This is a genomic window from Pseudomonas sp. SG20056 (assembly GCF_031764535.1).
GTDB lineage: Bacteria > Pseudomonadota > Gammaproteobacteria > Pseudomonadales > Pseudomonadaceae > Aquipseudomonas.
Genome location: NZ_CP134499.1, coordinates 1352729 through 1408071 on the forward strand (window position 1 = coordinate 1352729; position 55343 = coordinate 1408071).

The 55343-nt window shown below is 58.9% G+C and carries 57 protein-coding genes and 6 tRNA genes (2 of these 63 running past the window's edge); 48 read left to right on the plus strand and 15 right to left on the minus strand.

The window, feature by feature from the left end; translation table 11 throughout:
• From RHP75_RS06505 to RHP75_RS06575, 15 genes are all read left to right on the plus strand, one after another.
• Positions 1-1200: the 3' portion of an aspartate aminotransferase family protein gene (locus RHP75_RS06505; protein ID WP_311091010.1), read on the plus strand. Its footprint begins 21 nt before the window's first position; 1200 of the gene's 1221 nt are visible here — the last part of the coding sequence; the start codon falls outside the window, past its left edge; its stop codon occupies positions 1198-1200.
• Between the two features lie 173 nt (positions 1201-1373).
• On the plus strand, positions 1374-2390 hold the full coding sequence (aruF, locus tag RHP75_RS06510) for an arginine/ornithine succinyltransferase subunit alpha (RefSeq protein WP_311091012.1): 1017 nt from the start codon (positions 1374-1376) through the stop codon (positions 2388-2390).
• Between the two features lie 11 nt (positions 2391-2401).
• Positions 2402-3418, plus strand: a complete 1017-nt coding sequence (astA, locus tag RHP75_RS06515; RefSeq protein ID WP_311091013.1) for an arginine N-succinyltransferase — start codon at positions 2402-2404, stop codon at positions 3416-3418.
• Between the two features lie 74 nt (positions 3419-3492).
• Positions 3493-4956: a succinylglutamate-semialdehyde dehydrogenase gene (gene astD / locus RHP75_RS06520; protein ID WP_311091015.1), complete on the plus strand. Its 1464-nt coding sequence runs from the start codon at positions 3493-3495 to the stop codon at positions 4954-4956.
• Complete coding sequence (astB, locus tag RHP75_RS06525; protein WP_311091016.1) at positions 4953-6302, plus strand: N-succinylarginine dihydrolase; 1350 nt, start codon at positions 4953-4955, stop codon at positions 6300-6302. Before astD ends, astB begins: the two co-directional genes overlap by 4 nt.
• A 16-nt stretch (positions 6303-6318) precedes the next feature.
• The gene (locus RHP75_RS06530) at positions 6319-6603 is read left to right on the plus strand and encodes a topoisomerase II (RefSeq protein WP_311091017.1); all 285 of its coding nucleotides are present in this window, start codon (positions 6319-6321) and stop codon (positions 6601-6603) included.
• Positions 6604-6632: 29 nt separating this feature from the next.
• Positions 6633-7643, plus strand: coding sequence for a succinylglutamate desuccinylase (gene astE, locus RHP75_RS06535; RefSeq protein ID WP_311091018.1), 1011 nt, complete (start codon positions 6633-6635; stop codon positions 7641-7643).
• Between the two features lie 114 nt (positions 7644-7757).
• On the plus strand, positions 7758-8762 hold the full coding sequence (ltaE, locus tag RHP75_RS06540) for a low-specificity L-threonine aldolase (protein ID WP_311091019.1): 1005 nt from the start codon (positions 7758-7760) through the stop codon (positions 8760-8762).
• A 121-nt stretch (positions 8763-8883) separates the two neighbouring features.
• A complete protein-coding gene (gene alaS, locus RHP75_RS06545) occupies positions 8884-11508 on the plus strand; it encodes an alanine--tRNA ligase (RefSeq protein ID WP_311091020.1) in 2625 nt (874 codons plus the stop codon).
• Positions 11509-11622: 114 nt separating this feature from the next.
• Positions 11623-12861 (plus strand): aspartate kinase, encoded by a 1239-nt coding sequence (locus RHP75_RS06550; protein WP_090251806.1) that lies wholly within the window; start codon positions 11623-11625, stop codon positions 12859-12861.
• 188 nt (positions 12862-13049) lie between these two features.
• Positions 13050-13235, plus strand: coding sequence for a carbon storage regulator CsrA (gene csrA, locus RHP75_RS06555; RefSeq protein ID WP_025165378.1), 186 nt, complete (start codon positions 13050-13052; stop codon positions 13233-13235).
• Between the two features lie 62 nt (positions 13236-13297).
• Positions 13298-13388, plus strand: a tRNA-Ser gene (locus RHP75_RS06560).
• Positions 13389-13440: 52 nt separating this feature from the next.
• Positions 13441-13517, plus strand: a tRNA-Arg gene (locus tag RHP75_RS06565).
• 72 nt (positions 13518-13589) lie between these two features.
• A tRNA-Arg gene (locus RHP75_RS06570) sits at positions 13590-13666 on the plus strand.
• 72 nt (positions 13667-13738) lie between these two features.
• Positions 13739-13815 (plus strand) — tRNA-Arg (locus RHP75_RS06575).
• A 101-nt stretch (positions 13816-13916) separates the two neighbouring features.
• Here the strand turns inward: RHP75_RS06575 and RHP75_RS06580 are convergent.
• The gene (locus RHP75_RS06580) at positions 13917-14432 is read right to left on the minus strand and encodes a DUF4124 domain-containing protein (protein WP_311091022.1); all 516 of its coding nucleotides are present in this window, start codon (positions 14430-14432) and stop codon (positions 13917-13919) included.
• A gap of 322 nt (positions 14433-14754) precedes the next feature.
• Between RHP75_RS06580 and mgtE the strand changes: the two genes are divergently transcribed.
• The 4 genes from mgtE (at position 14755) to RHP75_RS06600 (ending at position 19564) form a co-directional block, all read left to right on the plus strand.
• Positions 14755-16197, plus strand: a complete 1443-nt coding sequence (mgtE, locus tag RHP75_RS06585; protein WP_160088107.1) for a magnesium transporter — start codon at positions 14755-14757, stop codon at positions 16195-16197.
• A gap of 165 nt (positions 16198-16362) precedes the next feature.
• Positions 16363-16614: an OadG family transporter subunit gene (locus RHP75_RS06590; protein ID WP_311091024.1), complete on the plus strand. Its 252-nt coding sequence runs from the start codon at positions 16363-16365 to the stop codon at positions 16612-16614.
• A 25-nt stretch (positions 16615-16639) separates the two neighbouring features.
• Positions 16640-18415 (plus strand): sodium-extruding oxaloacetate decarboxylase subunit alpha, encoded by a 1776-nt coding sequence (oadA, locus tag RHP75_RS06595; protein WP_311091025.1) that lies wholly within the window; start codon positions 16640-16642, stop codon positions 18413-18415.
• Positions 18416-18427: 12 nt separating this feature from the next.
• Positions 18428-19564, plus strand: a complete 1137-nt coding sequence (locus RHP75_RS06600; RefSeq protein ID WP_311091026.1) for a sodium ion-translocating decarboxylase subunit beta — start codon at positions 18428-18430, stop codon at positions 19562-19564.
• Positions 19565-19732: 168 nt separating this feature from the next.
• On the opposite strand, the gene RHP75_RS06605 is transcribed toward RHP75_RS06600, so the two are convergent.
• Entirely contained in the window at positions 19733-20050 is a 318-nt protein-coding gene (locus tag RHP75_RS06605) for an Arc family DNA-binding protein (RefSeq protein ID WP_090382962.1), read from the minus strand.
• A 393-nt stretch (positions 20051-20443) separates the two neighbouring features.
• Here RHP75_RS06605 and phnC point away from each other — a divergent pair, with 393 nt between their 5' ends.
• The 14 genes from phnC (at position 20444) to RHP75_RS06675 (ending at position 32276) form a co-directional block, all read left to right on the plus strand.
• On the plus strand, positions 20444-21280 hold the full coding sequence (gene phnC, locus RHP75_RS06610; RefSeq protein WP_311091027.1) for a phosphonate ABC transporter ATP-binding protein: 837 nt from the start codon (positions 20444-20446) through the stop codon (positions 21278-21280).
• Between the two features lie 56 nt (positions 21281-21336).
• On the plus strand, positions 21337-22341 hold the full coding sequence (gene phnD, locus RHP75_RS06615) for a phosphonate ABC transporter substrate-binding protein (protein WP_090251828.1): 1005 nt from the start codon (positions 21337-21339) through the stop codon (positions 22339-22341).
• Positions 22342-22407: 66 nt separating this feature from the next.
• Positions 22408-23202, plus strand: coding sequence for a phosphonate ABC transporter, permease protein PhnE (gene phnE, locus RHP75_RS06620; protein WP_311091028.1), 795 nt, complete (start codon positions 22408-22410; stop codon positions 23200-23202).
• A gap of 36 nt (positions 23203-23238) precedes the next feature.
• Positions 23239-23943: a phosphonate metabolism transcriptional regulator PhnF gene (gene phnF / locus RHP75_RS06625; protein WP_311091029.1), complete on the plus strand. Its 705-nt coding sequence runs from the start codon at positions 23239-23241 to the stop codon at positions 23941-23943.
• A gap of 13 nt (positions 23944-23956) precedes the next feature.
• The gene (gene phnG, locus RHP75_RS06630; protein WP_311091030.1) at positions 23957-24433 is read left to right on the plus strand and encodes a phosphonate C-P lyase system protein PhnG; all 477 of its coding nucleotides are present in this window, start codon (positions 23957-23959) and stop codon (positions 24431-24433) included.
• The gene (phnH, locus tag RHP75_RS06635; RefSeq protein ID WP_311091032.1) at positions 24433-25044 is read left to right on the plus strand and encodes a phosphonate C-P lyase system protein PhnH; all 612 of its coding nucleotides are present in this window, start codon (positions 24433-24435) and stop codon (positions 25042-25044) included. Before phnG ends, phnH begins: the two co-directional genes overlap by 1 nt.
• Positions 25044-26135 (plus strand): carbon-phosphorus lyase complex subunit PhnI, encoded by a 1092-nt coding sequence (locus RHP75_RS06640; RefSeq protein ID WP_311091033.1) that lies wholly within the window; start codon positions 25044-25046, stop codon positions 26133-26135. The genes phnH and RHP75_RS06640 overlap by 1 nt, the downstream gene beginning before the upstream one ends.
• Entirely contained in the window at positions 26132-27010 is an 879-nt protein-coding gene (locus RHP75_RS06645; protein WP_282876451.1) for an alpha-D-ribose 1-methylphosphonate 5-phosphate C-P-lyase PhnJ, read from the plus strand. The genes RHP75_RS06640 and RHP75_RS06645 overlap by 4 nt, the downstream gene beginning before the upstream one ends.
• Positions 27007-27816: a phosphonate C-P lyase system protein PhnK gene (gene phnK / locus RHP75_RS06650; protein WP_090251849.1), complete on the plus strand. Its 810-nt coding sequence runs from the start codon at positions 27007-27009 to the stop codon at positions 27814-27816. The genes RHP75_RS06645 and phnK overlap by 4 nt, the downstream gene beginning before the upstream one ends.
• A 52-nt stretch (positions 27817-27868) precedes the next feature.
• The gene (gene phnL, locus RHP75_RS06655) at positions 27869-28582 is read left to right on the plus strand and encodes a phosphonate C-P lyase system protein PhnL (RefSeq protein ID WP_167145448.1); all 714 of its coding nucleotides are present in this window, start codon (positions 27869-27871) and stop codon (positions 28580-28582) included.
• Positions 28572-29717 carry an alpha-D-ribose 1-methylphosphonate 5-triphosphate diphosphatase gene (locus tag RHP75_RS06660; protein ID WP_311091034.1) on the plus strand — a complete coding sequence of 382 codons (1146 nt, stop codon included), beginning with the start codon at positions 28572-28574 and terminating at the stop codon, positions 29715-29717. Before phnL ends, RHP75_RS06660 begins: the two co-directional genes overlap by 11 nt.
• Complete coding sequence (gene phnN, locus RHP75_RS06665; RefSeq protein ID WP_311091035.1) at positions 29717-30301, plus strand: phosphonate metabolism protein/1,5-bisphosphokinase (PRPP-forming) PhnN; 585 nt, start codon at positions 29717-29719, stop codon at positions 30299-30301. Before RHP75_RS06660 ends, phnN begins: the two co-directional genes overlap by 1 nt.
• Positions 30292-31056, plus strand: coding sequence for a phosphonate metabolism protein PhnP (gene phnP, locus RHP75_RS06670; RefSeq protein ID WP_311091036.1), 765 nt, complete (start codon positions 30292-30294; stop codon positions 31054-31056). Before phnN ends, phnP begins: the two co-directional genes overlap by 10 nt.
• Positions 31053-32276, plus strand: a complete 1224-nt coding sequence (locus tag RHP75_RS06675; RefSeq protein ID WP_311091037.1) for an MFS transporter — start codon at positions 31053-31055, stop codon at positions 32274-32276. The genes phnP and RHP75_RS06675 overlap by 4 nt, the downstream gene beginning before the upstream one ends.
• A gap of 108 nt (positions 32277-32384) precedes the next feature.
• Here RHP75_RS06675 and RHP75_RS06680 read toward each other — a convergent pair whose 3' ends face one another.
• Entirely contained in the window at positions 32385-32852 is a 468-nt protein-coding gene (locus RHP75_RS06680; RefSeq protein ID WP_160088079.1) for an Lrp/AsnC family transcriptional regulator, read from the minus strand.
• Between the two features lie 201 nt (positions 32853-33053).
• On the opposite strand from RHP75_RS06680, the gene RHP75_RS06685 reads away from it, so the two are divergent.
• On the plus strand, positions 33054-36521 hold the full coding sequence (locus tag RHP75_RS06685; protein WP_311091038.1) for an indolepyruvate ferredoxin oxidoreductase family protein: 3468 nt from the start codon (positions 33054-33056) through the stop codon (positions 36519-36521).
• Between the two features lie 81 nt (positions 36522-36602).
• Complete coding sequence (locus tag RHP75_RS06690; protein ID WP_311091039.1) at positions 36603-37655, plus strand: Glu/Leu/Phe/Val dehydrogenase dimerization domain-containing protein; 1053 nt, start codon at positions 36603-36605, stop codon at positions 37653-37655.
• A gap of 130 nt (positions 37656-37785) precedes the next feature.
• On the opposite strand, the gene RHP75_RS06695 is transcribed toward RHP75_RS06690, so the two are convergent.
• The gene (locus RHP75_RS06695; RefSeq protein ID WP_257778734.1) at positions 37786-38265 is read right to left on the minus strand and encodes a GNAT family N-acetyltransferase; all 480 of its coding nucleotides are present in this window, start codon (positions 38263-38265) and stop codon (positions 37786-37788) included.
• A gap of 134 nt (positions 38266-38399) precedes the next feature.
• Here RHP75_RS06695 and RHP75_RS06700 point away from each other — a divergent pair.
• Positions 38400-38474 (plus strand) — tRNA-Arg (locus tag RHP75_RS06700).
• Positions 38475-38682: 208 nt separating this feature from the next.
• On the opposite strand, the gene RHP75_RS06705 is transcribed toward RHP75_RS06700, so the two are convergent.
• Both RHP75_RS06705 and RHP75_RS06715 read right to left on the minus strand, forming a co-directional pair.
• Entirely contained in the window at positions 38683-38886 is a 204-nt protein-coding gene (locus RHP75_RS06705) for a hypothetical protein (protein ID WP_311091040.1), read from the minus strand.
• 488 nt (positions 38887-39374) lie between these two features.
• Positions 39375-39968, minus strand: a complete 594-nt coding sequence (locus RHP75_RS06715; RefSeq protein WP_311091041.1) for a TetR/AcrR family transcriptional regulator — start codon at positions 39966-39968, stop codon at positions 39375-39377.
• Positions 39969-40057: 89 nt separating this feature from the next.
• On the opposite strand from RHP75_RS06715, the gene RHP75_RS06720 reads away from it, so the two are divergent.
• The 3 genes from RHP75_RS06720 (at position 40058) to RHP75_RS06730 (ending at position 42346) form a co-directional block, all read left to right on the plus strand.
• Complete coding sequence (locus RHP75_RS06720) at positions 40058-40429, plus strand: hypothetical protein (protein ID WP_311091042.1); 372 nt, start codon at positions 40058-40060, stop codon at positions 40427-40429.
• A gap of 543 nt (positions 40430-40972) precedes the next feature.
• Positions 40973-41593 (plus strand): hypothetical protein, encoded by a 621-nt coding sequence (locus RHP75_RS06725; RefSeq protein WP_311091043.1) that lies wholly within the window; start codon positions 40973-40975, stop codon positions 41591-41593.
• A 126-nt stretch (positions 41594-41719) separates the two neighbouring features.
• Positions 41720-42346, plus strand: coding sequence for a hypothetical protein (locus RHP75_RS06730; protein ID WP_311091044.1), 627 nt, complete (start codon positions 41720-41722; stop codon positions 42344-42346).
• Between the two features lie 66 nt (positions 42347-42412).
• On the opposite strand, the gene RHP75_RS06735 is transcribed toward RHP75_RS06730, so the two are convergent.
• The 3 genes from RHP75_RS06735 to RHP75_RS06745 form a co-directional block, all read right to left on the minus strand.
• Entirely contained in the window at positions 42413-42883 is a 471-nt protein-coding gene (locus tag RHP75_RS06735) for a hypothetical protein (protein ID WP_311091045.1), read from the minus strand.
• Positions 42884-43084: 201 nt separating this feature from the next.
• Entirely contained in the window at positions 43085-44611 is a 1527-nt protein-coding gene (locus tag RHP75_RS06740) for a P-loop ATPase, Sll1717 family (protein WP_311091046.1), read from the minus strand.
• Positions 44612-44729: 118 nt separating this feature from the next.
• Positions 44730-44969, minus strand: a complete 240-nt coding sequence (locus tag RHP75_RS06745) for a DNA-binding protein (protein ID WP_256665232.1) — start codon at positions 44967-44969, stop codon at positions 44730-44732.
• Positions 44970-45131: 162 nt separating this feature from the next.
• Between RHP75_RS06745 and RHP75_RS06750 the strand changes: the two genes are divergently transcribed.
• From RHP75_RS06750 to RHP75_RS06785, 8 genes are all read left to right on the plus strand, one after another.
• Positions 45132-45341, plus strand: a complete 210-nt coding sequence (locus tag RHP75_RS06750; protein WP_108489580.1) for a hypothetical protein — start codon at positions 45132-45134, stop codon at positions 45339-45341.
• A 5-nt stretch (positions 45342-45346) separates the two neighbouring features.
• On the plus strand, positions 45347-45517 hold the full coding sequence (locus RHP75_RS06755; protein WP_311091048.1) for an Arc family DNA-binding protein: 171 nt from the start codon (positions 45347-45349) through the stop codon (positions 45515-45517).
• Positions 45507-45719, plus strand: coding sequence for a hypothetical protein (locus tag RHP75_RS06760; protein ID WP_311091050.1), 213 nt, complete (start codon positions 45507-45509; stop codon positions 45717-45719). The genes RHP75_RS06755 and RHP75_RS06760 overlap by 11 nt, the downstream gene beginning before the upstream one ends.
• On the plus strand, positions 45712-45981 hold the full coding sequence (locus RHP75_RS06765; RefSeq protein ID WP_311091052.1) for a hypothetical protein: 270 nt from the start codon (positions 45712-45714) through the stop codon (positions 45979-45981). Before RHP75_RS06760 ends, RHP75_RS06765 begins: the two co-directional genes overlap by 8 nt.
• A complete protein-coding gene (locus RHP75_RS06770) occupies positions 45974-46363 on the plus strand; it encodes a hypothetical protein (protein WP_311091053.1) in 390 nt (129 codons plus the stop codon). Before RHP75_RS06765 ends, RHP75_RS06770 begins: the two co-directional genes overlap by 8 nt.
• Before the next feature lie 87 nt (positions 46364-46450).
• Complete coding sequence (locus tag RHP75_RS06775; RefSeq protein ID WP_311091054.1) at positions 46451-46825, plus strand: hypothetical protein; 375 nt, start codon at positions 46451-46453, stop codon at positions 46823-46825.
• Between the two features lie 53 nt (positions 46826-46878).
• Positions 46879-48162, plus strand: a complete 1284-nt coding sequence (locus RHP75_RS06780; RefSeq protein WP_311091055.1) for a hypothetical protein — start codon at positions 46879-46881, stop codon at positions 48160-48162.
• On the plus strand, positions 48162-49163 hold the full coding sequence (locus tag RHP75_RS06785; RefSeq protein ID WP_311091056.1) for a tyrosine-type recombinase/integrase: 1002 nt from the start codon (positions 48162-48164) through the stop codon (positions 49161-49163). Before RHP75_RS06780 ends, RHP75_RS06785 begins: the two co-directional genes overlap by 1 nt.
• 59 nt (positions 49164-49222) lie before the next feature.
• Here RHP75_RS06785 and RHP75_RS06790 read toward each other — a convergent pair.
• The 5 genes from RHP75_RS06790 to RHP75_RS06810 form a co-directional block, all read right to left on the minus strand.
• A tRNA-Gly gene (locus RHP75_RS06790) sits at positions 49223-49296 on the minus strand.
• A gap of 95 nt (positions 49297-49391) precedes the next feature.
• Positions 49392-50276 (minus strand): alpha/beta hydrolase, encoded by an 885-nt coding sequence (locus tag RHP75_RS06795; protein ID WP_311091057.1) that lies wholly within the window; start codon positions 50274-50276, stop codon positions 49392-49394.
• Positions 50277-50652: 376 nt separating this feature from the next.
• A complete protein-coding gene (locus RHP75_RS06800) occupies positions 50653-51345 on the minus strand; it encodes a 16S rRNA pseudouridine(516) synthase (protein ID WP_311091059.1) in 693 nt (230 codons plus the stop codon).
• A 2-nt stretch (positions 51346-51347) separates the two neighbouring features.
• Positions 51348-51563 (minus strand): cysteine-rich CWC family protein, encoded by a 216-nt coding sequence (locus RHP75_RS06805; protein WP_311091060.1) that lies wholly within the window; start codon positions 51561-51563, stop codon positions 51348-51350.
• Positions 51560-53032, minus strand: a complete 1473-nt coding sequence (locus tag RHP75_RS06810) for a sensor domain-containing diguanylate cyclase (protein ID WP_311091061.1) — start codon at positions 53030-53032, stop codon at positions 51560-51562. Before RHP75_RS06810 ends, RHP75_RS06805 begins: the two co-directional genes overlap by 4 nt.
• A gap of 231 nt (positions 53033-53263) precedes the next feature.
• Here RHP75_RS06810 and RHP75_RS06815 point away from each other — a divergent pair, with 231 nt between their 5' ends.
• The gene (locus RHP75_RS06815) at positions 53264-53926 is read left to right on the plus strand and encodes a methyltransferase domain-containing protein (protein ID WP_311091062.1); all 663 of its coding nucleotides are present in this window, start codon (positions 53264-53266) and stop codon (positions 53924-53926) included.
• Between the two features lie 5 nt (positions 53927-53931).
• On the opposite strand, the gene uca is transcribed toward RHP75_RS06815, so the two are convergent.
• Positions 53932-55343 carry the 3' end of an urea carboxylase gene (uca, locus tag RHP75_RS06820; protein ID WP_311091063.1) on the minus strand. The gene runs 2233 nt beyond the window's last position, so only the last 1412 of its 3645 coding nucleotides appear in the window; its start codon lies off the right edge, out of view; it ends in the stop codon at positions 53932-53934.

Genomic DNA, 55343 nt, shown 5'->3' on the forward strand with positions numbered 1-55343 from the left:
GTGCAACGCGCCGATTTCGACCAGGTGATGGTGCCCAACTATGCACCCGCTGCCTTTATTCCAGTACGTGGCGCCGGTTCGCGCGTATGGGATCAAAGCGGTCGCGAGCTGATCGACTTTGCCGGCGGCATTGCCGTCAACGTGCTGGGTCATGCTCATCCGGCGCTGGTCAAGGCGCTCACCGAGCAGGCCGGCAACCTCTGGCACGTATCCAACGTGTTCACCAACGAGCCGGCCCTGCGCCTGGCCAAGAAGCTGATCGACGCGACCTTCGCGGAGCGCGTGTTCTTCTGTAATTCCGGCGCCGAAGCCAACGAAGCCGCGTTCAAACTGGCCCGTCGCGTGGCGTTCGATAAGTTCGGCGAAGACAAGTGCGAAATCATCGCAGCGACAAACAGCTTCCACGGTCGCACTCTGTTTACCGTCAGCGTCGGCGGTCAGCCGAAGTATTCCGATGGCTTCGGCCCGAAGATTCAGGGCATCAGCCACATTCCTTACAACGATATCGAGGCGCTGAAAGCGGCGGTATCCGACAAGACTTGCGCCGTGGTGCTGGAGCCGATTCAGGGTGAGGGCGGCGTGCTGCCGGCTGACCTGGCTTACCTGCAAGCGGCCCGCGAGCTGTGCGACCAGCACAACGCGCTGCTGGTGTTTGACGAAGTGCAGAGCGGTATGGGCCGCAGTGGTTCGTTGTTCGCCTATCAGCATTACGGCGTGACTCCGGACATCCTTTCCAGTGCCAAGAGTCTGGGCGGTGGTTTCCCGATTGGCGCGATGCTCACCACCAGCGAATTGGCCAAGCACCTGGCTGTCGGCACCCACGGCACCACCTACGGCGGCAATCCGCTGGCCTGTGCGGTCGGTGAGGCGGTGATCGACACCATCAACACGCCTGAGGTACTCGACGGGGTGAAGGCCAAGCACCTGCGCTTCAAAACCAAGCTGGAGCAGATCGGCCAGCAATACGGCGTGTTCAGCGAAGTCCGCGGCCTCGGTCTGCTGATCGGTGCGGTGCTGTCCGATGCCTGGAAGGGCAAGGCCAAGGCGATTCTCGACGCCGCTGCGGTGGAAGGCGTGATGGTGCTGCAGGCCAGCCCGGACGTGGTGCGTTTCGCCCCGAGCCTGGTGGTGGAAGACGCTGATATCGATGAAGGTCTGGCGCGTTTCGAGCGTGCTGTGGCCAAGCTGACCCAAGCCTGATTGCCGGCCTGGCCTGCCGTTATACGGCGGATCAGGCTGCGCCTGCTCGACCCATGGATGGGTTGAGCTAACAGCAAGGAAGCCTGTCTCTGTGTGTGCCGCAGCTGTGCTGCGGTTTTCTCTGAGCCGTCCGCGTTGGGCAGCTTGGAGCTTTTATCAAAAGGAGTGGCACCATGCTGGTGATGCGCCCCGCGCAAATGGCCGACCTCACTGAAGTGCAGCGTCTCGCCGCGGACAGCCCGGTTGGTGTGACTTCACTGCCGGATGACGCTGATCGTCTGCGCGAAAAGATTGCCGCCTCGGAAGCCTCGTTCTCCGCCGAAGTCAGCTTCAACGGTGAAGAAAGCTACTTCTTTGTGCTGGAAGACAGCGAGAGCGGTCGCCTGGTCGGCTGCTCCGGCATCGTCGCTTCGGCCGGCTACTCCGAACCGTTTTACAGCTTCCGTAACGAAACCTTTGTGCACAACTCCCGCGAGCTGAAGATCCATAACAAGATCCATGTGCTCTCGCTGTGCCACGACCTCACCGGCAACAGCCTGCTGACCAGCTTCTACGTCGAGCGGCCGTTGGTGAACACCGCTTGGTCGGAGCTCAATTCCCGTGGTCGCTTGCTGTTTCTCGCCAACCACCCGGAGCGCTTTGCCGATGCGGTGGTGGTGGAGATTGTCGGCTACAGCGATGAAGGCGGTGATTCGCCGTTCTGGGATGCCGTGGGGCGCAACTTCTTCGACATGAACTACACCGAGGCTGAGCGCCTGTGTGGGTTGAAGAGCCGCACCTTCCTCGCCGAGTTGATGCCACATTACCCGATCTACGTGCCGCTGCTGCCGGATGAGGCGCAGGAAGCCATGGGCCAGGTGCATCCACGGGCGCAGATCAGCTTCGACATTCTGATGCGCGAAGGCTTTGAAACTGACCACTACATCGATATTTTCGACGGCGGCCCGACCCTGCACGCTCGCACCTCGGGCATTCGCTCGATTGCCCAGAGCCGTGTGGTGCCGGTGCGTATCGGTGAGCCTGGCAAAGGCGGGCGGCCGTATCTGGTCAGCAACGGTCAGCTGCAGGATTTCCGCGCGATTGTCGCGGAGCTGGATTGGGTGCCGGGTAAGCCGGTCACCCTGAGTGTTGCGGCCGCCGAGGCCCTGGGCGTCGGCGAAGGCGTCAGCGTACGCCTGGTTGCGGTTTAAGGAGTTAGCGCATGATCGTTCGTCCCGTCCGCAGCACCGATCTGCCGGCCCTGTTCCAGCTGGCGCGCAGCACCGGCGCAGGCCTGACTACCTTGCCGGCCAACGAGGAGCGCCTGGCGCACCGCGTGGGCTGGGCCGAGAAAACCTTCCGTGGTGAAGCCGCGCGTGCCGATGCCGACTACCTGTTCGTGCTTGAAGACGACAGCGGTGAGGTGGTCGGTATTTCGGCGGTTGCCGGTGCCGTTGGCCTGCGCGAGCCCTGGTACAACTACCGGGTCGGCTTGACCGTCAGCGCCTCACAGGAGCTGAACATCCACCGGCAGATCCCCACGCTGTTCCTGGCCAACGACCTGACCGGCAACTCCGAGTTGTGCTCGCTGTTTCTGCGCAGCGACCAGCGCAGCGGCCTGAATGGCCGGTTGTTGTCGAAGGCGCGCTTTCTGTTTATTGCCGAGTTCCGCGAGCTGTTCGGCGACAAGGTGATTGCCGAGATGCGCGGCATGTCCGACGAGAGCGGCCGTTCACCGTTCTGGGAAAGCCTGGGGCGGCACTTCTTCAAGATGGAGTTCTGCCAGGCTGACTACCTCACCGGCGTGGGCAACAAGGCCTTTATCGCCGAGTTGATGCCCAAGTTTCCGCTCTATACCTGCTTCCTCTCTGAGGACGCGCGCAACATCATCGGCCGCGTGCACCCGGACACCGAGCCGGCGCTGGCCATGCTCAAGGGCGAGGGATTCAGCTATCAGGGCTATGTCGACATCTTCGACGCCGGCCCGGCCATCGAGGCCGAAACCGCGAAAATTCGCGCCGTGCAGGACAGTCAGGTATTGGTGCTGGCCATCGGCACTCCGGGTGATGACGCGCCGCAGTTTCTGATCCACAACCGCAAGCGCGAAGACTGTCGGATTACCGCCGCGCCGGCACGTCTGGCCGCCGGCACCCTGGTGGTCGATGCGCAAACCGCCAAGCGTCTGCGGCTGTCGGCGGGTGATCAGGTGCGCGCGGTCGCGGTTTCCGCCCGCGGCTAAGCCGAGCGCCGTTGTTCCTATTTGCTGATCCGGCGCAAGCCGGGTCGATACCTTGCTGGGAGTGATAAAACAAAATGAGCACTCATTACATTGCCGGTGCCTGGCACGCAGGCCAGGGTGAAGCCCTGGAATCGCTCAATCCGGTCAGCCAGGAAGCCATCTGGCAAGGTCAAGCGGCCAGTGCGGTCCAGGTTGACGCCGCTGTGCAGGCCGCGCGTGCTGCATTCCCAGCCTGGGCCTCGCGCTCGCTGGATGAACGGATCGCCGTGCTCGAGCAGTTTGCCGCCACCCTGAAAGGCCATGCCGACGCCTTGGGCCACTGCATCGGTGAAGAAACTGGCAAGCCGCTGTGGGAAACCGCCACCGAAGTCACCAGCATGGTCAACAAGGTTGCCATCTCGATCCAGAGCTACCGCGAGCGTACCGGTGAGAAGAGCGGCCCGCTGGCCGACGCCACCGCCGTGCTGCGGCACAAGCCGCATGGCGTGGTCGCGGTGTTTGGCCCGTACAACTTCCCCGGTCACCTGCCTAACGGCCATATCGTGCCGGCGCTGCTGGCGGGTAACTGTGTGGTGTTCAAGCCCAGCGAGCTGACTCCGAAAGTCGCCGAGCTGACGGTCAAGTGCTGGATCGAAGCTGGCCTGCCGGCGGGCGTGCTCAATCTGGTGCAAGGTGCGCGCGATACCGGTGTGGCGTTGGCTGCGCATGATGGCATCGACGGCTTGTTCTTCACCGGCTCCAGCCGCACCGGAAACCTGTTGCATAACCAGTTTGCCGGTCGTCCGGACAAGATCCTCGCCCTGGAAATGGGCGGCAATAACCCGCTGGTGGTCGATCAGGTCGCTGATCTCAACGCAGCCGTGTACACCATCATTCAGTCAGCCTTTATCTCCGCTGGTCAGCGCTGCACCTGTGCGCGCCGCTTGCTGGTGCCGCAAGGCGCTTGGGGCGATAGCCTGCTGGAGCGTTTGGTTGAAGTTGCTGCAAGTATCAAGGTCGGCAGTTTCGACGCCCAGCCAGCGCCCTTTATGGGCTCGGTGATTTCCCTGGCCGCCGCGCAGCACCTGATCAAGGCGCAGCAGCACCTGCTGAACCAGGGCGCCAAGCCGCTGCTGGAAATGACCCAGCCGCTGGCCGGTGCCGCCTTGCTCACGCCGGGCATCATCGATGTGACTGAGGTCGCCAATCGTCCGGATGAAGAGTTTTTCGGCCCGCTGCTACAGGTGATTCGCTACGTCGATTTCGAGTCCGCCATCGCCGAGGCCAACAACACCCAGTACGGCCTTGCTGCTGGCCTGCTGTCCGATTCCAAGGCGCGCTACGAGCAGTTCTGGCTGCAAAGCCGCGCCGGTATCGTCAACTGGAACAAACAGCTGACCGGTGCCGCCAGCACCGCGCCATTCGGCGGTGTGGGCGCCTCTGGCAACCACCGCGCCAGCGCTTATTACGCGGCCGATTATTGCGCCTATCCGGTGGCCTCGCTGGAATCCGACAGCCTGAGCCTGCCTGCCACCCTGACACCCGGAGTAAGCCTGTGAGCAATGCATTCGAAGTAAATTTTGATGGCTTGGTCGGGCCGACTCACAACTATGGCGGCCTGTCCTACGGCAACGTTGCCTCGCAGAGCAACAGTCAGGCCGCGTCCAACCCGAAAGAAGCCGCCAAGCAAGGCCTGGCCAAGATGAAGGCCCTGATGGAAATGGGCTTCAAGCAGGGCGTACTGGCCCCGCAGGAGCGCCCGAATGTCGCCGTGCTGCGCAGCCTGGGTTTTACCGGGACTGACGCGCAGGTGATCCAGAAGGCCGCGAAAGACGCCATGCCGCTGCTGGTTGCCAGCTGTTCGGCCTCGAGCATGTGGACAGCCAACGCCTGTACCGTCAGCCCGAGTGCGGATACGGCGGACGGTCGCGTGCATTTCACCGCCGCCAACCTCAACTGCAAATTCCACCGCTCGATCGAACACCCGACCACCAGCCGCGTGCTTGGCGCCATGTTCGCCAATGAGCAGCACTTCGCTCACCACGCCGCGTTGCCGGCGGTCGGTCAGTTCGGTGATGAAGGCGCGGCCAACCACACGCGCTTCTGCAAAGGCTACGGCGATGCCGGCGTGGAGTTCTTCGTATTCGGCCGCAGCGCCTTCGACAGCCGCTTCCCCGCGCCGCAGCGCTACCCGGCGCGGCAGACCCTGGAAGCTTCGCAGGCGGTTGCCCGCCTGCATGGCCTGAGCGATGAGGGCGTGGTTTACGCCCAGCAGACGCCAGCGGTGATCGATCAGGGTGTGTTCCACAACGACGTGATCGCCGTGGGCAATGGCGAGGTGCTGTTCTATCACCAGGACGCCTTCCTCGACACCGACAAGGTGCTGGCCGAGCTGAGTGACAAGCTCGCCCGTCGTGGTGGCAACTTCCAGGCCGTGTGCGTACCGCGTGATGCGGTGACGGTGGAGGATGCGGTCAAGTCCTACCTGTTCAACAGCCAGCTGTTAACTCGCGCGGATGGCGGCATGCTGCTGATCGTGCCGGAAGAGTGCCGCAACAACGGCAATGTCTGGCGTTACCTGGAGCAGCTGACCGGCGGTAACGGGCCGATTCGCGAGGTCAAGGTCTTCGACCTCAAGCAAAGCATGCAGAACGGCGGTGGCCCGGCGTGCCTGCGCTTGCGCGTGGCGCTCAAGGAGCACGAGCTGGCAGCGGTCAATCAGGGCGTGATCATGACCCCGGCCCTGCACGACAGCCTCAACGTTTGGGTCGACAAGCACTACCGTGATCGCCTGAGCGAAAACGATCTGGCTGACCCACAATTGCTGAACGAATGCCGTGCGGCCTTGGACGAACTGACGCAGATCCTTAAACTGGGCGCGGTTTATCCATTCCAATTAGCTTGATTGAGTACCTATTACCATGTCCGACGCCCTGCAACTGATCCTCGAAGACACTGACGGCACCCAGCTGGAAACCTCCTGCACACGTTTTGCCGTGATCTGGCAGGGCCAGGAAATCTGGTTCCAGCAGGTGGGTAACAACCAGCTGATGATCGGTGTAGACGTGGAGGAGGGCGCTGCCGAGTACGCCAACCTGCTGCTGCGCCCGCTGGCTACCAATCTGGTCAGCTTGGAGCTGGAAATGGAAGCCGCTGGCCTGGACGAAGACGATGGTCACGTACACGGCCCTGACTGCAACCACTAAGAGCTCTTTGACGCTCTGAGGAAACGCCTATGCTCGCCCTCGGCAAACTGCTTGAACTGACCCTGGCCGGCCACGAACCGGCAGCGAAGATTCAGCTGACTCCCGAGGGCACGCGTTTGCGTTGGCTGGCCGAAGGCGCGTTGGAAATAACGCCGCCGGTGGCCAGTGACAATGGCCTGGACCTGCTGTTGTCTGCCGGCATTCATGGCAACGAAACCGCGCCTATCGAATTGCTCGACCGCCTGTTGCAGGGCATTGCCCGCAATCAGTTGAAGCCCCGCGCCCGCATTCTCTTTCTGTTCGGTAACCCCGCCGCCATGCGCAGCGGCGAGCGTTATATCGAGCAGGACATCAACCGCCTGTTCAATGGCCGCCACGATCAGCACACCGGTGCCGAAGCGTTGCGTGCCTGCGATCTGGAACATCTGGCTGCCACCTTTTTCAGCAAGCCGGATCGCACCCGCCTGCATTACGACCTGCATACCGCGATTCGCGCGTCGAAGATCGAGCAATTTGCTCTTTATCCGTTTCAGGAAGGCCGCCCGCGCAGCCAGCGTGAACTGGCGCGCTTGAGCGCAGCCGGGATCGAAGCGGTGCTGCTGCACAACAAAAGCTCGATCACCTTCAGCGCCTACACATACACCCAGCTTGGGGCGGAAGCCTTCACCCTGGAATTGGGTAAGGCGCGACCGTTCGGGCAGAACGAGTTGGTTAACCTCGACCTGCTTGAACAGCATCTGCAGGCCCTGATCGAAGGCCGCGAGCCCGAAGGCGCCACTGATGATCTGGGCGAGCTCAAGCTATTTGCCGTAGCGCGTGAAGTAATCAAACACAGCGACGCCTTCAAGCTGCACTTGCCGGCCGATATCGAGAACTTTAGCGAACTGCCGATTGGCTACCTGCTGGCCGAGGATCTTGCGGATACTCGCTGGGTGGTGGATGAACCGGGCGCGCGGATTATCTTCCCTAATCCCAAGGTCAAGAACGGCCTGCGCGCCGGTATCCTCATAGTCCCCGCCGAAGACGTGCAGCTGGCCTGAATTAACTTGGCTGGCTCGTAATCTGTCCTGGGTTTTCTCGCCCGATCTGTACCTTGTTTGCCCGGTGGGCGCGCTTTAGCATCGGGCTTTAGCCCCATCTAAGGACTGCCCGCCATGCCCGTTATTGACCTGCGCAGCGACACCGTTACCCAGCCGACTCTAGGTATGCGCGAGGCCATGCAAACCGCCGAGTTGGGCGATGACGTGTATGGCGAAGACCCTACGGTTAATCGTCTGGAGCAGTTTCTGGCTGCCGAGTTAGGTTTCGAGGCTGCGTTGTTCGTGCCCACCGGCACTATGAGCAATCTGCTCGGGCTGATGGCCCATTGCGCGCGCGGCGACGAATATATCGTCGGCCAGCAGGCGCACACCTATAAATACGAAGGTGGCGGCGCGGCCGTGCTTGGCTCGATCCAGCCGCAGCCGATTGAGGGCGAAGCCGATGGCTCGCTGGACTTGGCCAAGGTCGAGGCGGCCATCAAGCAGGATGACTTTCACTTCGCCCGCACCCGCCTGCTGGCGCTGGAAAACACCATGCAGGGCAAGGTACTGCCGCAGGCGTATCTGCAAGCGGCACGCGAGCTGGCCACGCGGCGTGGCCTGGCCCTGCATCTGGACGGCGCGCGGTTGTATAACGCGGCGGTCAAACTGGGCGTGCCGGCGCGGGAGATTACTCAGTACTTCGATTCGGTCTCGGTGTGCCTGTCCAAGGGCCTCGGCGCACCTATTGGTTCGGTGTTATGCGGCTCAGCCGAGCTGATCGGCAGGGCGCGGCGTTTGCGCAAGATGGTCGGTGGCGGTATGCGTCAGGCGGGCATGCTCGCCGCGGCCGGTTTGTATGCCTTGCAGCATCAGGTGGAACGTCTGGCCGAGGATCATGCCAATGCCGAGCGCCTGGCCGCGAGCTTGCGTGAGTTGGGTTATACGGTGGAGCCGGTGCAGACCAATATGGTCTACGCCCAGGTTGGCGAGCAGGCCGGCGCGCTGAAGACCTTCTGCGCCGAGCGCGGGATCAAGCTCACCGCTGCGCCACGGATGCGCATGGTCACTCATCTGGATATTGCCGCTGCGGATGTCGATCAGGTGGTGGCGACCTTCGCTGAATTCCGCCGGAATTGATTGTATTGAGGCGATGAATAGTCGCCCTCTATCAATAAAGGCACTAGCCCCCTAGCGCAGGCCCGATATAATGCGGCCCTTTGCCGGCTTTGTCGTGGCCGCTGGTTTTTGGAAGATTCCTATGAAAAGCGCAGAAATCCGTGAAGCCTTCCTCAGCTTCTTCGAACAGAAGGGACACACCCGTGTCGCCTCCAGCTCCCTGATTCCGGGTAATGACCCGACCCTGCTGTTCACCAACGCGGGGATGAACCAGTTCAAGGATTGTTTCCTCGGTCTGGAAAAGCGCGCCTACACCCGCGCCGCCACCAGCCAGAAGTGCGTGCGTGCCGGCGGCAAGCACAACGACCTGGAAAACGTCGGTTACACCGCACGTCACCACACCTTCTTCGAAATGCTCGGCAACTTCAGCTTTGGCGACTATTTCAAGCGCGACGCCATTCACTTCGCCTGGGAATTCCTCACCGGTGAAAACTGGCTGAACCTGCCCAAGGAAAAGCTCTGGGTCACCGTCTACGCCACGGACGATGAAGCCTTTGATATCTGGAACAAGGAAATCGGCGTGCCGGCCGAGCGGATGATCCGTATCGGCGACAACAAAGGTGCGCCGTACGCGTCCGACAACTTCTGGACCATGGGCGACACCGGCCCGTGTGGCCCGTGCACCGAGATTTTCTTCGATCATGGCGAGCACATCTGGGGTGGCCCACCCGGCTCGCCAGAGGAAGACGGTGATCGTTACATCGAAATCTGGAACAACGTATTCATGCAGTTCAACCGCACCGCTGACGGCGTATTGCACCCGCTGCCGGCACCGAGCGTGGACACCGGCATGGGCCTGGAGCGCATCAGTGCGGTGCTGCAGCACGTCAACTCGAACTATGAAATTGACCTGTTCCAGAGCCTGCTCAATGCAGCGGCCAAGGCCATCGGTTGCGTCAACGAGGGCCAGGCTTCGCTGAAGGTGGTGGCTGACCACATCCGTTCCTGCGGCTTCCTGATCGCTGATGGCGTGACGCCGTCCAACGAAGGCCGTGGCTACGTGCTACGACGCATCATCCGCCGCGCCTGCCGTCACGGTAACAAGCTGGGCGCCAAGGGCAGCTTCTTCTATCAGATCGTTGCCGCATTGGTCGCCGAGATGGGCGATGCCTTCCCTGAACTGAAGCAGCAGCAGGCGCATATCGAGCGCGTGCTGAAAACCGAAGAAGAGCAGTTCGCCAAGACCCTGGAGCAGGGCCTGAAAATTCTCGAACAGGATCTGGCCGAGTTGAAAGGCACGGTGATTCCGGGCGATGTGATCTTCAAGCTGTACGACACCTTCGGCTTCCCGATGGACCTCACTGGCGACATCGCCCGTGAGCGCGAGCTGACCCTGGATGAAGAAGGCTTCGAGCGCGAAATGCAGGCGCAGCGCGAGCGCGCCCGTTCTGCCAGCGCCTTCGGTATGGACTACAACAGCCTGGTCAAGGTCGACAGTGACACCGCGTTCCTTGGCTATCAAGGCACCAGCGGCAGCGGCAAGATCATTGCGCTGTTCAAGGCCGGTCAGGCAGTCGACAGCCTAGGTGAAGGCGAGGAGGGCGTAGTCGTCCTCGATCAGACGCCGTTCTACGCCGAGTCCGGTGGTCAGGTGGGTGACTGCGGCTTCCTTGAAGGCGCTGGCGTGCGTTTCGACGTGCGTGATACCACCAAGGCTGGCGGTGCATTTCTGCACCACGGCGTTGCGGTCAAGGGCGGTTTGAGTGTCGGCACCTCGGTCAAGGCCGAAGTGGACGCCAGTGTGCGTCAGGCCACTGCGCTCAATCACTCGGCCACTCACTTGCTGCATGCTGCGCTGCGTCAGGTTCTGGGCGAGCACGTGACTCAGAAGGGCTCGCTGGTCGACAGTCAGCGTCTGCGTTTTGACTTCAGCCACTTTGAGGCGATCACTCCAGCGCAGCTGAAAGAGCTGGAGAGCATCGTCAATCGTGAAGTGCGCGGCAACAGCGAAGTGGAGACCCTGGAAACCGATATCGAAACCGCCAAGGCCAAAGGCGCCATGGCGCTGTTCGGTGAAAAGTACGGCGATCAGGTTCGCGTGTTGAGCATGGGCGGCGATTTCTCCGTTGAGCTGTGCGGCGGTACTCACGTCAAGCGCACCGGTGATATCGGTCTGTTCAAAATTATCAGCGAAAGCGGTGTGGCGGCGGGCGTGCGTCGAATCGAAGCAGTCACTGGTGCAGCGGCCTTTGCCTACCTGAATGGCGCGGAAGAACAGCTGAAAGAAGCTGCGGCGCTGGTCAAAGGCAGCCGCGACAACCTGCTGGACAAGCTGGCTGGTGTAATGGAGCGCAATCGCCAGCTGGAAAAAGAGCTTGAGCAGCTCAAGGCCAAGGCCGCCAGCGCGGCGGGCAATGACCTGGCTGGTTCGGCTGTCGACGTCAAAGGCATCAAGGTGCTGAGTGCGCGTCTCGACGGTTTGGACGGCAAGGCGCTGTTGGCCATGGTCGACCAATTGAAGAACAAGCTCGGCAGTGCAGTCATCCTGCTCGGCGGTGTGCAGGACGACAAGGTCGTGCTGGTGGCTGGTGTGACTCAGGATCTGACCGCCAAGCTGAAAGCCGGCGAGCTGATGAAGCAGGCGGCTGCGGCCGTCGGCGGCAAAGGCGGCGGTCGCCCGGACATGGCGCAAGGCGGCGGTGTTGATGCGGCGGCCCTCGATGGTGCGCTGGCGTTGGCGGTGACCTTCGCTGAGCAGGGTCTGTAAACGCCTGATTCCCCAGATCTATAGCCCAAGGCCCGGTATACGCCCGGCGGGCCTTGGCAGGGTATTGAGTTGTATGTTTAATGGGCGCCCTTCACGGGCTGAGGCGGCTTTGAAATGGCTTTGATCGTACAGAAATTTGGCGGCACCTCCGTCGGCACTGTTGAGCGTATTCAGCAGGTGGCCGCGAAGGTGAAGAAATTCCGCGAAAACGGCGATGACATTGTGGTTGTGGTTTCCGCCATGAGCGGTGAAACCAATCGCCTGATCGATCTGGCCAAACAGGTCAGTGATGGTCAGCCGGTACCGCGTGAACTCGACGTGATGGTCTCTACCGGCGAGCAGGTGACGATTGCCCTGCTGGCCATGGCGCTGATCAAGATTGGCGTGCCGGCGGTGTCCTATACCGGCAACCAGGTGCGCATCCTGACGGACAGCGCGCACAACAAAGCGCGCATCCTGCAGATTGATGACCAGAAACTGCGTGCCGACCTCAAGGCCGGTCGTGTGGTGGTGGTCGCAGGTTTCCAGGGTGTCGACGAGCACGGCAACATCACCACGCTAGGTCGTGGCGGTTCCGATACCACGGGCGTGGCGCTGGCCGCTGCGCTGAAGGCCGATGAGTGCCAGATTTACACCGACGTTGATGGTGTCTACACCACTGACCCGCGTGTGGTGCCGCAGGCTCAGCGGTTGGAAAAAATCACCTTCGAAGAGATGCTGGAAATGGCCAGTCTCGGCTCCAAGGTGCTGCAGATTCGCTCGGTGGAATTCGCCGGCAAGTACAACGTCCCGCTGCGCGTGCTGCACAGCTTCCAAGAGGGGCCGGGCACCCTCATTACCCTTGATGAAGAGGAATCCATGGAACAGCCGATCATCTCCGGCATCGCTTTCAACCGCGACGAAGCCAAGCTGACCATCCGTGGCGTACCGGACATCCCGGGCGTGGCGTTCAAAATTCTCGGCCCGATCAGTGCCGCGAACATTGAAGTGGACATGATCGTGCAGAACGTTTCGCACGATAACACCACTGACTTCACCTTCACCGTACACCGCAATGACTACACCGCGGCGTTCGAGGTGCTGGAAAACACGGCTCGCGAACTGGGTGCGCGTGAAGTCATCGGCGACACCAAGATTGCCAAGGTGTCCATCGTTGGTGTCGGCATGCGTTCCCATGCCGGTGTTGCCAGCCGCATGTTTGAAGCGCTGGCTAAGGAAAACATCAATATCCAGATGATCTCGACCTCGGAGATCAAAGTCTCTGTGGTGATTGAAGAGAAATATCTGGAGTTGGCGGTGCGCGCCCTGCACACTGCTTTTGAACTGGATGCTCCGGCCCGTCAGGGCGACTGAGGCATTATCCGAAAGGCGCGGTTTATCCCGCGCCTTTTGTCTTTTTGGTTGGCATGAGCAGGAACTTTCTTTCTGCTCACACTGGTCAATACTTGGGTGAAGGCTCTGCTTGAGATGTTCGGGGCTGCCACCATTTTCTTTTTTGCAGACTGCTGTTGTCCTGAACTGATATCCGTAAGGAGAAAGGAATGCTGATTCTGACTCGCCGGGTCGGAGAGACCCTGATGGTGGGTGACGAAGTCACTGTCACCGTGTTGGGCGTTAAAGGTAATCAGGTGCGCATTGGCGTTAACGCGCCGAAAGAGGTTGCCGTGCACCGCGAAGAAATTTACCAGCGCATCCAGAAAGAGAAAGGCGAAGAACCAAGCCACTAATTTTTATCGAAATTTTGGCTTTGCAAACGGGGAAAACATGGTTATCATGCGCCCCGTGTTGCGGAGAGGTGGCCGAGTGGCCGAAGGCGCTCCCCTGCTAAGGGAGTACATCTCAAAAGGGTGTCGGGGGTTCGAATCCCCCCTTCTCCGCCATTATTTAGTGCTGTAGGCGTTGATTTAGAAGTCTGCAGTGCAAGCGTTACATGCACTCATAGCTCAGCTGGATAGAGTACTCGGCTACGAACCGAGCGGTCGGAGGTTCGAATCCTCCTGAGTGCACCAACTAGGAATGGCTTGCAGCGATGCAGGCCATTTTGTTTCAGCCAGCGGTGATCTGGTCAAAAAGCGCCATTTGCACTCATAGCTCAGCTGGATAGAGTACTCGGCTACGAACCGAGCGGTCGGAGGTTCGAATCCTCCTGAGTGCACCAAATCGAAATGGCTTGCAGTGATGCAAGCCATTTTGTTTCAGCCAGCGGTGATCTGGTTAAAAAGCGCCATATGCACTCATAGCTCAGCTGGATAGAGTACTCGGCTACGAACCGAGCGGTCGGAGGTTCGAATCCTCCTGAGTGCACCAAACAAGAAGGGCCTGCAGCGATGCAGGCCCTTTTTTATTGCGCGTCGTTTATGGCTGCCGCCGGCGGGTTGTCGTTGTGTGGCGTGAAAAGTGACTGTTGGTCACTTTTTACTCGCCGATTTTCGTTTGGCCTTGCCTTTGACGCAGCCGGCTTCATCGAAGCTGACGTTGCGCTTGTTGCCTTTCTTGCCCTGGTAGACGTAGCGCGTCTGGCCGTTTTGTTCGGTGACCTTGTCTGGCTTGCCGAGGCTACTCTCGACGTCGTTGCGGCTCATGCCCAGGCGTATCTGCTGCTTGATGATGGCGGCGCGCCGCTCGCTGCTGCTCAGGTGGTTGCCGCAACCGTCCTGCTTGGCGCCGATCACAGTCAATTTATGTTCATCTTTCTTCTTGCTCTCGCGGCCGGCCTTGCGCGGTTTGGCCAATGGCACCGGTTTACCACTGCCCGGAGTGGGGTTGTAGGCCTGCTGCAGGCTTTGGCTGTGTTCGTTGGGGCAGCCCTGGCGGGTGAAAGTGACGTGGCCTTTGGCGTCTTCACAGCGAAATACGGTTGAGCTGAGTGTGGGTAGGGGGCAAAGCAGAATGGCGCAGAAAGCTGCGCAGCGCAGTCCATGCATGGTGCGTCCTCCGTGACGGTCCATGTGCAAGGGTAGTCGATGTCTTTGTCTGTGCCAGGCGTGCCTTTGCCAGTGCCTGGCACGTCGCAGTTACAGATGTGCAAGCGTGCTTAAGTTTGTCGTGCAAGCGCTTGTTCTAGGATTGTTTTTGTCACATGCAAAGCGCCTGGGCGGTGGTATCATTCGCCGCGTCAGCCCCGCCGGGGCTTGTGGAAAACCACCATGGACTTACCCAGTAGTTACTCTGAATCTCGATTGTGCAATCACGTGTTGACTGATTGATCCTCTGTGGCGTGCGCTGCCACTGGGGGTGGAGCGCGCCATGACTGAAGTAGAAGCAAAAAAGCCGCAAGAAAGCCTGCAAAATCGCCTGGCCCAGGTGGTCGAGCTGTTGCATCGGCACAAGCTGGTCGAAGACCTGACCCATCGTCAGGAAGGCCAGCACCATGACCGGGTGGAAAACCTGGTGCACCGGCAGAACCTCGCCGAATTGCAACGCAAGCTCGATGAGCTGCACTCCGCCGACGTTGCCCACATCCTTGAAGCCTTGCCGCTTGATGACCGCCTGACTGTCTGGCAGCTGGTCAAGGTCGAGCGCGATGGCGACATCCTCCTTGAAGTGTCCGACGCGGTGCGTGAAACCCTGCTCGCGGACATGGACGACCACGAAATTCTCGCGGCCGCCAGGGACATGGATGCCGACGAACTGGCCGACCTGGCCTCCGAACTGCCGCGCGATGTCGTGCATGAGTTGATGGAGACGCTCGATGCGCAGCAGCGCGAGCGCGTACGTTCGGCGTTGTCCTACGAGGAAGACCAAGTCGGCGCGCTGATGGACTTCGAGATGGTCACCATCCGCGAAGATGTCAGCCTGGAGGTGGTGTTGCGCTACCTGCGCCGCCTCAAGGAGCTGCCAGGGCACACCGACAAACTGTTTGTGGTCGATTACGACGGTGTGCTCAAGGGTGTGCTGCCGGTCAAGCGCCTGTTGGTCAATGACCCGGAGAAGCTGGTCAGTGAAGTGATGGCCACCGATCCGGTGAGTTTCCACCCGGACGAGGATGGTTACGATGCCGCGCAGGCGTTCGAACGTTACGACCTGATTTCTACGCCGGTGGTGGACAAGAACGGCAAGCTGATCGGTCGTTTGACCATCGATGAGATGGTCGACCTGATCCGTGAGGAAAGCGAAAGCGAAGTCCTCAATATGGCCGGTCTGCGCGAGGAAGAAGACATCTTTGCCTCGGTGTGGAAATCCCTGCGCAACCGCTGGGCCTGGTTGGCCATCAACCTGGTCACCGCCTTTATGGCGTCACGCGTCATCGGCCTGTTCGAAGACTCCATCGAGAAATTGGTCGCCCTGGCGGCGCTGATGCCGATTGTTGCGGGCATCGGTGGCAACTCGGGTAACCAAACCATCACCATGATCGTGCGCGCCATGGCGCTGGATCAGGTCAGTACCGGCAATACCTCGCGCCTGATTCGCAAGGAGCTGGGTGTAGGTCTGGTCAACGGTATCGTCTGGGGTGGGGTGATTGGTGTGGTGGCCTACCTGCTCTACGACAGCTGGTCGCTGGGCGTTGTGATGACTGCTGCCATGGTGCTGAACCTGCTGTTGGCCGCGCTGATGGGGGTGTTGATCCCCATGACGCTGGTGCGTATGGGGCGTGATCCGGCCTTGGGCGCCAGCGTGATGATCACTGCGGTAACCGATAGCGGTGGCTTCTTTATCTTCCTCGGTTTGGCCAGTCTGTTCCTGCTCTAAGTCGATGACGCGTTCTCTACAGAAAATGTCTCATTAGGCTGCTTTGGGTTTGCTTCAAACGCTCGTTTCACGCTAAGGTTCGCCAGCTTTGCCCGGGATCAGCTCCCGGGCGCTCCTATCTCTAATAATTAACGCAGCTCATACGTAGCTGGTAATGGAGCCAAGATGACCCCTAGTGAACTCCTCCTCGAGGGTGTCGAGCTCATGCTGTTCGGCCTGGGCACCGTATTTCTATTCTTGATGCTATTGGTGCTGATGATCCGCGTGATGTCGTGGGTTATCGAGCGCTTTGCCGCGAAAACACCCATTCCCGTATCTGTGCCATCAGCAGTCAAGCCGGCCTCCGACGAGCCGAGTGCTGATGTGCTAGCCGCTATCCAATCCGCTATTCACCAGCACCGCGCCCGCCGCGGGTGAGCCAGGTTCGACAGGGAGCATCTGTATGACTGCCGTAAAGAAAGCACTCGGAATTACTGATGTGGTGCTGCGTGACGCCCACCAGTCGATCCTGGCCACCCGCGTGCGCCTGGAAGACATGCTGCCGATCGCGCCCAAGCTTGATCAGGTCGGTTTCTGGTCCGTTGAGTCCTGGGGTGGCGCTACCTTCGATGCGTGCATCCGTTACCTGGGTGAAGACCCGTGGCACCGCATTCGCGAGCTGAAAAAGGCCATGCCCAACACCCGTCAGCAAATGCTGCTGCGTGGGCAGAACCTGCTGGGCTACCGCCATTACGCCGATGACGTGGTGGAAAAGTTCGTCGAGCGCGCCGCCTTCAATGGCGTCGATGTGTTCCGCGTATTCGATGCGATGAACGACCCGCGCAACCTGCAAACTGCCCTCAAAGCAGTCAAGCAGCTGGGCAAGCATGCCCAAGGCACCATCTCCTACACCACCAGTCCGGTGCATACCCTGGAAATGTGGGTCGATCTGGCCAAGCAGATCGAAGACATGGGTGCCGACTCGGTCGCGATCAAGGACATGGCCGGTATTTTGACGCCCTATACCGCATTTGAGCTGGTGACGCGTCTTAAGGCGACCCTGTCTATCCCCGTACATATGCAGTGCCATGCCACGGCAGGGCTGTCATCTGTAGCCATTCTCAAGGCCGTGGAAGCAGGCATCGACAATGTCGACACCGCTATTTCCTCGTTGTCGATGACCTATGGCCATTCGCCGACTGAGTCTGTAGTCGCGATGTTCCAGGGTACTGAGCGCGATACCGGGCTTAATCTGGAGCTGCTCGAAGAAATCGCCGCCTACTTCCGTGAAGTACGGAAGAAGTACGCCAAGTTCGAGGGCAACCTCAAAGGCGTCGACTCGCGCATTCTGGTCGCTCAGGTGCCGGGCGGTATGCTCACCAATATGGAAGGCCAGCTGAAAGAGCAGGGCGCCCAGGACAAGTTCGACGAAGTGCTCGCTGAGATCCCGCGTGTACGTGAAGACCTCGGCTTTATCCCGTTGGTAACGCCCACTTCGCAGATCGTCGGCACCCAGGCGGTGATCAACGTACTGACCGGTGAGCGCTACAAGTCGATCACCAAGGAAACCGCTGGCATCTTGAAGGGTGAGTACGGTGCAGCGCCGGCGCCTTTCAATAAAGATCTGCAGGCGCGCGTACTCGATGGCGCTGAAGCCGTTACCTGCCGTCCGGCTGATTTGCTTGAAGCCGAGATGGACAAGCTGACTGCTGAGCTCAAAGGCATTGCCAAAGAGAAGGGCATCAAGCTCGCGGCTGACGAAATCGACGACGTGCTGACCTATGCCCTTTTCCCGCAGATCGGCCTGAAGTTTCTGGAAAACCGTGGTAACCCGGCGGCGTTCGAGCCTGCACCGACCGGCAAGGAGGCGCCTGCTCGTGAAGCTGGCAAGCCTGAGGTCTACACCGTTGAAGTGGGCGGCAAGTCCTATGTGGTGCAAGTCAACGAAGGCGGCGATATCGAAGGGCTCAAGGCTGTCGGTGGTGGCGCTAATTCCTCGGCGGCAGTAGCTGCGCCAGTGGGGGCCGGAGAGCCGCAGAATGCCCCGTTGGCCGGCAATATCTTCAAGGTGCTGGTGCAGCCAGGCCAGGCGGTGGAAGAAGGGCAACTGGTGATCATTCTCGAAGCCATGAAAATGGAAACCGAGATCCGTGCGTTCAAGGCCGGCACCATTGCTGCGGTCAACGTCAAAGTCGGTGATGCGGTGGCGGTGGGCGACAGCCTGCTGACCATCGGTTAAGGGAGCGCAGTAATGGATAAGCTCCTCAAACTTTGGCAGAGCACCGGCCTGTACCACGTCGAGGTTGGTCAGCTGTTTATGATCGCGGTGTGCATCCTGCTGATCTACCTGGCGATCAAGAAAGGCTTCGAGCCTCTACTGTTGTTGCCGATTGGTTTTGGCGGTCTGCTGGCCAACATTCCAGTGGCCAATATGGCCGAGGGTGCGGGCTTCCTGCATATGATCTACGAGGTGGGTCTGCCCACCAGTATCTTCCCGTTGCTGATCTTCCTTGGCGTCGGCGCCATGACCGACTTCGGGCCGATGCTGGCCAACCCCAAGACCTTGCTCTTGGGTGCGGCGGCGCAGTTTGGCATCTTCGGCACTCTGATGGGCGCGTTGGCGATCACTGCCCTGGGGATTCCAGGGCTTGAATTCACCCTCAAGGAAGCTGCATCCATCGCCATCATTGGTGGTGCCGATGGTCCGACCTCGATTTTCGTGACCTCCAAGCTGGCCCCGCACCTGCTCGGTCCGATTGCGGTGGCGGCCTATGCCTATATGGCGTTGGTGCCGTTGATTCAGCCGCCGATCATGCGTGCACTGACCACCAAGGAAGAGCGCGCCATTGTTATGCAGCAGCTGCGTCCGGTGGGGCAGGCCGAGAAGATCATCTTCCCGATCGTGCTGTGCCTGCTGATCGGCATGTTGCTACCGGATGCTGCGCCGCTGATCGGCATGTTCGCCCTCGGTAACCTGTTGCGTGAGGCTGGTGTAGTAGAGCGTCTGGCCGATACGTCGCGTAATGCGCTGATCAATATCGTCACTATCTTCCTCGGCCTGACCGTGGGTTCGAAGTTGTCGGCGGATTCCTTCCTGCAGCTCAAGACCCTGGGTATCCTCAGCCTGGGTATGCTGGCGTTCTGCGCCGGTACGGCGGCAGGTGTGCTGATGGCCAAGCTGATGAATATGTTCAGCAGTAACAAGATCAATCCATTGATTGGTTCGGCCGGTGTATCTGCGGTGCCGATGGCGGCGCGGGTGTCGAACAAGGTTGGACTGGAAGCCAATCCGCAAAACTTCCTGTTGATGCATGCCATGGGCCCGAATGTGGCCGGGGTGATCGGCTCGGCAGTGGCTGCGGGTGTATTGCTCAGTTTTGTTGGCTGATTAATACGAGCAATAAAAAAACCGCCCTTGAGGCGGTTTTTTTATTGCCTGCCACCCCTGGCGGCCATCTTACAGGCCTTTACAGTGCAACGTTAAAGGTGGACTCAAATCATTTTTATTAGCAGCAAAAAAACCGGCCTAGGCCGGTTTTTTCATTGTGCAGCGCAATCAGGCTTCTTCGGCAGCCATCTCGGCATCGTGAGCAATCAATGCCACCAGGGCATTCTGCTGACGGCGTGAAAGCTGGCGGAAGCGTTGCAGCAGCTCGCGCTCGTGCAAGGACAGATCTGGGCTGTCCAAGCGCATGTTGAGGTCATCACCCAGAGCGCTTTCCTGGAGCATGCTTTGCTCAAGGCGAGCAATGATCTCCGAGTTCATGCTGCGGTGATGGTTACGTGCGACATCCGCAATACGTTCGCGCATGCCATCAGGCAGACGAACTACGAATTTGTCAGCGGTGCGGCTGGAATAGAGTGCTGGTTTCATAGGGCGCGTACATTAAACCGGTTAGTTCAGGAAAGCGATACTGGCAATGGGCTATAGGATTGTCACCGGTTTGACCACCTTTAGCACTAACCGTTCAGCCAGAAAGCCGCTTAGATCGTGTGTGACTCTACAGTCGCGAGGTCGATAAATTGACGTCAATCGCGTGTCGCATTGTGCGTCGGATAAAGGCGTTATGCCAGCACCAGTCATCAGAAATGCGCCGTGCTGTGCAAAAAGCAAGGAAATTCACCCTCGCGTAGAAAAAATTCCAAGCAATGGTCACGTAAGTGTCACGGCCCATTAATCGGTCTGACACAGGATTTGCCTACCTTGGTCTACACCAGAAGGCGGCTGCTAGCCGCGGTGTAACCGCTAATAAAAAGGAGGCATTCCATGAGCGCAGTGATCCGGGTTGAGAGCCTGAACAAAACGTTCGGCCGCAAGCAGGCGCTGTTTGATCTGGCGCTGTCTGTTGAACCCGGTGAAATGGTGGCACTGATCGGAGCCTCGGGTTCCGGCAAGTCGACCTTGCTGCGTCATGTTGCCGGCCTGGCCTGTTGCGACCGCACGGGTGGCGGCAGCATCCAGGTATTGGGGCGTGAGGTGCAGGCCGAGGGCCGCCTGAATGGCGAAGTCCGTCGTCTGCGCGCCGATATCGGCTACATCTTTCAGCAGTTCAACCTTGTTGGCCGTCTTAGCGTGCTGCAGAACGTGTTGCTCGGTTGCCTGGGGCGCATGCCGCGCTGGCGCGGCACCCTCGGCTTGTTCAATGCCGAAGAAAAACAGCGTGCGCTGCAGGCGCTGGCTCGCGTGGGGCTGGCGGATCTGGCGCAGCAACGCGCTTCGACTCTGTCCGGCGGCCAGCAGCAGCGTGTGGCAATTGCCCGTGCCCTGTGCCAGCGCGCCAAGGTGATTCTGGCCGATGAGCCGATTGCTTCGCTCGATCCCGAATCCGCACGCAAGGTCATGCAGATTCTTGCCGACATCAACCGTGAAGACGGCACCACTGTCGTGGTCACCCTGCATCAAGTCGATTACGCCATGCGCTATTGCCAGCGCGCCGTGGCGTTGAAAGCGGGGCGTATTCATTACGACGGCGCCGCGGCCGAGTTGCACCCCAACTTCCTTAACGATCTTTACGGGGCCGAGCTGCTAGACGAGCCGCAAACCGCCGAGAAACCGCGCCGTGCGCGCAAACCGAAAGTCCCGCTGGCTCTGGCCAAGGCCTGAGTCACTTGCCTGTTATGCCAACCCCTGTATGTCCATCTGCACTAGGAGTGCTTTGCATGTTCAAACGTATCAGTCGCGTTCTCGCCGCGTCCACGCTGCTGGCCGGTTCGGTTCTGGGTGCTGCCCAGGCCGCTGAGCAGGAAATCAATTTCGGCATCATCTCCACCGAGTCCTCGCAGAACCTGAAAAGCATGTGGGACCCCTTCCTGGCAGACATGAGCCAGCAGACCGGCCTGAAGATCAAAGCCTTCTTCGCCCCTGACTACGCCGGGATCATCCAGGGCATGCGTTTCGACAAAGTCGACATGGCCTGGTACGGCAACAAGGCCGCGATGGAAGCGGTGGATCGCGCCAATGGACAGATCTTCGCCCAAACCGTCGCGGCCAACGGCACTCAGGGCTATTACAGCCTGATGGTGGCGCACAAGGACAGCCCGATCAATTCGATCGAAGACATGCTGAAAAACGCCAAGACCCTGACCTTCGCCAACGGCGACCCGAACTCCACCTCGGGCTATCTGGTACCGGGCTACTACGTGTTCGCGCAGAACAATGCCGACGCCAACAAGATCTTCAAGCGCGCGCTCAACGGCAGCCATGAAGTCAACGCCCTGTCGGTGGCCAACAAGCAGGTCGATGTCGGCACCTTCAACAGCGAAGGCATGGAGCGTCTGCAAGTGACTGCGCCGGACAAGGCCGCTCAGCTGAAAGTGATCTGGACTTCGCCGCTGATTCCGTCTGACCCGATGGTATGGCGCAAGAACCTGGACGACGCCACCAAGAACAAGCTGCGTGACTTCTTTATGACCTACGGCGACGAGCCGGCCGAACAGAAAGTCCTGGCTGGTCTGCAGTGGGCCAAGTTCAAGGCGTCCGATGACGATCAGCTGCTGCCGATCCGCCAGCTGGAACTGTTCAAAAAACGCACCGAAGTGGCCAACAGCGACAAGCTCAACGCTGATGACAAGCAGGCGCAGCTCAAGGAGCTGGATGCCGAGCTGGCCAAGCTGGAAAAGCGCATGGCTGAAATCGCCAAGCAAAGCCCTGCCAGCGCTGGTTAATCGCAGTGCTCGACCCGCCGCCCACGGCGGGTCGTTTTCTTCTGCCGCTTGATTCGAGATGTTGTTATGACCACTTTGACCACCGCACCCACGCCCGACCTGATTGCCAAGCGTTCCTGGCTGCAGCTGATCGGCTGGGGGCTGTTCTTCGTTGTGTTGGCCTGGTCCTGGCAGGGCGCGGAGATGAATCCGCTGGCACTGATCCGCGACTCCAGCAACATGGCGACCTTTGCTGCGGACTTCTTTCCGCCCGATTTCAGCGATTGGGAGCTGTACCTCAAAGAGATGATCGTCACCGTGCAGATCGCCCTGTGGGGAACGGTGCTGGCGATTGTTGTGGCTATTCCGTTGGGCATTCTCTGCTCGGAAAACATCGTGCCGTGGTGGGTCTACCAGCCGATCCGTCGGGTGATGGACGCCTGCCGTTCGATCAATGAAATGGTCTTCGCCATGCTCTTCGTAGTGGCGGTTGGCCTGGGTCCATTCGCTGGTGTACTGGCGCTGTTTATCGGCACCACCGGGGTGCTGGCCAAGCTCTTCGCCGAGGCGGTCGAGGCCATCGATCCGGGCCCGGTTGAAGGCGTACGCGCCACTGGTGCCAGCGCGCTGCAGGAAGTCATCTACGGGGTGATTCCGCAGGTTCTGCCACTGTGGATTTCCTACTCGCTGTACCGCTTCGAATCCAACGTGCGCTCGGCAACTGTGGTCGGCATGGTCGGCGCCGGTGGCATTGGGGTGATTCTCTGGGAAGCGATTCGCGGCTTCCAGTTCGCCCAGACCTGCGCCCTGCTGATCGTGATCATCCTGGTGGTCAGCCTGCTGGACATCATTTCGCAGCGCCTGCGTAAACAATTTATCTGACGGAGAACGGGCATCTGCGGATGCCCTTTATTAGCCATGCACTTGTCTAGACAACCTGAGCCGTTGTACCGCGAACTGGCTGCCGTGCTGCGCGATGAGCTGCAGCGCATGAGCCCTGGCGATTACCTGCCGGCCGAGGTGCAGTTGGCCGCGCGTTTTGCCGTCAACCGCCACACCCTGCGCCGCGCGGTGGATGAGCTGGTACTCGAAGGCCGCCTGCTGCGCCAGCAGGGCAAGGGCACGCGGGTGTTGGCCAAGCCGCTGATTTATCCGATGCAGGCCGGCAGTGCCTACAGCGCTTCGCTTTCGGCGCTTGGCCACAAGGTTGAAGCGCAGCTGCTGGAAAGCCGTCTGCGTCCTGCCGGTTGCGAGGAGCGTGAGTACCTACAACTGCCCAGTGGTGCGCAACTGCTGGAGCTGAGCACCCTGCGTCTGATTGAAGGCCAGCCGGTCAGCCTGATTCGGCATGCCTTCAGCACCGAATACGCCGAGCTGCTGGCCGACTACCAGGGCGGCTCGCTGCGCCAGTACCTCAGCCTGCGCGGACTGCCGCTGACGCGCACCTTCAGCCTGATCGGCGCACGCCTGCCCAGCCGTGACGAGGCTGCGCGCCTGCTGATGCCCCGCCACGCACCGCTGCTGAGCGTACAAACCCTTTCCCGCGATCTGGCCGGCCGGCCGGTGGAGCTGTCGTTATCGACCAGCCGCGCCGACCGCTTCCAGTACCAGCTCGCCCTTTGATGGAGGCTTGTTGATGAACCGCGCACGACCGCAAAGCAACCTGCTGCACAGCGATCCGCAGATCGCCATTCGCCAGCGCTGGATGGGCGTACTCGCCCGCGCCGGCAGCCAACTGGCGACCTATGAGTCGGCGTTGAAGGAAGCCGACTACCGCCTGATCCGCGCCCCGGAAATTGGCATGACCCTGGTACGCGGGCGCATGGGCGGCACCGGCAGCCCGTTCAACCTTGGCGAGATGAGCGTGACCCGCTGCGTGGTGCGCCTGGCCGATGGCCGCACCGGTTACAGCTACGTGGCCGGGCGCGACAAGCAGCATGCCGAATTGGCGGCCCTGGCCGACGCGCATTTGCAGGGCAGTGAACAGCCGCATTGGCTGAGCCGCCTGATCGAACCCCTGGCAGCTGCACAGCATTCCCAACAGGCGGCCAAGGCCGCTGAAACCGCCACCACTCAGGTGGAATTTTTTACTCTGGTCAGAGGAGAAGACTGATGAACGCGGCGAATAGCTCGCAATGGCTGCAACCGGCCTTCAATGACCCGGTGCTGGATGCCCAGACCAGCTTTCGCAGCGCCCTCAAGGCGCTGGCCGAGCCAGGCCTGATACAGCCGCTGAACCGCGCCCTGGCCCTGGAAAACCTGCAACCGGCTACTTATGCCCTGTGCCTGGCGTTTCTCGATGGCGATACGCCGCTGTGGCTGGCGCCGTGTTTCGACACCCCGGCGATCCGCGCCAACCTGGCCTTTCACTGCGGCTGCCCGATTGTCGCCGAACGCGAACTGGCGCTGTTTGCCCTGCTCGATGAAAGCGAGCTGACGGACCTGTCGGATTTCGACAATGGCAGCGAGCGCTACCCGGACCAGTCCTGCACCTTACTGATCCAGCTCGACGCCCTCAGCCATGGCGACGCGCTGCGTTGGCGTGGGCCTGGCATCAAGGACGTACGCAGCGTCGAGTTGCCGCTGCCGGCGGTGTTCTGGCAGCAGCGCCAGGCACGTAGTGCGTTTCCCCGTGGCCTGGATGCCTTCTTCGCCGCTGGTGAGCAGGTGATCGGCCTGCCGCGCAGCACCCGTGTGCTGCTCAACGCCGAGGAGGCTGCCTGATGTACGTCGCCGTCAAAGGTGGCGAACGCGCCATCGACAATGCCCACTTGCTGCTGGCGAAAAAACGCCGCGGTGATACTTCCATACCTGAACTCAGCGTCGAACAGGTGCGCGAGCAGATGCCCCTGGCCGTGGCGCGAGTGATGAGCGAAGGCTCGCTGTACGACCCGCAGCTGGCCGCGCTGGCGATCAAACAGGCGGCCGGTGACCTGATGGAGGCGATCTTCCTGCTGCGCGCCTACCGCACCACGCTGCCGCGCTTCGGTGCCAGCGCCGCGCTGGACACCACGCAGATGCAGCTGAGCCGGCGCATCTCGGCCACCTTCAAGGACCTGCCCGGCGGCCAGTTGCTCGGCCCGACCTTCGACTACAGCCACCGCCTGCTGGATTTCGCCCTGCTGGCCGAGGGCGAACAACCAGGGCCAGAGATCGATCCGCAGGCTGAACTGTCGCCGTGCCCACGGGTGCTGGATTTTCTCGCCGACGAGGGCCTGATGGCCCGCGAGTCGGATGACGGCGCCACAGTGCCGGATATCACCCGCGAGCCGCTGGATTTCCCTGCCAGTCGTGCTCAGCGCTTGCAAGCCTTGGCCCGAGGCGATGAAGGCTTCCTGCTGGCGCTGGGTTATTCCACCCAGCGCGGTTACGGCCGCAATCACCCCTTTGCCGGCGAGATTCGCATCGGCGAGGTCGAGGTCTGGCTGGAGCCGGAAGAGCTCGGCTTTGCCGTGCCGCTGGGCGATATCGAAGTGACCGAGTGCGAGATGGTCAATCAGTTCGTTGGTGAGAGTGCCGAGCAGGCGCAGTTCACCCGTGGCTACGGTCTGGCCTTCGGTTATGCCGAGCGCAAGGCCATGGGCATGGCCCTGGTTGACCGTTCGCTGCGTGCGGGCGAGTACAACGAAGAGGTCGAAGGCCCGGCGCAGCAGGAAGAGTTCGTGCTGATGCACTGCGACAACGTCGAGGCCGCCGGCTTCGTCTCGCACCTGAAATTGCCGCACTACGTCGACTTCCAATCCGAGCTGGAGCTGATCCGCAAACTGCGCAAGCAGGCCAGCGAGCAGCCCGCTGCCGAGGAGCAACGCGCATGAATGCCCAGGCCCAAACACAGTACGCAACTGAGGTCGGCTACAACTTCGCCTACCTCGATGAGCAAACCAAACGCATGATCCGCCGTGGCCTGCTCAAGGCTGTCGCGGTTCCCGGTTATCAGGTGCCCTTCGGTGGCCGCGAGATGCCGCTGCCCTATGGCTGGGGCACCGGCGGTATGCAACTGACCGCGGCGATCCTTGGCGCTGATGACGTGCTCAAGGTGATCGACCAGGGCGCGGATGACACCACCAACGCGGTGTCGATCCGCCGCTTCTTCGCCCGCACTGCCGGTGTCAAAACCACCACGCGCACGCCGGAGGCGACGGTGATCCAGACCCGTCACCGCATCCCGGAAACCGCGTTGAGCGGCGATCAGATCATGGTCTACCAGGTGCCGATCCCTGAGCCGCTGCGCTTTATCGAACCCTCGGAAACCGAGACCCGCACCATGCACGCGCTGGAAGACTACGGCGTGATGCACGTGAAGCTGTACGAGGACATTGCCACCTTCGGCCATATCGCCACCAGCTACGCCTACCCGGTGACGGTGGATGAGCGCTACGTGATGGACCCCTCGCCGATCCCCAAATTCGACAACCCCAAGCTGCATATGAGCCCGGCGCTGATGCTGTTCGGCGCTGGCCGCGAGAAGCGCCTGTATGCCGTGCCGCCGTTTACTCGGGTGGTGAGTCTGGACTTCGAAGATCACCCCTTCGAGATCCAGCGTTGGGACGAATGCTGCGCCTTCTGTGGCAGCCAGGACTCCTACCTTGACGAGCTGATTGTCGACGACGCCGGGACCAAGCGCTTCGTCTGCTCTGACACCGATTACTGCATGCAACGCCGTGACCTTGAAGAGGAGGGCGAGCAATGAGTGCTGCCGAGAAAATGCACCTGCACACCGACACGGCGCAGCCGCTGTTCAGCGTGCGAGACCTGACTCGCCTGTACGGCCTGGAGAAGGGCTGCCAGGGCGTGTCGTTTGATCTGTATCCGGGCGAGGTGCTGGGCATCGTCGGCGAGTCTGGCTCGGGCAAGTCGACCCTGCTCAGTCTGCTCTCCGGGCGCTGTCCACCGGATCGCGGCTCTGTCAGTTATCGCGATACGGCCGGCAACTGGGTCGATCTATACAGCGCCAGCGAGGCGCAGCGCCGCACGCTGCTGCGTACCGAGTGGGGCTTTGTCGAGCAGAACCCGCGTGACGGGCTGCGCATGGGCGTGTCTGCCGGGGCCAATATCGGCGAGCGGCTGATGGCCCAGGGCGTGCGCCATTACGGCGAATTGCGCGCGGCCGGCATCGACTGGCTGAAACAGGTTGAAATCGACCCACTGCGCATCGACGACCTGCCGCGCACCTTCTCCGGCGGCATGCAGCAGCGCTTGCAGATCGCCCGCAATCTGGTCTCCAGCCCCCGACTGATCTTTATGGACGAACCCACCGGCGGCCTCGATGTGTCGGTGCAGGCGCGCCTGCTCGACCTGCTGCGCGGCCTGGTGCGCGAGCTGGACCTGGCGGTGGTGATCGTCACCCACGACCTGGCGGTGGCGCGCTTGCTGGCCGACCGGCTGATGGTGATGCGCCGCTCCCATGTGGTCGAGGCCGGTCTCACCGACCAGATTCTCGATGACCCGCAGCATCCCTATTCGCAGTTGCTGGTGTCGTCTGTCCTGCAGCCCTGACGTGTGTGCAGCCCGGATTGCATGCGGGCTGCCGGTCAATATGAGGTCAATCATGAATACGCTTATCGAGGTCTCCGGCCTCAGCAAGACCTTCACCCTGCATCAGCAGCACGGCGTGGTGCTGAATGTGTTGAGCGGGCTGCATTTCAGCGTGCGCGCCGGCGAGTGCCTGGTGCTGCACGGGCAATCCGGCGCCGGCAAGTCAACCTTGCTGCGCACCCTGTACGGCAACTACCTGGCCGCAGGCGGCAGCATTCGCGTGCTGCACAACGGCGCCTGGGTTGAGCTGGTCGGCGCTGAACCGCGCCAGGTGCTGGCGGTGCGCCGGCAGACCCTGGGCTATGTCAGCCAGTTTCTGCGGGTGATTCCCCGTGTGTCGACCCTGGATGTGGTGATGGAACCGGCCCTGGCCCGTGGCTGGAGCAAGGCCGATGCCGAAGCGCGGGCGAAAAGCCTGCTCAGCCGCCTGAATATCCCCCAGGCCCTGTGGCAGCTGGCCCCCGGCACCTTCTCGGGCGGCGAGCAGCAGCGGGTGAATATTGCCCGCGGCTTTATGGTCGCCTGGCCCCTGATGCTGCTGGATGAACCCACGGCCTCTCTGGACGACGCCAACCGTCAGGTGGTGTTGGAACTGATCGATGAAGCCAAGGCCGCCGGTAGCGCGCTGATCGGCATCTTCCACGACCGCGCCGCCCGTGAGGCGGTGGCCGATCGCTATTTGGACATGAGCGCTGCGGCGCAGCAGGAGTACGTATATGCCGGTTGAACAGATTCTTACCAACGCGCGGATCATCACCGCCGAGCAGGAGTTTGTCGGCACCCTGGTGCTGCGTGACGGCCTGATCGCCCAAGTAGAAGAGGGCGTTAGCGGCTTGCCCCAGGCGCAGAACTTGAATGGTGATTACCTGCTGCCCGGCCTGGTCGAGCTGCACACCGACAACCTGGAAAAATACATGAGCCCACGGCCGGGAGTGGATTGGCCATCAGCCTCGGCGGTGCTGACCCACGATGCGCAGATCGCTTCGGCGGGCATCACCACGGTGTTCGATGCCCTGGCAATTGGCGACGTCAACCCGCGCGGCAAACGCATGCAGCAACTGCCGGCGATGCTCGAAGCGATTGCTGGTGCGGCAGCGGCCGGGCATATGCGCGCCGATCACCGCCTGCACCTGCGCTGTGAGGTCTGCCATCCGGAGACCCTCGCGGTGTTTCGTGATCTGGTCGAGCACCCGCTGGTGCAGCTGGTGTCGGTGATGGACCACGCGCCAGGCCAGCGCCAGTTCGCCAAGGAAGACAAATACCGCGAGTACTACATTGGCAAGTACCACCTCAGCGAAGCGGAGATGGATGCCTTTATCGTCGAGCAGGTGGGTAACTCGCGGCAGTACAGTGACCGTCAGCGCCGCAGCATTGTGGCCGATTGCCAGGCCCGTGGTATTTCCGTGGCCAGCCACGATGACGCCACTCTGGCCCATGTGCAGGAGTCGGCGAGCTTTGGCATGTCCATCGCCGAGTTTCCCACCACCCTGGCGGCGGCCAAGGCCAGCCACGAGCTGGGCCTGAAGGTGCTGATGGGCGCGCCGAATATCGTGCGTGGTGGTTCGCACTCGGGCAATATCGCCGCCGCCGATCTGGCCCAGCATGGCGTGCTGGATATCCTCTCCAGCGATTATTACCCGGCCAGCCTGTTACAGGCTGCTTTGCTGCTGGCCGGGCAGGACAACGGCTATGATCTGCCGCGTGCGATTGCCACCGTCAGCCGCGTGCCGGCACAGGCGGCGGGGCTGGATGATCGCGGTGAAATCCGCGTTGGCCTGCGTGCTGACCTGGTGCAGGCGCATGTGCACGGGGGCCAGGCGGTGATCCAGCAAGTCTGGCGACAAGCGAAAAGGGTGTTCTGATGAGTGGCCGGTTGATCTATCTGATGGGGCCTTCGGGCTCGGGCAAGGACAGCCTGCTGAATGCCGCGCGTGAGCGCCTGGCCGAACGGGGTTGTGTAATCGCCCGGCGGGTCATCACCCGTTCGGCGGAAGCGGTGGGCGAGGACGCCATCGGCGTGTCGCCGGCCAAGTTCGACCAGCAGGAAGCCGCCGGCGCCTTTGCTCTGAGTTGGCGCGCCAACGGCCTGGCCTATGGCATCCCACGGCAGATCGATGACTGGCTGGCGGCGGGGCAGGATGTGCTGGTCAATGGTTCGCGCGGCTATCTGCCTAAGGCGCGCGAGCGCTATCCCGAACTGCTGGCGATTCTGCTGCAGGTGGATGAAGCAGTCCTACGCCAGCGCCTGCAAGCGCGCGGCCGGGAAAGCGCCGAGCAGATCGAGGCCCGCCTGGCGCGTAGCCGCGAACTGCAACTTCCTTCTGCCAAGGTGGTGGGGGATCGCGACGAAGGCGAATCGCAATTGTTGTTGAATAACTCCGGCCCACTTGAGCAAACCGTCACCCAGTTGCTGCAACTGCTTAGCGATGCCCGCGCATGCGCCTGACCCTGCTCGGCACCGGCGATGCCCGTCAGGTGCCGGTGTACAACTGCAGCTGCGCGGCCTGCGACAGCGCGCGGGTGTACCCCGCACGGCGCCGTGGCCCCTGTTGCGCGCTGATCGAATGTGGCGCGCAGCGCTGGCTGATCGACTCGGGCCTGACCGATTTGTGCGAGCGCTTCCCGCCCCATAGCCTGAGCGGCATTCTGCAAACCCATTACCATGCCGATCACGCACAGGGCTTGCTGCACCTGCGCTGGGGCCAGGGGCTGATTATTCCGGTGCATGGCCCGGATGATCCAGAAGGCTTGGCCGACTTGTACAAGCACCCCGGCATTCTCGATTTCAGCCAGCCGTTTGCCGCCTTCGAGCGGCGGCAACTGGGTGAGCTCAGCGTCACGGCGCTGTCGCTTAATCACTCCAAATTGACCTTTGGTTATCTACTGGAAGGCTTAACGGCGAGTGGCGAACAGCGGCGTATCGCCTATCTGACCGACACCCTCGGCGTGCCGGAAGCCAGCGCCGAGGTGCTGCGCCAGCAGCCGCTGGATCTACTGGTGCTGGATTGCTCCACCGCACCGCAACCCATCGCCCCGCGCAACCACAACGACCTGACCCGCGCGCTGGAGGTGGTCGAGCAGCTGCAACCCAGGCAAACCGTGCTGACCCATATCGGCCATAGCTTCGACGCCTGGTTGCTGGATAACCCCAGCGCCTTGCCGGCTGGCGTAAGCCTGGCCTTTGATGGGCGAGTGTTATGAATAACGCCCGCCGCATCACCCTGCTGCTGTGCGGCGCGGAAACCCTGGGCATGGCGGGTTTTGCTCTGTTTGCCGCCTTGTTACCGGATTTTCAGGCGCTGTGGGCGCTCTCCAATACTCAAGCTGGTTGGATCGGTGGCGGATTCTTTCTCGGCTATATGGTTGCGGTGCCGGTTCTCACCGGGCTGACCGACAAATACGATGCGCGGCTGATTTATCTGGCGGCGATGCTGCTGACCGCCGTGGCCAATGCCGGCTTTGTCTTTGCCGATGGCTTTTGGTCGGCTCTGGCCTGGCGCGTGCTGGCGGGCGTCGGTTTGGCTGGCACCTATATGCCGGGGCTCAAGGCGCTGTCCGAACGGATCGAAGGGCCGGCGCAGTCGCGCGCGGTTGCGTTCTATACCGCGAGCTTCGGCTTGGGCACGGCGCTGTCGTTTATCCTCGCCGGCGAGCTGGCCAAGTTCGGTGGCTGGCAGTTGCCGACGCTGCTTAGTGGCGTTTGCGCCTTGCTGGCCTGGGCCATGGTCTATTGGGGCTTGCAGCCAAAAGCGCTGGTGCAGCATGCGCCGCGCAAGCTGCTGGATCTGGCCCCGCTGAAAAACCGTGCGGTGGCGGCTTACTGCCTGGCGTATGCGGTGCATAACCTTGAGCTGTTTGCCCTGCGTGCCTGGGTGGTGGCCTTTGTGGTGTTTTCCGGGCAGCTGCAGGGCAGCGATCCCTGGCTGTCCGGCACCTGGGTGGCGATGCTGGTAACTCTGATCGGCATGCCCGCGAGCATCTTCGGCAACGAGTTGGCGCTGCGTTTCGGTCGGCAGCGCTGGTTGATCGCGGTGATGCTCTGCTCGGCGGTGCTGGCGCTGTTGATTGGCCTGAGTGCGGCACTGCCATTCTGGCTGATGCTGGTGTTGGTGCTGCTCTACAGCATCGCCGTCACCGCCGATTCGTCATCGCTGACAGCAGGGTTGATCGAAGTCGCACCCGCCAGCCACCGGGGCACGGCCATGGCGCTGTATTCGTGCACCGGCTTTAGCGGCGCCTTTCTCGGCCCGCTGCTGTTTGGCATCAGCCTGGATCTGTTGGGTGACAAGAGCCTGTTCGGCTGGTGGGCCGCGTTTGCCCTGATGGGCCTGCTATTGCTGCTCGGCCCGCTGGCATTGTGGTGGGCGGGCAAAGCGCAGTCGGAAAGCGCCCTGCGCCAGCCGCGTGCGGAGGCTGTGTAGGTTGGGTGTATGGGAGGGGCTTTAGCTGCGACAAGCTGTAGCTTTTAAAAGCTGTCGCGGCTAAAGCCCCTCCCACGGTTTTAACCAGCCATTCCGCTGCGGTTTATTTCAATCCAGCGGCAACTCGGTGGTGCGCTTAACCTCGCTCATGGCGATATGCGAGTGCGCTTCGTGCACATGCGGGCGTTGCAGCAGGTGGTCGCGCAGGAAGCGTTCGTAGCTGGCGATGTCCTTGGCCACCACCTTGAGCAGGTAATCCGAGCCGCCAGCCATGGTGAAACACTCCAGCACCTCGGGGTAACCGACCACGGCGCGCTCGAATTCTTCCAGGTTGCTGCGCCCGTGAGCCGACAACTTGATATCGACAAATACGGTGATGCTAAAGCCCAGTTGCTTGTGGCTGAGCAGGGCCACCTTGCGCTCGATAATGCCGTCTTCCTGCATGCGATGAATCCGCCGCCAGCAGGGCGATTGTGACAACTCCACCTTCTCGGCGATCTCGGCGGCGGAGAGGTCGGCATTGTGCTGCAGCAGGCGGAGAATTTTCCGATCAATGGGGCTGAGCAAGTCCTGCATGATTGTTCCTGGATTCTTGTATTTATTGGAAAGGTCATGCGCAGTATTGGCTTTTCATCCCAAAAATAGAAAGAAAATCTCCGTACTGCTCAGTCATATTCTTGGCCATACGCCTTGTGGGGTGATCCCGCACTAGGCTTAACAAGGGTGGCATTCACCGTTGCCAACCCAGCTCTCGATAAAAATAACAGGAGCACCACCATGTCTCTGGCCGAGATCCGCCTGGATGACAAGTACCGCCTTGCTACCGGTCACCTCTACCTGACCGGCACCCAGGCGCTGACCCGCCTGCCCATGCTGCAGAAGCAACGCGACGCAGCTCATGGCCTGAATACCGCGTGCTTTATTTCCGGCTACCGTGGCTCGCCCCTAGGCAACCTCGACAAGAGCCTGTGGGACGCCAAGCAGTACCTCAAGGACAATCACATCCACTTCCAGCCGGGGGTCAACGAAGAGTTGGCCGCCACCGCCGTGTGGGGCAGTCAGCAGACCAGCCTGTTCCCCGGTGCGCGCTACGATGGTGTGTTCGCCATGTGGTACGGCAAGGGCCCAGGTGTGGACCGCTGCGGTGATGTGTTCAAGCACGGTAACTCGGCCGGCGTTTCCGAGCATGGCGGCGTGCTGCTGCTGGCTGGCGACGACCATGGCTGCAAATCTTCGAGCATTGCCAACCAGAGCGAGCATGCGTTTATCGCCGCCTCGATCCCGGTGCTCAACCCGGCCAACGTTCAGGAAATTCTCGATTACGGCATCATCGGCTGGGAACTGTCGCGTTACAGCGGTTGCTGGGTGGCGCTGAAAACCATCGCCGAGAACGTCGATTCCTCGGCCGTGGTGGATGTCGACCCGCTGCGCATGCAGGTGAAGATTCCCGAGGATTTCCAGCTGCCGGAAGACGGCGTGTATATCCGCTGGCCCGACCCGCCCCTGGCCCAGGAAGCGCGCCTCAACACCTACAAAATCTACGCCGCCCGCGCTTTTGCGCTGGCCAACAACCTCAACCAGATCAAGCTCGATTCGCCCAACCCGCGCTTAGGAATTATCACCACCGGCAAGTCCTACCTCGACGTGCGTCAGGCTCTGGATGACCTTGGCCTGGATGAAGCGCTGTGCGCCCAGGTCGGCCTGCGCGTGCTCAAGGTTGGCATGAGCTGGCCGCTGGAACCGGTGTCGGTGCATGAGTTTGCCGAAGGCCTGGACGAGATTCTGGTGGTCGAGGAAAAACGCAGCATCATCGAAGACCAGCTCACCGGTCAGCTCTACAACTGGCCCGTGGGTAAGCGCCCGGTGGTGGTTGGCGAGTTTGATGAGGCCGGCCATTCGCTGCTGCCGAATCTGTCCGAACTGACCCCGGCGATGATCGCCCGCGCCATCGCCAAGCGCCTCGCTCCGATCTACAGCAGCCCACAGATTGAAGAGCGCCTGGCCTTTCTCGCGGCCAAGGAAGCCTCGCTGGCCGCGCCCAAACACACCACTGTGCGCACCCCGCATTTCTGCTCTGGCTGCCCGCATAACACCTCGACCAAACTGCCGGAAGGCAGCCGTGCCCAGGGCGGTATCGGTTGCCATTACATGACCCAGTGGATGGACCGCAACACCGACACCTTCACCCAGATGGGCGGCGAGGGCGCGACCTGGATTGGCCAGGCGCCGTTTACCGACACCCCGCATATCTTCCAGAACCTCGGTGACGGCACCTACTTCCATTCCGGCCAACTGGCCCTGCGTGCGGCTGTAGCTGCCGGGGTGAATATCACCTACAAAATTCTTTATAACGACGCCGTGGCCATGACCGGCGGCCAGCCCATCGACGGCGAACTGCGCGTCGATCAACTGAGCCAACAGGTGTATGCCGAAGGGGTGAAACGCATCGCCTTGGTCACCGACGAGCCGGAGAAATACCCGACCCGCAACACCTTCGCGCCCATCGTCACCTTTCACCATCGCCGTGATCTGGATGCCGTGCAGCGCGAGTTGCGCGAGTTCAAGGGCTGCTCGGTGATCATCTATGACCAGACCTGTGCCACCGAGAAACGCCGTCGGCGCAAGCGCGGCAAGCTGGTCGACCCGCAGAAACGTGCCTTTATCAACTCGGCGGTGTGCGAGGGCTGCGGCGATTGCAGCGTCAAATCCAACTGCCTGTCGGTGCTGCCGCTGGAAACCGAACTGGGCCGCAAGCGCGAGATCGACCAGAACTCCTGCAACAAGGATTTCAGCTGCGTTGAAGGCTTCTGCCCAAGCTTTGTCACCGTGCACGGCGGCAGTCTGCGCAAACCCACGGCCGTTGGCCTGGGTGCGCTATTTATCGCCTTGCCGGAGCCGCGCCAACCGGCGCTGGATCGCCCCTGGAATATCCTCCTGCCGGGTGTCGGCGGCAGCGGCGTAACCACTGTCGGCGCATTGCTCGGCATGGCTGCGCATATCGAAGGCAAGGGCTGCAGCGTACTCGACCAAGCCGGCCTGGCGCAGAAGTTCGGCCCGGTGATCACCCATATCCGCGTTGCCGCCAAGCAGGACGATATCTTTGCCGTACGCATCGCCGCCGGTGAAACCGATCTGCTGCTGGGTTGCGATCTGGTGGTGTCGGCCAGTGAAGAGGCCCTGGCCAAACTAAATGACAAGATCGCCCATGCGGTGGTCAACAGCCATGAAGCGGCCACTGCCGAATTCACCCGCAATCCCGATGCTCAGGTGCCCGGTGCGGCCATGCGCGAGGCGCTGATCGAGGCGGTGGGGGCGAGCAAAACCCACTTTGTCGATGCCAGCCGTCTGGCCACGCGGCTGCTCGGCGACAGCATCGCCACCAACCTGTTTATGCTCGGTTTCGCGTATCAGAAGGGCCTGGTGCCGGTGTCCGCCGAAGCCATCAACAAGGCCATCGAGCTTAACGGCGTGGCCGTACAGCTCAATCAGCAGGCCTTCCTCTGGGGCCGTCGTGCCGCCCATGATGCGGTCGCCGTGGAGCGTCTGGCCAAGCCAGACGTGATCGAAGCGCCGCATTGTCAGACCCTGGAAGACATCATCGCTGACCGCGTTGTACGTCTGACCGCCTACCAGAACGCAGCCTACGCCGAGCGCTACCGCGAGCAGGTGGCGCGGGTGCAGCAGGTCGACAAGAGCGCTGACCAAGCCCTAAGCAAGGCCGTGGCGCGCTATTACTTCAAACTGCTGGCCTACAAGGACGAGTACGAAGTGGCACGGCTGTACAGCGACGGCAGTTTTATCCGCCAGCTGGAGGCGCAGTTCACTGGCGACTACCGCCTGGAGTTCCACCTGGCACCGTCCTGGCTGAGCAAGCCGGATGCCAGCACCGGCGAGCCGCGCAAGCGTCAGTTCGGCGCCTGGATGCTCAAGGCCTTCGGCGTACTGGCCAAGTTCAAGTTTCTGCGTGGCACACCGTTGGATCTGTTCGGCTATAGCGCCGAACGCAAGCTGGAGCTGCAGCTGATCGACGACTACGAGCAGAACCTGGACTACCTGCTCAAGGAACTCAACGCCGACAACTACCGCACCGCGTTGGCCCTGGCCGAGTTGCCGGAACAGATCCGCGGCTATGGCCACGTCAAGGAACGCAGCCTGGCCAAGGTGCGCGAGCAGAGCGCTCAGCTCAAGGCGCGCATGGTCGTCAGCCAGATCGCCGCTGTGCAGTTGTTCGAGCCGGCCGCATAACAAACCCCTGACGCTTATAACCTTCACCCTCTCCCTTAACAGGGAGAGGGCGACCTCTTACAACAAAAAAACGAGGCACCTATGTCCGTGTTTTCCCATATCGATTTCGACCACCACGAACAGGTGGTCTACGGCCACGACAAGGCCAGCGGCCTGCGGGCGATTATCGCCATTCACAACAGCAACCTCGGCCCGGCTCTCGGCGGTTGCCGCATGTGGCCCTACGCCAATGACGATGAAGCGCTGCGCGATGTGCTGCGCCTGTCGCGCGGTATGACCTACAAATCGGCCCTGGCCAACCTGCCGCTCGGTGGTGGCAAGGCAGTGATCATCGGTGACCCGCATAAAGGCAAGAGCGCGGCGCTGTTCCAGGCCATGGGTGATTTTGTCGACAGCCTCGGCGGGCGCTATATCACCGCCGCCGACTCCGGCACCGGTGTGGCGGAAATGCAGATCATGGCCGAGCGTACGCGCCACGTATCCGGCGCCGAGCTGCGCGAAGCCTTCGCTGGCGGCACGCGCAATGGCGACCCGTCACCGTCCACCGCCTATGGGGTGTTTATCGGCATCCAGACCGCAGTCAAACACCGTCTGGGTCGTAATGATCTGCACGGTCTGAAAGTCGCGATCCAGGGGGTAGGGCAGGTCGGTTTCGACCTGGCGCGCCAGCTGAAAGCCGCCGGCGCTGAGCTGTGGGTAAGCGATATCGTCGAAGCCAATGTGCGTCGCGCGGTCGAGCAGTTGGGCGCAACCGCCGTTACCCAGCAGGCGATTTTCGGTCTGGATATCGATGTATTCGCGCCATGCGCCATGGGCGGCATCATCAACCAGCAAACCCTGGAAGCCCTGCGCGCGCCGATTATCGCCGGCGCCGCCAACAACCAACTGGCCGATGCCAGCCTGGCGGAAACCCTGCGTCGCAACGAATGCCTGTACGCGCCGGATTACGCAATCAACGCCGGCGGCATTATCGATGTCTGCTACGAGCGCACCGGCGGCAGCGCCGCACAGCTCAAGGCGCATATCGAAGGCATCGGCGCGACCCTGGAACAGATATTCCAACGCGCCGATGCGGCGAGCAAAACTACCGTGGAGATCGCTGATCAATTAGCCGAAGAGCGGTTCGGTCGTTAGAAACAGCCCGGCTGTTTCCCGCCCTATTGGCACGTTTTACAACACCTGTAGGAGCGGGCTTGCCCGCGATACTTTCAGGTCGACATCAATTCGCGGGCATGGCCCGCTCCTACAAAGTCGTTGATAGCCTCTAGTCCAGCATCAGCGCCAGGCTGACGCCATGCGGCTTAAAGCCCAGATTGGCATAAAAAGCATGGGCGGCCTCACGGCTCTGGCTGCTGGACAGCGCCACCTTGTAACAACCCCAGGTGCGGGCGCGTTCGATGGCTTTGCCCATCAGCGCCTGGCCAATCCCCAGGCCGCGCGCTTCAGTATCCACCACCACATCTTCCAGAATCGCCGAGCGGGCGAAGTTGTGCGCCAGATGTTCAATCAGATTGACCGTGCAGGTGCCGAGCAACTTGCCGTCACGCTCGGCCACCAGCACCACACGGCTCACCGGCAGCTCGCTCAGGCGCAACGCCAACAGCTTGGCATCGGCACGCGGCTCATCGGGCGCTAGTTGTTGCAGTAAGGCCGCCAGGGCAGCGGCATCGTTAACGCTGACCGCTCGCAGGTGAAAATCGGCGAAAGGCGAATCCGGCAGATGGTGCGAAGCAGCGGGGCGCATGACGATCTCCTCTCCTTATGACAACCGGTTGGCAGTCAGTTGGCAGTATGGCGCCGAGATGATGGCAGCGGCATGACAAACGCGTGAGGTCTCGCTAAGATGCCGCCCGCTGGTGGCCCGTCTATCCAGCCTCGGTTCCCATAGTTCAATGGATAGAATAAGCCCCTCCTAAGGGCTAGATACTGGTTCGAATCCAGTTGGGAACGCCATCTACTGCAGCGCGTCAGGGTTATTAGCAAATGCCTGACGGCATTGCTCGCACGACTCAGCGCTTACTTCGGTGATCACTGGATTGTCAGTTCAGCCAAATGCTGCCTTTGCTTTGGTCTAGGTGTGCCGCGTTAATCCAGAAAGCAAAAAGCCCCGAATTTTTTAGAAATCAGGGCTTTGAAAATTCAGCTAATGCTCGTTCAGTAGTTAGGCAGTCTCATTTTCCAACGCCTCAACTAATTTTTCTAACTGAGCTAGAGGTAGGTCGTGTGGCGCCTCAATACGCTCTTTCAATTTTTCTGAGAACTCAACAGCAGATGCCTGATCTTTAAAAGTAAGCGCTATGGTTCCAGCTTTTACCGACCATTGCTCTCCATCTTTCGTCGCCATCTTAGAAATTAAAATTTCCATGCCAGTTCCTTCAGCGAATTGAATCGAACAGCGAATTTTAAGCAAAAAAAAGACCAACAGCGTTGGCCTTAACTTAAGGTATGAGCAGCACCTGATGACAATCAGATGAACTTATGTTGATCCCAAACTGTTGCACAAATATGACTGACTAAGAGTCCAGTTGTCCGCTCGTCCGATCCCTGCGGGCTGAAACTTTTTCGCAATGTTTTTCCAATAGCTTGCCGTCTTCACTTTGAGGGCAAGATTTTGAATCGCAACACACGAAAGACACTCACCGCCATTGCTGACCACAACGAAGATGCTGCTATTGCGCTGATGCGCGCTGCAGAGCGCACAGGCGATGAAGTCCTTAGGCATCAAATGCTTCGTGTCATCCACCGCCTTAACCAAGATGCAATCGACCTGCGCTCCCTTCGCGATGATGCTCAGTCATCCGTTCGCAAGCTTGCTTGAACTTCCCCTCGCATGGCATGAAACCCCTTGCTGTCTTAGCAAGACTGTGTGCGTCTGAGACCATCAATGAATTGCCGAATAGCCAACTCTTGCTCATCAGCTGTTGCTTTGCACTTTTGATGCAGTGAGATCAGGGCCATTTCACCTATCAATGCATTTAACAGCATGGATGTCAGTTCCACTGAGGCGACGTCAATTTCACCGGCGGTAATTGCTCTTTCAAGGCCCATCGTCATTGGGCCCATGCTCCATTGCGCTTCAATTTCTCGTGCTCTTTTCCATCCGAGGACCTGTGGCCCCTGGTCAAGCAGAATCGTACCTACTTCTGGCTGTCGGACTGAACGAAGCCAAGCCAAGCACGCTTCGGTGAGATCTGCCAACGCAGAATCACCACCCTTGCCAGTGCGTGCTGCATCTGCGGTGGTTTCCTTTACAACCGAAACAAACACCGCTTCGAACAGGTCTTTTTTGCTGTCGAAATAATGGTAGAGCGCACCTCGAGAGACCCCGGCATGCTCCAGGATGCTGTCGGTATGTGTGTGCTCGTATCTACTGTCGGCGAAGTGAATGCGGGCCGCATTAATGATGCTTTCACGTGTCGCTTCGCGTCGCTCTTTGTTGGTGGCCATATATTTACAGATACCGTGTCGGTTTGTTAGCGTGTGGCTGAAACCGACACGCTGTATGTTTTCCGTCCCTCGCCACTAGGAGCAGTGAAATGTCCGATTACCCCAAAGCATTCGACCATATGCTGGCAGCATGGAATGAGTCAGAACCCTCGCTGGTACGGTCACATCTTGAGAAGGCGCTGGCACCAGAAGTTCGTTTTATCGATCCCTCGGTTGACATCACTGGCATCGATAGCTTTGAAAGAAATGTACACGACGTACATAGCAAGAACCCAGGGGCGGTCTATTCAAGAATCAGTGCGGTCAACTCTCACCATGGCTTTCATCGATATCACTGGGCGATACATAACAAAGACGGTCATCTTATGCTTCCAGGATTTGACGTGGTGGAGACTGACGCTGCTGGCCGCGTCACCTCTGTGATCGGTTTTTTTGGTGAGTTGCCAACAGATTCCGTCTGATTTCGCAGCTTGGCTCAATCGCCCGTTACGCTGTAAGCCTCCACATGTCTTTTGAGCGATCATGTGGGGACCGTCATTTCCTAAGCCTGCGATCAACCTTCGACACACCCTGGCGCCAGAATGCAAAAAGCCCCGAAATCTTATTAGAAATCAGGGCTTTAAAAACTGCGATTTGGAGCGGGTGATGGGAATCGAACCCTCTGTTTCTGCCTGCGTTATCCCGCTAAGCCTTGCTATTCCTGGGCTCTAGCTAACGCACACCCGCATAAATCCGCTTTTCTTCGCTGTGATTTCGACACTTTTTCGACACGTACGCTAGACATTCTCTAGGCCGAACAGTAGCGTCTAGCCATCACTGCATCTTGGTTGACCTAGGGCGTGAGCACCCCATGTTGCTTTTCGCATGCCTGACTCGCTTTCTCCTTCGTTTTTTCTATGCATATCAAGGCTTTACAGCGCGACAAGGATCGCTATCAGGCATCTTAAGGTGTGTTATGCGACAGCGATGTCGTCTAATTAATAGTTATATTTTTAGGAGAATGAATGGATATCAGCGTAATAAGAAAAAGGATAGCATCTTTATCTTTTGTGAATAGCTATATTGTTAGATATAACAATGTCTCATCTAATGTTGTTCCTGATACACTTTTTACTGTGAGAATTTATGCAGATGCAAAGTTTGAAAATGCACCTTTGTTTATTGTTTCAGAACCTGCATCTAAGCACTGTCACATAGTGCAGAATGCGTCTGAGAATTTAGCTAGAATAATATTTAGTTTTGAAGAGAGACATATCGCAGCTCTAAAAAAAGCAGATGATCAAATTGCAAGGCAAGATTTTCAATCATCATTTTTGCAAGAAATTATGAACCATTCCTCTATATTGCCAGCCAAACAACATTTAAGTACGATTGAGTCAACTATAATGTTGTCGGGTTTTATATGTGAAGGGTTTAGCTACCTATCTGAGTTATATGAAAGTAATAAACATGCAAAACATCTTAGTGGTCTTTTGAAAAAAAGTTTATTTGCAGAGCATACGAGGCATGAGCACGGTCAAGAATTTGTTAGTCTTGTAGATTATAGTGGGGCACAACGAAATCAACTTGTAAGTGAGCTAGCGCCAGATGATTTTGAAAAAAAATTTGGTATTTCTTTAATATAAAATTGCAAATCTGAAAGGTTGCTTAAGCGGACAAGAAGTTAGTTTTTCTCGGCCCTTACTAATTTTAGCTGGCTATTTTATTACCGATTAGCAAGGCGTTAGGCTAATTAAAAATAAGAGAGATATATGGATAACATAGCTCTAGAGATTTTAGCAAAAGTTGATGCATTTTATTCCTCTGCATTTTCACAGTTGCTTGCAATTACACTTGGGATAATTGCCTTTGCTGGCGTCTTCGTCCCAATACTGACAACTTATTATCAGAATAGAAATATTAAAATAGAAAAACAAAATCTGGAAGATTATATAGCCAACAAGGTTAATAACTTAAAAGAAGAATTAACTTTAAATTTAAATTATGAGCTCCAGGAGAAGCTGGCCGAGTTTGAAAAAAAACAAGAGGCGAAAACAGATAAAATCATTGCCGGATTATTACACGTACAAGCTAGTCTACAATTGAGTAACTCACATTTTAAACACGCAACAAGCAGTATCATATCTTCAATTGAAAGATGTATCAGTGCTGGCGACGAGTTAAATCTTTCACGTGGGTTTTCTATACTTATAGAGCAGTGCCTTCCTGAAATAAAACCAGAAGAAGAGATAAATCTAGAAAATTTGGCTATAAAAATAGAAGGCATACATAATAAAATGTCAAAACTTAATAGCGGCGGTAGATATTCCGACGTACTGAGCGAGCTAAAAAGAGCACATAAAAAAACTATAGTTCGCCTGAGTGAAACTGAAAGATAAAAATCCTAACAAGGCGCTCTGGGACCGGCTCAGGCCGGCCCCTTAATCAAACGTAAGCGTCTTCCTCTAATTTCTATATTGTAGGCCAACCCGAGACTTACAGTTCCTTTGCTCAATGCTTCCGTTAGGGCGGCCTCCGCACACCCAGTCTTTTAGCTTTAGTTCCTCTTTTATCACAGTCACCCGCATTTTTGCGGCGGGTTTTTCTGCCTTTATTGGTTGATATGTTTCTTTGAAGGCCAGCACGTTATCTGCGCCTCGCGGTTTGTAGTTCAGATCATTGAACACTGTTTGCTTGGTGGCGGTGTTTTCTGTGCTTGTAGGCAGTTCCGCTTGCGGTTGAGACATTGCGTCTCGCCTTGCCTGCTCTTCGACCACTTTGTTCCAATCCGTCTGGGGCTCTGCTCGACGTATTTCGGCAACTGGTAGGGCGGTTGGCTGCTGCTTGCTTTCGGCCAGGTTCTTTACGGTGCCCTGCAGGAAGGCTTGGCTATGGCCGTGGTGGCTAGTTGCTGCAACAGCTTTTCTTCGTCTCATCAGGCGCTAGGTGCAAAAACAGGCTTTCGCCAGGCCAGCGTGAAAAAATGATCCACATGGCAAACCCTCCTTGGCTTTATTTCTTTATATCGAAATTATCTTAGATAAACTTTTACAGTTATATTTTTAGTGCGCTTCTAAATAAAGCAGAAAATTTTTGATGTCTGCTATAACTGGTAATACTTACACTAAGTTAAATTTTTACCTGTTTTGAAGGTATATTTTTATTCCGGAGTGGAGGATTATGCATGAATCTTTGTCAATACTGTATTCCTGTGCGTCTTTTTTTGAGATTTTATGTTTGAAGCGAACAAATTTATTTTGGGGGTTTACAGTGCCAATAATTGACCTATTGAATAGGTCATCAAGAATGTTGCTAGCTTTGGATTTTTCTAAATAACAATTTTCGCATATTATATTAATTGCTTCTGTATAAGTGCAGTCGTATACGTTCCCGATATTTTTTAGGGATAGTATTATATTTTCTATTTCGTCTGGCTCGTAGAATGAGGAGAGCTCATTGCTAAGCTCTTTTATCATTTCGGATGCGTATTGCCCTATTAGTTGATTAATGCTGGACTTGTTTAGTGGGATGCTATATCCGCCAGTTTCGAGCGGTTTAAATAAAAGGATAAAGTCGCGAGGCCTTAAAAAGGTATGGTCGGCTACGTATTTGAAACTGCTTTTTGGTCTGAAGTCATCTTCTATAAGGCTTTCCCATGGCTTACTACCTGACATAGGAATGCCGGCGTTTTTGAAGGCGTGGGCTGTTCGTTTATTTATTAATTTCTTTAAGCCTATTTCATCTTCCTTTTTGTTTATTATAAATTCATCCTGATACCAATTTAGTTGTACCCCGTAGGATGAAAATATTTTAGAGATATCTGAGCCTAGCGGGGATAAGAGTCGTTCAATGTCGTCTCGAATAAGGATGACTACTTTTGCAGGAGCTCCATTTTTTGCAAAAACTGTGTTGTTTACGTGTTTTGCTGTTCTGATTAGGCTGAGTAAAGTATCGACTGACTCGGAGTTGTTGGCTTTGAAGCCTATATCAAGATCGTCAAAAAAAATAGCGTAAGAGTTTTTGTTCTCTAGGCTAAGTTTATTTTTTAGAACATCGATTACAACTAATTCTAAGTGTGGGAGCAGTTTATAGTACGGGGCTCTGGACTCTTTTAGCTCAACATCTCTGTTGTATTTCCCCTTAAAGAAGCGTTTGAAGTGCTCTATGCTAACTTCGAACTTATGTCTTCTAATTAGCTCGGTCACTTCATCTTTGTTTATTTCTATGTAGCCAGAGTTCTTCTTTATGAATTCATTTAGTAGCTTGTAGGGTTGTGCGTTCTGAACGGATTCGTTTAAGCAGAACTGCTTTAGGAGATTTGTATAAATCAGCCATTTAAATAGCTGGTCTTTTGTGTGGTCTAACCCCGCATTTGTTCCTAGCTGCACAAGTTGCTCAAGACTGATATTGTCTTGTCTTATAAATGAACAGAATAAATTCGCACCAGCAACCGCGCTTGCATACTCTGCAAAAGCGCTTTTCCCACAGCCTTTCCTGCCTATTATTATAAATTTTTCGTTACTAAGCTCAGTGAATAGATCATGGTGGTCTTCATATACATCTCTTAAACTTACTTTAGATGTCGGTAACGATTCAGCTTCTGCTTCTGGTGCTCCGAAATAAAGTGCAGATTTTCTTTTCTTTGCGAAGTCATGGAAAACCATATTTAGTCCTTTTGGATTCTTCTGAGCTTTACGAAATATAGTGCTGGTTCAGTTGACCAGTATCCCTGCGCTCAACGTGTTCGGGCGTACCAGCGTCTAGTCACTTCCTGGGTGATCGCTATCCCGCGTTGGGTTGGCTCAAGTTTCGGTTGGCTTCGTCGTAGTCAGGGCTGGTTTGCCCGATTTCTGGGGCGATCTGTCCGCTTGATAGCCATAGGGCGTACTGCGGATAGACCTTCACCAGCACGTCTATCTCATCGGTGCTGACTCTCACCGCACCTTTGCTCACGCTCTTCCAGCGATCGTGATCGCCATTCCCCATTTCGCTGGCTTTTTTCGGCCCCAGCTTCTTAATCAATAAGCGTGCTCTATCGGCTGAGCTTGTCATATAGAAAACAATTTCACTTTATTCGGGGGCAACTGTTGCCCTGTGGATCACTGCGGGGATATATTTGCCCCTAGAGAAAATATTGCTCCGATGAATTCTCGGATTAATGCTGAATATAGTGGAGTAAAGCTTATGGATACGGAAGGTCTCGACCCTCAAAAGCTGCACGGTGCACCGCCCCTGATGCCATGGCCAAAGTTCGCCGAGTGGATCGGCATGGGTGACGAGCCAATCGTCGTTCGTTCCTGGGTAGAACGCGGCTACCTGCCTTCAAAGAAGGTGGGCAAACGCACCATGGTTAACGTCGTGCGGCTGGTGCAGCAGCTGCTTGATGAGGAGTAAGGCACATGAGCCGAACTGACCCGCAATTCAAGCTGCGAGTGCCGCTAGCACTGCGCCTGCAGATCGAACAAGCCGCCCAAGCTACCCGCCGCTCGATGAACGCCGAAATGGTCGTGCGTCTGGAAGCCAGCTTCGCCAAGGAACAGCCCCTGCAGGAGAAACCCCATGATCAGTGACGACAGCATGGATCTGTGCAGCGTTAAGACCTTCGCCGAAATGAGCGGCATATCCATCGAAGAGGCAATCGACTGGGTGGACAACGGCACCGTCCCGAGCATGCGGCTGGCCGATTTCCGCATGGTCAACCTAGCTCGCCTGCGTGCTGACTTGCTCAAGGGCAAAACCGAGTTCAAAGCGGGGGACTACAGCCATGCCTAGCCCAAGTCATACCCTGGATGCCGTCACCGCTGTTGGCTACATCGGCAAGCCTGTCCACGTTGAGCTGGAGTGGGACAACGATCCCGAGCCGTTCTGTCGCTCGGGCTATGTCATCGGCATCGTCCTGCCGGTTAAAGGCGTACAGGAACAGGCCTATCTAATGGTCATGAGCCCTGGCGAAGACTTCCCCGTGGAAGCCTACCTAGAGGACATACGCTCCATCCACATTGCCGATCAGATTGAGGGCTTCAGCCATGCCTAGCCCCTGCCTCTCTCCCGATGCTGCCACTGCTATCAGCTACATCGGCAAAACCGCGCTTATGGAATTGCGCTGGGATGATGAGCCGGAATCGGTGTTTCAAGTCATGCACGTTGTTGGCGTAGTCCTGCCCATGGAAGGCGTCTGTGACCATGCCTGCTTCATGGCCGTGTATTTCGACACGACTGACCCCTACCCGGAGCGGGTGTTCTTCCACGAAATCCGCAACATTTGGGCGGTGCAGCACCGCGACCGGCATGGTTCCGGCAACGTACTGGGCTGCATCGCCCACCCTAACTCGGCTGAGTCAGGGGCCGCGCTCCCGGCTCGTCGGAACAGCTCCACCGTTCCGTCGAACGGAAGCACGGGCGCAGCGCACCCTTGACGCGGTATGCCTATGAACAGCCTATCTACGGGAGCATGGGGTAGCTTCTCCGCCCCATGCTCCCGAGCCCTCGGCGGCAAGAGCGGGATGACAAGGGCAGCGCCCTTGGTGTGTTTTGCCCAGCCCGCACCGCTGCATTTCGCTGACTGCATCCACATGCTGTTTCTGGTGTTGCTCAGCGCTTTTCTGTGGTTTGCCAACCTGCCGCCCGATGGCCGCCCGCAGCTGTTCCCATTCACCCTGGAACAAGCCTGCCAAGAGCAACCGCCCAACCTCGTAACAAACCCCACAACCCTGATTGAGCAAGAGCTGTGCGCCACGGCTGTCGCTCGTTCGTACGCCGAGGCACGAGGCGCGCGAGCGCGCGACAGCGGTGAGGCGCGTACTCGCGAGCGCGGGAGTGGCTCGGTTCAGAACGACGGCGCGAGCGAGGCTCGCGCCGGTGCGCTGACGTCCCTGTAACACGTCAGATAACGACTTTAGAACTTCCGCAATAACTGGCATTAGGTGAAGAAATGACAATGGTAAAAGATCATCAGCGTTTGAATCTTCTGACTGCAGAGGATGACAAACACGGGCGTCTGTTTGTTGACCCTGGCAACGTCACGTTCACCGACCTGTCAGGCGTTCGCCTGCTGCGCTGTGGCGTCGATACCGTGCGCCAGCTCTACAAAGGGCTGATCCGCCCGGAGGTCATGGCGTTGTTTGAAAACCCGGGCACCCTGGTCGACTTTGCGGGCCAGCGCTGGCACTCGGGACGGGTAGGGCGCGACTCCGGGTATCAGTACAAGCTGCAGAATGCAGACCTGGGCATCATTCTGCTGGTGAAGAACTTCAACGCCAAGTTGGAGAACATCGGCCCCCATCTGAAAATCGAAGTGTCACCTCATGCAATCGACAGCCTGTCGCCTGAGCGTCTGCAGGATCGCTTGGACTTCTATGCATCCCAGGTGATGACCCATCTGGAAATCAACCAGTGTGCCGTCCACCTTGCATTAGACCTGCAGGGCTGGACGCCTCCCGCCGATCTGGTGGCCCGCATGCACTGCAAAGCCCGGACTCAACGCGACATATCGGGTATCAGTGAAATCAACTGGGCTACCAAGTCCAGCACCTATGGCCGCGGTGAAACCTCGATGTTTGGTTCAGCCAGTGGCATCCAGCTGTGTATCTACAACAAGACCGAGCAGGCCAAGGCCACGGACAAGCTCGACTACTGGGAAAGCGTCTGGAAGCGCCGTGACAGCTTCGACGACAACGACCCCGAGAACTACGACCCAGCCCAGCCGGTATGGCGCGTAGAGCTGCGTTATCACCATTCGATCATCCAGCAATTCGCCAGCGGTTCCCTGGATGTGAAAACCGGTGAAGCCATCGATACCCGCTCGTTTGCGGCCTTCTCCGGGCATCTGGATGGCCTGTGGCGCTATGGGCTGGGGCAATTCAAGTTGTTAAGCCGACCGGGCTACTTCGCCCCCATTTGGACACTTATTCGCGAGGACGTACGTGTGGACCTACCAGTCGATTCCCTGCTTGAGGGCACTGAATACAAGCGCTACTACAAGACCTCCCGTGGCTTCTCGGGCAAAAACGTCGAACTCTTCCTGGGAAACTTCGTAAGCCTGCTGGCAAGGGAGCGAGTGGGCGCAAAAAAGGCGTTTGATCGGCTGCAAACTTGGGAATGCTGGCCGGTCATTCGTGATCACTACGCCGCCAAGGACATGAGCGAACACGACATATACAAGCACATCAAAAAGCTGCTGGAAGAGCGCAGCGTTCGGTGGGGTCGTGCCATCTGATGGCGATAGACCAACTACCTGACGGGCGCTGGAAAGTCGATGTAGAGCCCATCAAGGGCAAACGCTTCCGTAAGACCTTCAAAACCAAGGCCGAAGCATCACGCTTTGAAGCAACCTGCAGGGCCAAGGTGATTGAAACGCCGGACTGGGCACCCAAGCCAAAGGATCGCCGCAAGCTCTCCGAACTTGCCCAGCGTTACTACGATCTGCACGGCCACACCCTGGCGGACTCGGTGAGGCTTAAACAGGTACTGGTAAAGCTGGTGCGCGAGCTGGGCGACCCTATAGCGGTCAAGTTCACGGCTGATCAGTTCTGCAAGCTCCGTGGCCAGCACCTTGCAGATGGTATCCATGGCAAGACCCTGAACAACCGACTCGGCTACCTCAAATCGTTGTTCAATGAGCTGCACCGCCTGGGCGATATCGACTATCCGAACCCCTTGGCCAAGGTTCGGCCGCTACGCCTGCAGGAACGCCCGCTATCGTTCCTTTCTCATGCCCAGGTAACTGAGCTGCTGCAGACATTCGACACTTACCCGAACTGCAAACACTTGGCGCTGATCGCTCGCGTCTGTCTCGCTACCGGTGCGCGCTGGGGTGAGGCTCAAGGGCTAGCACCTGAACGGGTGAAAAATGGGGCTGTGACCTTCGCTAATACCAAGTCGCGGCGAACTCGTACTATCCCGATTCATCCAGACCTTGAAAGGGCGTTGCTGGATTACTTCAAGGCCCATGGCCCTTTTCCGAACTGTATCCGGCATTTCAGCCGCGTCCTGGAGTCGACCTCGATCAAGTTACCTGCAGGTCAGGCAACCCATGTGCTTCGACACACCTTCGCCAGTCACTTCGTCATTACGGGCGGCAACATCCTCACCCTGCAGAAGGTGCTTGGCCACTCCTCGGTCACCATGACCATGCGCTATGCACATCTGGCCCCGGATCACCTGCAGGACGCTTTGCGCCGTAATCCCATCGTCGACACTTTTTCGACACCGACTTAGGCCAGAAAGCAAAAAGCCCCGAAATCTTGTTAGAAATCAGGGTTTTAAAAACTGCGATTTGGAGCGGGTGATGGGAATCGAACCCACGGCTCTAGCTTGGGAAGCTAGGGTATTACCATTATACGACACCCGCAGCGGGTGCCTTTATACCGGAAGTCTTGGCCGAAATGAAGCCTGCAGCGCGGCTATCTGCGGATAGGCGCTGCAGGCTTGCAGCCTGGTGGCGCGTCATACGGCGATCGCGTGATGCTGGCCGTGCTGCGGGCGGTAGCTGGAGCTGGTGCGTATCGGGGCCTGCAGGAAATTGAGCATCACCGTCTGGCTCTGCAGCCAGGCCTTCTTGTGCTCCATATCGAGAAAGTGCCCGGCGTTGTCGATGGTGGCGAACTGGCAGTCACTCAGGTACTCGGCAAACAGGCGCACGTCATCCGGCGAGGTGTATTCGTCGTGCTCGCCGTTGATAAACAGCAGCGGAATGTCGATAGCTGTCAGGCATTCCATCTGGCAGTGGTTGTCCATGTGTACCACCTGGTTGATGTGCGCGTGCATCTGCAGGTACTCGTGGCTGTCTAGGCTGCTGATATGGCGCTGGTTGTAGCGTTTGAACAGCGAGGGCAGGTACTTGCCGATGGTGCTGTTGACCAGTTGGCCGACATTCTCGCCATCGATGGCTTGCAGGTAGGTCATGCCTTTTTCCAGGTAGTCGAGCATCGGCGCGTTAAGCAGCGGCGAGAAGGAGGTGATCACCGCCTTTTCGATACGCGCCGGGCGCTGCGCCAGAGCGAGCATGGCGGCGACGCCACCCCAAGAGAATGACAGCAGGTAGTCGACCTGAAACACCTCGATCAGCTCCAGCAGGATGGCCGCCTCATCTTCCTTACTGATCGGCCGGCTGTGGCTGTTGTGCGGCTTGGACTGGCCGGCGTAGGGCTGATCGTAAAGCACCACATTGAACTGTGGTTGCAGGTATTTGATGGTTTGCGCAAAGGCGGCGGTGGTGGCCAGCGAGCCGTTGATCAGGATGATGGTCTTGCGCGCACTGGGGTTGGCGTAGAACTCCGTGTGTACCTTGAACGTCCTGTGTATATCGACGACAGCGGTGGCTGGCTTCATGTCGTTTCCTCCTGGCGCAAAAATGGGCTTGGCAGAACGGCGGGACCGTTGAGCCGGGCTAAGTAGGACAGTCAGGAAAGCGCCTGGACGTGACAGCAAGATGTCAGGCTAGAGGATTTTATAAGTTATTTATTTTCAATCAGTTAGGGCTGAAATAGAGCATCCGCCCACGACCTTTTGGCAGGTGTGGAACGGCGTCTTTAACCAGGCAGGAACCCATTTCGCGCAGTGCGCAAGTAACCGATGGAGCGCTTAGATGGCTTGCGTGACTGATAAGTCACGTTAAGACCTTGTGGTTCGATTTAAGCAGCCGCGTGAAGGGCTGACAAGCCTTAATTTGCCTTTTCTGCACAAAAACTGTGCGGCAGCTTTGAATCTAGCAGCAGGTGATTTCTGCGGAGCTTAGTGGGCGGTACTGGCCAGGGCGTAACTGCGGGTCGAGTTGGATGGCGCCCATGCTTAGGCGGTGCAGGCCGATGACCTTGTTCTGAAAGTGGCCAAACATGCGCTTGACCTGATGGTAGCGGCCTTCGTGCAGGGTCAGCAGGGCACTGTGGCTATCTAGGATCACCAGCTCGGCGGGCAGGGTGGTGAGGTCTTCATACGCAAAGTACAGGCCACGGGCGAATACCTCGATGTACTCAGGAGTGATCGGCTGTTCGGTCTCAACCCGGTAGACCTTGCCCAGGCGGCTGCGCGGCTCGGTGAGGCGGCGTGACCATTGGCCGTCGTTGGTGATCAGCAGTAGGCCGCTGGTATTCAGGTCCAGGCGGCCGGCCAGGTGTAGGTCGGCTTTGTCCGGCTCATCGAGTAAATCAAGCACAGTGCGGTGTTGCTCATGCGCGGTGGCGCTGACCACGCCGATGGGTTTGTGCAGCATGAAATAGCGTGCAGCTTTGCCGGTCTGTAGCAGCTCGCTATCGACCTCGATACGGCTGAACTGGCTGACTTCGCACAGGCCATCGCAAACCACCGCACCGTCCACTCGCACGCGGCCGCTGGCCAACAGTTGGCGGGCGGCTTGGCGATTGAGTTGGGGCAGGTTGCTGAGAAAGCGGTCGAGGCGCATGGCTAGTCGTTTGCTGGCTGCGTCTCAGCTGGCAGGCCCTGTGCGCAGCGTGGGCACAGGCAGCTGCGGTTGCGCTGCTCGGGCGGCAGCTTGACCAACTGCTCGGCATCAAAGGTGGCGCTGAAACACCAGCATTCGCTTACCGCTGCGTCGGCGTCAGCCTGGGCGCACTGGTTAAGCTGCCCGCAGCAGGGGCAGCGGGTGGTATCAGTGCTCACGCGGTCTCTTCACACAGGCGGTTGCGACCGCCCTGCTTGGCCCGATAGAGGGCGCGGTCGGCGCGGGTGATCAGCTGCTCCAGGGATTCATCGGCATGCAGTTGCGCCAGGCCGATGCTGGTGGTGATACGCAGCTGTACGCCGTTGAAGCTGATGCTGCTTTGCTCGGCTTGCTGGCGGATTTTTTCGCCCAGCTCGCGGGCCTGCTCGGGGGTGGTGTCCTTGAGCAGCAGGATAAATTCCTCGCCACCCCAGCGGCAGATGATGTCGGATTGGCGCACGGTGCTGCGCAAGTCGCTGGCAAAGCGGCGCAGCACTTCATCCCCGGCCATATGGCCCTGGCTGTCGTTGAGCTGCTTGAAGTTGTCCAGATCGAGCATCAAGGCGCACAACGCGCTTGGGCTGCGCCGGGCTTCCTGCACGGCCTGATTGGCCAGCAGGTCAAAGCCACGGCGGTTGGGCAGCTCGGTCAGCAGGTCGGTGGTGGCCAGGGCGCTGATGCGTCGTTGGTAGCGGCGCAACACCAGGCTGACCAGACTGATGACGATAACGGTGACCACCAGGCAGATCAGCAGGTTGAGGTACAGCGATTTACGGATGCCGGCGACCGCGCCGTCCTCATGCTTGTCGACAAACAGGTACCAGTTCAGTTCGGGGATAAAACGCACATTGAGGAAGTGATCGCGGCCGTGCTCCTGATACTCGAAGTCGCCGCTTTGCGGATGCGGCAGCTTGGCCTGCAGCTCTTCCAGGCCGGGGATTTCACTGAGCGACTGACCAACCCGCGCGCCCATCGGCCCACCGTTGGCGCCGGTGAGTACCAGTCGGCCATTGGTGTCGACGAAGAACACGCTGCGCTCATAACGTTGCTGATAGGTATCGATCAGTTTGACCACCGCATCCACGGTCAGGCCCACGCCGGTGGCGCCGATAAAGCGCTGCTGGTAGTCGAACACCTTGTAGTTGATAAACACGGTCATGCGGTCGTCGTTGGCCATGTCGACGTCGACATTGATCTCGTACGGGGTCTGCATGTCGCGCACGCGGAAATACCAGTCATCGCGGGGCTCGTCTTCCTTGACCTGCTTGAGCACGCCCTTGGCCTGGTAGTAGGTGTGGGTTTTCTCCGAGACGAAGAAGCTGGTGACCGTGGCGTAATGATCCTGCACTTCGCGCAGGTAGCGGGTGATCTGCTCCGCGTCCTTCTCTCCGCCCAGTACCCAGTCACGCACATAGGTGTCGCGGGACATCATCGAGGAAATCAGGATGGGCCGAACCAGGTCCTTCTGGATCTCCGAGTAGACGTTATCCGAGGTCAGCGGCAGTTCGGTGTTGATGATCCCAGCGCGGATCGAGTCGAGGGCGGTGTAATAACTGGCCAGGGAAGTGGCGAGGAAGCCACAACCGAGCAGAACCAGCAGCAACACAATCAAGGACCATTGGCGGGTCAGCGGGGATGGATGAGGCATGCAAGGCTCTGCTGGTTAAATAATCGCCGCATTGTAGCGTTCGGCAACCGCCGGCGCTGCTGAAACATCGGAGTTTGGCCGATTTACCGGCAGCCATGGCGCTTGCTGCGCCAGGCCTTGAGGACTATGGTGCGGCAACACGAAGAGTCTCCTTGGTGACCCGTACCGCCGCCCGGCGTACGCCTTGCTGATCTGCCCCTGACCGCAGTCCTTTCAGCACACCGAGCCCCCATGCCCAGCGCACCTGCCAGCTATCGCATCAAATACTCCACCTTGAGCATTGGCCTTGAGGATTTTCACCTGTGCTCGCTGCGCGACAAACAGCAGTTCGCCGATCCCAATGGTCTGGCGGAAAAAGCCGGAATCTCCTCAGCCACCTGGCCGTTGTTCGGCCAGCTATGGCCGGCCGGTAAAGTGCTGGCGCAAACCCTGAGCGGTATGGCGGTTGAAGGGCTGCGGATTCTTGAGCTGGGCTGCGGCCTGGGGCTGACTAGCCTGGTGTTGCAGCGCCTGGGTGCGGATATCACCGCCAGCGACTATCACCCGCTGGCGGGCGAGTTTCTGCTGCGCAATGCCGCGCTTAATCAGCTGCAACCGTTGCCTTATCAGAGCTGCGACTGGGCTGAGGACTATCAGCAGCTGGGCCTGTTTGACCTGGTGATTGGCAGCGATCTGCTTTACGAGCGCGACCATCCCAGCCTGCTGGCCGGGTTTATCGACCGCCATTGCAACCGCCACGCGGCGGTGCTGATTGTCGACCCGGGCCGCGGCAACAGCGCGCGGTTTTCCCGGCATATGCTGGAGCACGGCTACCTGCAGCTGGCCGATAGCCTAAACCTGCTGGATAACCCGGATGCGCCGTTTAAAGGGCGCATCCTCAGTTACCGGCGTTAGCCCCCTCAGGCTTCTTCTAATACCACTACGCGCTGGCCCGCACGCACGGGTGAGCCGGGTTGCACGCGCACCTCGCGTACTACGCCATCGCGCGGGGCGAGCAGGGGGATTTCCATCTTCATCGATTCGAGGATCACCAGCACGTCGCCGGCCTTCACCGCGCTGCCTTCCTCGACCTGCACCTGCCAGAGGTTGCCAGCGATATGGCTGTCGATACTGTGCAGGCCGGCGCCGAGCGGGGCGTCTGCGCCAAGGTCGGCGGCGACTTCCTCGCTCTCGAAGTGCGCTTGACCGGATTCGATCCAGCGCTGACGTTCGGCGTCGAAGGCGGCGCGTTGCTGGGTGCGGAAGGCGTCGATGCCCTCAGCCTCGCGGTCGAGAAAGGTCTGGTAATCGGCCAGGGCCAATTCGCTGTGCTCAATACGCAAGTCATAGCGGCCCAGGGGGAAGTCACGGCGGATACGCAGCAGCTCGTCGGCGGAGACCGGGTAGAAACGGATCTGGTCGAAGAAGCGCAGCAGCCAGGGCTTGCCGTCGAACGCGGCGACCTCACGGTAGCGATTCCACATCTGCAGGGTGCGGCCGACGAACTGGTAACCGCCGGGGCCTTCCATGCCGTACACGCACATGTAGGCACCGCCGATGCCCACCGAATTCTCCGCCGTCCAGGTGCGCGCCGGGTTGTACTTGGTGGTCACCAGGCGATGGCGCGGGTCCAGCGGCGTGGCCACCGGCGCGCCGAGGTAGACGTCGCCCAGACCCATCACCAGGTAGCTGGCGTCGAACACGGTCTTGTAGACCTCGTCGAGGTTGGGCAGGTCGTTGATGCGGCGGATAAATTCCAGGTTGCTTGGGCACCAGGGCGCGTCCTTGCGCACTGTGGTCATGTACTTGTCGATGGCCAGTTGGCAGGCCGGGTCGTCCCAGGACAGCGGCAGGTGGACGATGCGCGACGGCACGCGCAGGTCCTGCGCGGCGCACACGGCGTCCCATTCGCCGACGACGATGCCGAGCAGATCGCTCAGGGCCAGGGTTTCCGGCTGGTAATGCACCTGTAGCGAGCGAATGCCCGGCGTCAGGTCGATCACCCCGACTAACTGCTTGGCTTCCAGCGCCTGCATCAGCGCATGGCCACGGAAGCGCAGCACCAGATCCAGCTCCGCCGCGCCGATTTCCAGCAGCAGATGGGTGTCGCCAGACAGGCGCGCCACCAGACGTTTATCGGCTTCGCCGATATCCAGGACGATGGGGGAGGTGAGGGCTGTCATGGCTGTTGTGGGAGGGGCTTTAGCCGCGACAGAAGTGGCATCATTTTCGCGGCTAAAGCCCCTCCCACGAAGCTCTACACATTCAAGGCTGTTGGCTTTTGCCAGCTCCCGCGCAGTGGCGATATCCACCGGCGCAAAGCGCACCTTGT

What these genes read in the sequence shown, in the direction of transcription:
- aruF (WP_311091012.1), top strand. Translation starts at nt 1,374, where the DNA reads ATGCTGGTGATGCGCCCCGCGCAAATGGCCGACCTCACTGAAGTGCAG.
- astA (WP_311091013.1), top strand. Translation starts at nt 2,402, where the DNA reads ATGATCGTTCGTCCCGTCCGCAGCACCGATCTGCCGGCCCTGTTCCAG.
- astD (WP_311091015.1), top strand. Translation starts at nt 3,493, where the DNA reads ATGAGCACTCATTACATTGCCGGTGCCTGGCACGCAGGCCAGGGTGAA.
- RHP75_RS06530 (WP_311091017.1), top strand. Translation starts at nt 6,319, where the DNA reads ATGTCCGACGCCCTGCAACTGATCCTCGAAGACACTGACGGCACCCAG.
- astE (WP_311091018.1), top strand. Translation starts at nt 6,633, where the DNA reads ATGCTCGCCCTCGGCAAACTGCTTGAACTGACCCTGGCCGGCCACGAA.
- ltaE (WP_311091019.1), top strand. Translation starts at nt 7,758, where the DNA reads ATGCCCGTTATTGACCTGCGCAGCGACACCGTTACCCAGCCGACTCTA.
- alaS (WP_311091020.1), top strand. Translation starts at nt 8,884, where the DNA reads ATGAAAAGCGCAGAAATCCGTGAAGCCTTCCTCAGCTTCTTCGAACAG.
- RHP75_RS06550 (WP_090251806.1), top strand. Translation starts at nt 11,623, where the DNA reads ATGGCTTTGATCGTACAGAAATTTGGCGGCACCTCCGTCGGCACTGTT.
- csrA (WP_025165378.1), top strand. Translation starts at nt 13,050, where the DNA reads ATGCTGATTCTGACTCGCCGGGTCGGAGAGACCCTGATGGTGGGTGAC.
- RHP75_RS06580 (WP_311091022.1), bottom strand. Translation starts at nt 14,432, where the DNA reads ATGCATGGACTGCGCTGCGCAGCTTTCTGCGCCATTCTGCTTTGCCCC.
- mgtE (WP_160088107.1), top strand. Translation starts at nt 14,755, where the DNA reads ATGACTGAAGTAGAAGCAAAAAAGCCGCAAGAAAGCCTGCAAAATCGC.
- RHP75_RS06590 (WP_311091024.1), top strand. Translation starts at nt 16,363, where the DNA reads ATGACCCCTAGTGAACTCCTCCTCGAGGGTGTCGAGCTCATGCTGTTC.
- oadA (WP_311091025.1), top strand. Translation starts at nt 16,640, where the DNA reads ATGACTGCCGTAAAGAAAGCACTCGGAATTACTGATGTGGTGCTGCGT.
- RHP75_RS06600 (WP_311091026.1), top strand. Translation starts at nt 18,428, where the DNA reads ATGGATAAGCTCCTCAAACTTTGGCAGAGCACCGGCCTGTACCACGTC.
- RHP75_RS06605 (WP_090382962.1), bottom strand. Translation starts at nt 20,050, where the DNA reads ATGAAACCAGCACTCTATTCCAGCCGCACCGCTGACAAATTCGTAGTT.
- phnC (WP_311091027.1), top strand. Translation starts at nt 20,444, where the DNA reads ATGAGCGCAGTGATCCGGGTTGAGAGCCTGAACAAAACGTTCGGCCGC.
- phnD (WP_090251828.1), top strand. Translation starts at nt 21,337, where the DNA reads ATGTTCAAACGTATCAGTCGCGTTCTCGCCGCGTCCACGCTGCTGGCC.
- phnE (WP_311091028.1), top strand. Translation starts at nt 22,408, where the DNA reads ATGACCACTTTGACCACCGCACCCACGCCCGACCTGATTGCCAAGCGT.
- phnF (WP_311091029.1), top strand. Translation starts at nt 23,239, where the DNA reads ATGCACTTGTCTAGACAACCTGAGCCGTTGTACCGCGAACTGGCTGCC.
- phnG (WP_311091030.1), top strand. Translation starts at nt 23,957, where the DNA reads ATGAACCGCGCACGACCGCAAAGCAACCTGCTGCACAGCGATCCGCAG.
- phnH (WP_311091032.1), top strand. Translation starts at nt 24,433, where the DNA reads ATGAACGCGGCGAATAGCTCGCAATGGCTGCAACCGGCCTTCAATGAC.
- RHP75_RS06640 (WP_311091033.1), top strand. Translation starts at nt 25,044, where the DNA reads ATGTACGTCGCCGTCAAAGGTGGCGAACGCGCCATCGACAATGCCCAC.
- RHP75_RS06645 (WP_282876451.1), top strand. Translation starts at nt 26,132, where the DNA reads ATGAATGCCCAGGCCCAAACACAGTACGCAACTGAGGTCGGCTACAAC.
- phnK (WP_090251849.1), top strand. Translation starts at nt 27,007, where the DNA reads ATGAGTGCTGCCGAGAAAATGCACCTGCACACCGACACGGCGCAGCCG.
- phnL (WP_167145448.1), top strand. Translation starts at nt 27,869, where the DNA reads ATGAATACGCTTATCGAGGTCTCCGGCCTCAGCAAGACCTTCACCCTG.
- RHP75_RS06660 (WP_311091034.1), top strand. Translation starts at nt 28,572, where the DNA reads ATGCCGGTTGAACAGATTCTTACCAACGCGCGGATCATCACCGCCGAG.
- phnN (WP_311091035.1), top strand. Translation starts at nt 29,717, where the DNA reads ATGAGTGGCCGGTTGATCTATCTGATGGGGCCTTCGGGCTCGGGCAAG.
- phnP (WP_311091036.1), top strand. Translation starts at nt 30,292, where the DNA reads ATGCGCCTGACCCTGCTCGGCACCGGCGATGCCCGTCAGGTGCCGGTG.
- RHP75_RS06675 (WP_311091037.1), top strand. Translation starts at nt 31,053, where the DNA reads ATGAATAACGCCCGCCGCATCACCCTGCTGCTGTGCGGCGCGGAAACC.
- RHP75_RS06680 (WP_160088079.1), bottom strand. Translation starts at nt 32,852, where the DNA reads ATGCAGGACTTGCTCAGCCCCATTGATCGGAAAATTCTCCGCCTGCTG.
- RHP75_RS06685 (WP_311091038.1), top strand. Translation starts at nt 33,054, where the DNA reads ATGTCTCTGGCCGAGATCCGCCTGGATGACAAGTACCGCCTTGCTACC.
- RHP75_RS06690 (WP_311091039.1), top strand. Translation starts at nt 36,603, where the DNA reads ATGTCCGTGTTTTCCCATATCGATTTCGACCACCACGAACAGGTGGTC.
- RHP75_RS06695 (WP_257778734.1), bottom strand. Translation starts at nt 38,265, where the DNA reads ATGCGCCCCGCTGCTTCGCACCATCTGCCGGATTCGCCTTTCGCCGAT.
- RHP75_RS06705 (WP_311091040.1), bottom strand. Translation starts at nt 38,886, where the DNA reads ATGGAAATTTTAATTTCTAAGATGGCGACGAAAGATGGAGAGCAATGG.
- RHP75_RS06715 (WP_311091041.1), bottom strand. Translation starts at nt 39,968, where the DNA reads ATGGCCACCAACAAAGAGCGACGCGAAGCGACACGTGAAAGCATCATT.
- RHP75_RS06720 (WP_311091042.1), top strand. Translation starts at nt 40,058, where the DNA reads ATGTCCGATTACCCCAAAGCATTCGACCATATGCTGGCAGCATGGAAT.
- RHP75_RS06725 (WP_311091043.1), top strand. Translation starts at nt 40,973, where the DNA reads ATGGATATCAGCGTAATAAGAAAAAGGATAGCATCTTTATCTTTTGTG.
- RHP75_RS06730 (WP_311091044.1), top strand. Translation starts at nt 41,720, where the DNA reads ATGGATAACATAGCTCTAGAGATTTTAGCAAAAGTTGATGCATTTTAT.
- RHP75_RS06735 (WP_311091045.1), bottom strand. Translation starts at nt 42,883, where the DNA reads ATGAGACGAAGAAAAGCTGTTGCAGCAACTAGCCACCACGGCCATAGC.
- RHP75_RS06740 (WP_311091046.1), bottom strand. Translation starts at nt 44,611, where the DNA reads ATGGTTTTCCATGACTTCGCAAAGAAAAGAAAATCTGCACTTTATTTC.
- RHP75_RS06750 (WP_108489580.1), top strand. Translation starts at nt 45,132, where the DNA reads ATGGATACGGAAGGTCTCGACCCTCAAAAGCTGCACGGTGCACCGCCC.
- RHP75_RS06755 (WP_311091048.1), top strand. Translation starts at nt 45,347, where the DNA reads ATGAGCCGAACTGACCCGCAATTCAAGCTGCGAGTGCCGCTAGCACTG.
- RHP75_RS06760 (WP_311091050.1), top strand. Translation starts at nt 45,507, where the DNA reads ATGATCAGTGACGACAGCATGGATCTGTGCAGCGTTAAGACCTTCGCC.
- RHP75_RS06765 (WP_311091052.1), top strand. Translation starts at nt 45,712, where the DNA reads ATGCCTAGCCCAAGTCATACCCTGGATGCCGTCACCGCTGTTGGCTAC.
- RHP75_RS06770 (WP_311091053.1), top strand. Translation starts at nt 45,974, where the DNA reads ATGCCTAGCCCCTGCCTCTCTCCCGATGCTGCCACTGCTATCAGCTAC.
- RHP75_RS06775 (WP_311091054.1), top strand. Translation starts at nt 46,451, where the DNA reads ATGACAAGGGCAGCGCCCTTGGTGTGTTTTGCCCAGCCCGCACCGCTG.
- RHP75_RS06780 (WP_311091055.1), top strand. Translation starts at nt 46,879, where the DNA reads ATGACAATGGTAAAAGATCATCAGCGTTTGAATCTTCTGACTGCAGAG.
- RHP75_RS06785 (WP_311091056.1), top strand. Translation starts at nt 48,162, where the DNA reads ATGGCGATAGACCAACTACCTGACGGGCGCTGGAAAGTCGATGTAGAG.
- RHP75_RS06795 (WP_311091057.1), bottom strand. Translation starts at nt 50,276, where the DNA reads ATGAAGCCAGCCACCGCTGTCGTCGATATACACAGGACGTTCAAGGTA.
- RHP75_RS06800 (WP_311091059.1), bottom strand. Translation starts at nt 51,345, where the DNA reads ATGCGCCTCGACCGCTTTCTCAGCAACCTGCCCCAACTCAATCGCCAA.
- RHP75_RS06810 (WP_311091061.1), bottom strand. Translation starts at nt 53,032, where the DNA reads ATGCCTCATCCATCCCCGCTGACCCGCCAATGGTCCTTGATTGTGTTG.
- RHP75_RS06815 (WP_311091062.1), top strand. Translation starts at nt 53,264, where the DNA reads ATGCCCAGCGCACCTGCCAGCTATCGCATCAAATACTCCACCTTGAGC.